Annotated in this window: 45 protein-coding genes and 1 pseudogene; 24 read left to right on the forward strand and 22 right to left on the reverse strand. The window is 66.7% G+C overall.

Going from position 1 to position 52,293, the window contains the following annotated elements:
* From VGV37_RS29655 to VGV37_RS29665, 3 genes are all read left to right on the forward strand, one after another.
* The coding region (locus tag VGV37_RS29655) for a transposase (RefSeq protein ID WP_326883486.1) at nucleotides 1-735 on the forward strand (735 nt) is incomplete at its 5' end.
* A gap of 151 nt (nucleotides 736-886) precedes the next feature.
* Nucleotides 887-1,447: a LysE family translocator gene (locus tag VGV37_RS29660; RefSeq protein ID WP_326883487.1), complete on the forward strand. Its 561-nt coding sequence runs from the start codon at nucleotides 887-889 to the stop codon at nucleotides 1,445-1,447.
* Nucleotides 1,447-1,821, forward strand: a complete 375-nt coding sequence (locus tag VGV37_RS29665; protein ID WP_326883488.1) for a cupin domain-containing protein — start codon at nucleotides 1,447-1,449, stop codon at nucleotides 1,819-1,821. Before VGV37_RS29660 ends, VGV37_RS29665 begins: the two co-directional genes overlap by 1 nt.
* Here the strand turns inward: VGV37_RS29665 and VGV37_RS29670 are convergent, their stop codons facing one another.
* The 5 genes from VGV37_RS29670 to VGV37_RS29690 all read right to left on the reverse strand — a co-directional run bounded on the left by VGV37_RS29670 (nucleotide 1,822) and on the right by VGV37_RS29690 (nucleotide 5,655).
* Nucleotides 1,822-2,430 (reverse strand): hypothetical protein, encoded by a 609-nt coding sequence (locus tag VGV37_RS29670; protein WP_326883489.1) that lies wholly within the window; start codon nucleotides 2,428-2,430, stop codon nucleotides 1,822-1,824. It abuts the gene before it with no gap.
* Nucleotides 2,431-2,534: 104 nt separating this feature from the next.
* Nucleotides 2,535-3,233, reverse strand: a complete 699-nt coding sequence (locus VGV37_RS29675; protein WP_326883490.1) for a DUF2161 domain-containing phosphodiesterase — start codon at nucleotides 3,231-3,233, stop codon at nucleotides 2,535-2,537.
* Nucleotides 3,234-3,238: 5 nt separating this feature from the next.
* Complete coding sequence (locus VGV37_RS29680; RefSeq protein WP_326883491.1) at nucleotides 3,239-4,165, reverse strand: hypothetical protein; 927 nt, start codon at nucleotides 4,163-4,165, stop codon at nucleotides 3,239-3,241.
* Between the two features lie 112 nt (nucleotides 4,166-4,277).
* Nucleotides 4,278-4,820 carry a YHS domain-containing (seleno)protein gene (locus tag VGV37_RS29685; protein WP_326883492.1) on the reverse strand — a complete coding sequence of 181 codons (543 nt, stop codon included), beginning with the start codon at nucleotides 4,818-4,820 and terminating at the stop codon, nucleotides 4,278-4,280.
* A 139-nt stretch (nucleotides 4,821-4,959) separates the two neighbouring features.
* The gene (locus tag VGV37_RS29690) at nucleotides 4,960-5,655 is read right to left on the reverse strand and encodes a GntR family transcriptional regulator (protein WP_326883493.1); all 696 of its coding nucleotides are present in this window, start codon (nucleotides 5,653-5,655) and stop codon (nucleotides 4,960-4,962) included.
* A 94-nt stretch (nucleotides 5,656-5,749) separates the two neighbouring features.
* Between VGV37_RS29690 and VGV37_RS29695 the strand changes: the two genes are divergently transcribed.
* On the forward strand, nucleotides 5,750-6,838 hold the full coding sequence (locus VGV37_RS29695) for a lactonase family protein (protein ID WP_326883494.1): 1,089 nt from the start codon (nucleotides 5,750-5,752) through the stop codon (nucleotides 6,836-6,838).
* Nucleotides 6,839-6,961: 123 nt separating this feature from the next.
* Here the strand turns inward: VGV37_RS29695 and VGV37_RS29700 are convergent, their stop codons facing one another.
* Both VGV37_RS29700 and VGV37_RS29705 read right to left on the reverse strand, forming a co-directional pair.
* Nucleotides 6,962-8,392, reverse strand: a complete 1,431-nt coding sequence (locus VGV37_RS29700; protein WP_326883495.1) for an MATE family efflux transporter — start codon at nucleotides 8,390-8,392, stop codon at nucleotides 6,962-6,964.
* A 102-nt stretch (nucleotides 8,393-8,494) separates the two neighbouring features.
* The gene (locus VGV37_RS29705) at nucleotides 8,495-9,268 is read right to left on the reverse strand and encodes an SDR family oxidoreductase (protein WP_326883496.1); all 774 of its coding nucleotides are present in this window, start codon (nucleotides 9,266-9,268) and stop codon (nucleotides 8,495-8,497) included.
* Nucleotides 9,269-9,380: 112 nt separating this feature from the next.
* On the opposite strand from VGV37_RS29705, the gene VGV37_RS29710 reads away from it, so the two are divergent.
* Nucleotides 9,381-9,833: a helix-turn-helix domain-containing protein gene (locus VGV37_RS29710; RefSeq protein WP_326883497.1), complete on the forward strand. Its 453-nt coding sequence runs from the start codon at nucleotides 9,381-9,383 to the stop codon at nucleotides 9,831-9,833.
* Here the strand turns inward: VGV37_RS29710 and VGV37_RS29715 are convergent.
* Complete coding sequence (locus tag VGV37_RS29715) at nucleotides 9,823-10,881, reverse strand: SDR family oxidoreductase (RefSeq protein WP_326883498.1); 1,059 nt, start codon at nucleotides 10,879-10,881, stop codon at nucleotides 9,823-9,825. The two genes, VGV37_RS29710 and VGV37_RS29715, sit on opposite strands and share 11 nt — an antisense overlap.
* 192 nt (nucleotides 10,882-11,073) lie before the next feature.
* Here VGV37_RS29715 and VGV37_RS29720 point away from each other — a divergent pair, with 192 nt between their 5' ends.
* Both VGV37_RS29720 and VGV37_RS29725 read left to right on the forward strand, forming a co-directional pair.
* The gene (locus VGV37_RS29720; RefSeq protein ID WP_326883499.1) at nucleotides 11,074-11,979 is read left to right on the forward strand and encodes an alpha/beta hydrolase; all 906 of its coding nucleotides are present in this window, start codon (nucleotides 11,074-11,076) and stop codon (nucleotides 11,977-11,979) included.
* Nucleotides 11,976-12,866, forward strand: a complete 891-nt coding sequence (locus VGV37_RS29725; RefSeq protein ID WP_326883500.1) for an aminoglycoside phosphotransferase family protein — start codon at nucleotides 11,976-11,978, stop codon at nucleotides 12,864-12,866. Before VGV37_RS29720 ends, VGV37_RS29725 begins: the two co-directional genes overlap by 4 nt.
* A gap of 1 nt (nucleotide 12,867) precedes the next feature.
* Here VGV37_RS29725 and VGV37_RS29730 read toward each other — a convergent pair whose 3' ends face one another.
* Entirely contained in the window at nucleotides 12,868-13,644 is a 777-nt protein-coding gene (locus VGV37_RS29730) for an IclR family transcriptional regulator (RefSeq protein WP_326883501.1), read from the reverse strand.
* An 85-nt stretch (nucleotides 13,645-13,729) separates the two neighbouring features.
* Between VGV37_RS29730 and VGV37_RS29735 the strand changes: the two genes are divergently transcribed.
* From VGV37_RS29735 to VGV37_RS29745, 3 genes are all read left to right on the forward strand, one after another.
* Nucleotides 13,730-14,341 carry a nuclear transport factor 2 family protein gene (locus tag VGV37_RS29735; protein WP_326883502.1) on the forward strand — a complete coding sequence of 204 codons (612 nt, stop codon included), beginning with the start codon at nucleotides 13,730-13,732 and terminating at the stop codon, nucleotides 14,339-14,341.
* A 196-nt stretch (nucleotides 14,342-14,537) separates the two neighbouring features.
* Nucleotides 14,538-14,918 (forward strand): DoxX family protein, encoded by a 381-nt coding sequence (locus tag VGV37_RS29740; protein ID WP_326883503.1) that lies wholly within the window; start codon nucleotides 14,538-14,540, stop codon nucleotides 14,916-14,918.
* A gap of 35 nt (nucleotides 14,919-14,953) precedes the next feature.
* Entirely contained in the window at nucleotides 14,954-15,802 is an 849-nt protein-coding gene (locus tag VGV37_RS29745; protein ID WP_326883504.1) for an intradiol ring-cleavage dioxygenase, read from the forward strand.
* Between the two features lie 10 nt (nucleotides 15,803-15,812).
* On the opposite strand, the gene VGV37_RS29750 is transcribed toward VGV37_RS29745, so the two are convergent.
* Nucleotides 15,813-16,169, reverse strand: a complete 357-nt coding sequence (locus VGV37_RS29750) for a hypothetical protein (RefSeq protein ID WP_326883505.1) — start codon at nucleotides 16,167-16,169, stop codon at nucleotides 15,813-15,815.
* 234 nt (nucleotides 16,170-16,403) lie between these two features.
* On the opposite strand from VGV37_RS29750, the gene VGV37_RS29755 reads away from it, so the two are divergent.
* Nucleotides 16,404-16,655 carry a hypothetical protein gene (locus VGV37_RS29755; protein WP_326883506.1) on the forward strand — a complete coding sequence of 84 codons (252 nt, stop codon included), beginning with the start codon at nucleotides 16,404-16,406 and terminating at the stop codon, nucleotides 16,653-16,655.
* 12 nt (nucleotides 16,656-16,667) lie between these two features.
* On the opposite strand, the gene VGV37_RS29760 is transcribed toward VGV37_RS29755, so the two are convergent.
* The 4 genes from VGV37_RS29760 to VGV37_RS29775 form a co-directional block, all read right to left on the reverse strand.
* Complete coding sequence (locus VGV37_RS29760) at nucleotides 16,668-17,909, reverse strand: cytochrome c (protein WP_326883507.1); 1,242 nt, start codon at nucleotides 17,907-17,909, stop codon at nucleotides 16,668-16,670.
* An 11-nt stretch (nucleotides 17,910-17,920) separates the two neighbouring features.
* Nucleotides 17,921-20,074 (reverse strand): xanthine dehydrogenase family protein molybdopterin-binding subunit, encoded by a 2,154-nt coding sequence (locus VGV37_RS29765; protein WP_326883508.1) that lies wholly within the window; start codon nucleotides 20,072-20,074, stop codon nucleotides 17,921-17,923.
* An 11-nt stretch (nucleotides 20,075-20,085) separates the two neighbouring features.
* On the reverse strand, nucleotides 20,086-20,538 hold the full coding sequence (locus VGV37_RS29770) for a (2Fe-2S)-binding protein (RefSeq protein ID WP_326883509.1): 453 nt from the start codon (nucleotides 20,536-20,538) through the stop codon (nucleotides 20,086-20,088).
* A 94-nt stretch (nucleotides 20,539-20,632) separates the two neighbouring features.
* Entirely contained in the window at nucleotides 20,633-21,805 is a 1,173-nt protein-coding gene (locus VGV37_RS29775) for an acyltransferase (protein ID WP_326883510.1), read from the reverse strand.
* A gap of 360 nt (nucleotides 21,806-22,165) precedes the next feature.
* Between VGV37_RS29775 and VGV37_RS29780 the strand changes: the two genes are divergently transcribed.
* The 5 genes from VGV37_RS29780 (at nucleotide 22,166) to VGV37_RS29800 (ending at nucleotide 33,524) form a co-directional block, all read left to right on the forward strand.
* Nucleotides 22,166-23,224 (forward strand): hypothetical protein, encoded by a 1,059-nt coding sequence (locus VGV37_RS29780; RefSeq protein WP_326883511.1) that lies wholly within the window; start codon nucleotides 22,166-22,168, stop codon nucleotides 23,222-23,224.
* A 3-nt stretch (nucleotides 23,225-23,227) separates the two neighbouring features.
* Nucleotides 23,228-24,634, forward strand: coding sequence for an MBOAT family O-acyltransferase (locus VGV37_RS29785; protein ID WP_326883512.1), 1,407 nt, complete (start codon nucleotides 23,228-23,230; stop codon nucleotides 24,632-24,634).
* Nucleotides 24,635-24,760: 126 nt separating this feature from the next.
* Nucleotides 24,761-26,248, forward strand: a complete 1,488-nt coding sequence (locus VGV37_RS29790; RefSeq protein WP_326883513.1) for an MDR family MFS transporter — start codon at nucleotides 24,761-24,763, stop codon at nucleotides 26,246-26,248.
* Nucleotides 26,249-26,856: 608 nt separating this feature from the next.
* The gene (locus VGV37_RS29795; protein ID WP_326883514.1) at nucleotides 26,857-32,862 is read left to right on the forward strand and encodes a non-ribosomal peptide synthetase; all 6,006 of its coding nucleotides are present in this window, start codon (nucleotides 26,857-26,859) and stop codon (nucleotides 32,860-32,862) included.
* Nucleotides 32,859-33,524 carry a 4'-phosphopantetheinyl transferase superfamily protein gene (locus VGV37_RS29800; protein ID WP_326883515.1) on the forward strand — a complete coding sequence of 222 codons (666 nt, stop codon included), beginning with the start codon at nucleotides 32,859-32,861 and terminating at the stop codon, nucleotides 33,522-33,524. The genes VGV37_RS29795 and VGV37_RS29800 overlap by 4 nt, the downstream gene beginning before the upstream one ends.
* On the opposite strand, the gene VGV37_RS29805 is transcribed toward VGV37_RS29800, so the two are convergent.
* From VGV37_RS29805 to VGV37_RS29840, 8 genes are all read right to left on the reverse strand, one after another.
* Entirely contained in the window at nucleotides 33,509-35,689 is a 2,181-nt protein-coding gene (locus VGV37_RS29805) for a cyclic nucleotide-binding and patatin-like phospholipase domain-containing protein (protein ID WP_326883516.1), read from the reverse strand. The genes VGV37_RS29800 and VGV37_RS29805 overlap by 16 nt on opposite strands.
* Before the next feature lie 138 nt (nucleotides 35,690-35,827).
* Complete coding sequence (locus VGV37_RS29810) at nucleotides 35,828-36,577, reverse strand: metallophosphoesterase family protein (protein WP_326883517.1); 750 nt, start codon at nucleotides 36,575-36,577, stop codon at nucleotides 35,828-35,830.
* Nucleotides 36,578-36,594: 17 nt separating this feature from the next.
* A complete protein-coding gene (locus tag VGV37_RS29815; protein ID WP_326883518.1) occupies nucleotides 36,595-38,166 on the reverse strand; it encodes an FAD-binding oxidoreductase in 1,572 nt (523 codons plus the stop codon).
* A 26-nt stretch (nucleotides 38,167-38,192) separates the two neighbouring features.
* Entirely contained in the window at nucleotides 38,193-39,266 is a 1,074-nt protein-coding gene (locus VGV37_RS29820) for a FemAB family XrtA/PEP-CTERM system-associated protein (RefSeq protein WP_326883519.1), read from the reverse strand.
* A gap of 41 nt (nucleotides 39,267-39,307) precedes the next feature.
* Nucleotides 39,308-40,255: an XrtA system polysaccharide deacetylase gene (locus tag VGV37_RS29825; RefSeq protein ID WP_326883520.1), complete on the reverse strand. Its 948-nt coding sequence runs from the start codon at nucleotides 40,253-40,255 to the stop codon at nucleotides 39,308-39,310.
* Nucleotides 40,252-41,286, reverse strand: coding sequence for an XrtA/PEP-CTERM system-associated ATPase (locus VGV37_RS29830; protein WP_326883521.1), 1,035 nt, complete (start codon nucleotides 41,284-41,286; stop codon nucleotides 40,252-40,254). The genes VGV37_RS29825 and VGV37_RS29830 overlap by 4 nt, the downstream gene beginning before the upstream one ends.
* Nucleotides 41,287-41,295: 9 nt before the next feature.
* A complete protein-coding gene (locus VGV37_RS29835) occupies nucleotides 41,296-42,942 on the reverse strand; it encodes a TIGR03016 family PEP-CTERM system-associated outer membrane protein (protein ID WP_326883522.1) in 1,647 nt (548 codons plus the stop codon).
* Nucleotides 42,943-42,957: 15 nt separating this feature from the next.
* A complete protein-coding gene (locus tag VGV37_RS29840) occupies nucleotides 42,958-43,593 on the reverse strand; it encodes an XrtA/PEP-CTERM system exopolysaccharide export protein (protein WP_326883523.1) in 636 nt (211 codons plus the stop codon).
* 502 nt (nucleotides 43,594-44,095) lie between these two features.
* On the opposite strand from VGV37_RS29840, the gene VGV37_RS29845 reads away from it, so the two are divergent.
* The 8 genes and pseudogenes from VGV37_RS29845 to VGV37_RS29880 all read left to right on the forward strand — a co-directional run.
* Entirely contained in the window at nucleotides 44,096-45,688 is a 1,593-nt protein-coding gene (locus VGV37_RS29845) for an XrtA system polysaccharide chain length determinant (RefSeq protein ID WP_326883530.1), read from the forward strand.
* A 26-nt stretch (nucleotides 45,689-45,714) separates the two neighbouring features.
* Complete coding sequence (locus VGV37_RS29850; protein WP_326883524.1) at nucleotides 45,715-46,665, forward strand: XrtA-associated tyrosine autokinase; 951 nt, start codon at nucleotides 45,715-45,717, stop codon at nucleotides 46,663-46,665.
* Between the two features lie 22 nt (nucleotides 46,666-46,687).
* Complete coding sequence (gene xrtA, locus VGV37_RS29855; protein ID WP_326883525.1) at nucleotides 46,688-48,217, forward strand: exosortase A; 1,530 nt, start codon at nucleotides 46,688-46,690, stop codon at nucleotides 48,215-48,217.
* Nucleotides 48,218-48,233: 16 nt separating this feature from the next.
* Nucleotides 48,234-50,156 carry an XrtA/PEP-CTERM system amidotransferase gene (locus tag VGV37_RS29860; RefSeq protein ID WP_326883526.1) on the forward strand — a complete coding sequence of 641 codons (1,923 nt, stop codon included), beginning with the start codon at nucleotides 48,234-48,236 and terminating at the stop codon, nucleotides 50,154-50,156.
* The gene (locus VGV37_RS29865; protein WP_326883527.1) at nucleotides 50,153-50,935 is read left to right on the forward strand and encodes a serine protease; all 783 of its coding nucleotides are present in this window, start codon (nucleotides 50,153-50,155) and stop codon (nucleotides 50,933-50,935) included. Before VGV37_RS29860 ends, VGV37_RS29865 begins: the two co-directional genes overlap by 4 nt.
* 27 nt (nucleotides 50,936-50,962) lie before the next feature.
* Nucleotides 50,963-51,214, forward strand: coding sequence for an acyl carrier protein (locus VGV37_RS29870; RefSeq protein ID WP_326883528.1), 252 nt, complete (start codon nucleotides 50,963-50,965; stop codon nucleotides 51,212-51,214).
* Between the two features lies 1 nt (nucleotide 51,215).
* Nucleotides 51,216-52,058 (forward strand): hypothetical protein, encoded by an 843-nt coding sequence (locus VGV37_RS29875; protein ID WP_326883529.1) that lies wholly within the window; start codon nucleotides 51,216-51,218, stop codon nucleotides 52,056-52,058.
* Nucleotides 52,055-52,293 (forward strand): annotated as a pseudogene (locus VGV37_RS29880) (hypothetical protein); the annotation flags it as partial. The gene VGV37_RS29875 and the pseudogene VGV37_RS29880, both read left to right, overlap by 4 nt.

The raw sequence follows: 52,293 nt of genomic DNA on the forward strand, positions 1-52,293 counted from the left end.
ATGAGCCAGGCCAACGGTGCGGACGACGATGACGACCGCACCCAGGGTCCGGATCGCCGGGGCGACGAGACGCCGGACTGGATAGCGAGCCGGCAGAGCCGGCTTGAGAAGATCCAGGCGGCCAAGGCGGCGCTCGAGGCAGAAGCCGAGGCGGCCGGCAAGGACGCTCCGGACGACAAGGCCCAGCGCAACTTCACCGACGCCGAGAGCCGCATCCAGAAGACCAAAGACGGCTTCATCCAGGGCTACAACGCCCAGGCGGCGGTCGATCATACCAACCAGATCATCGTCGCCTGCGATGTCGGTACGTCGAGCGCCGACAACCCGCAACTGATCCCGATGGTCGCGCAGATCATCGCCAACATGGGCGCCGTGCCCAACGAACTCTCGGCCGATGCCGGCTATAGCGCCGAGACCAATCTCGCCGCCCTCGAAGCCCACGGGATCGACGCCTATGTCGCCGCCGGCCGCCAGCGCCATGGCAAACCCGCCCCTGCTGCGGCCCAACCAACCGCACCCGACACCCGGGTCGGCCGCATGGTCGCCAAACTGCGTGATGGCGGCTGGGGCAGCCCCTATCATCTGCGCAAGGTCACGGTCGAGCCGGTCTTCGGCCAGATCAAGCAGGCGCGCGGCTTCCGCCAGTTCCTGACGCGCGGCCTCGCCAATGTCCAAGCCGAATGGGCGATGATCTGCACCGCCCACAACCTCTGCAAGCTCGCAGCAGCCCGATAGGGCCGACCGGCCCATTCGCAGCATCGCTCACGGGGGCTTCCGCCACCAAATGGGCGGGCTCAACAGGCAAATCCCGATCGAACACCGACCTGGAACGCTCCACCGCCCGCTTCAGCGCGAAACCGGTCGCGAATTCAGAGACGAACTCCTGGTGTCGACGATCACGCCCGGCGGCGCCACCGCGCTGGCGACGGCGTCGGGCGCGCAGTTCGGTTTTCGCCGCTCGGTACCGCTGATGGCCGGCATCGTGGGCGGCCTCGCTTCGCTCGCCGCCGCGTCGGCCGCGGGATTGGCCGGGCTGCTGCTCGCCGCCCCGTCGCTGCAGATCGCGATGAAGCTGGCGGGCTCCGCCTACCTGCTGTGGCTCGCCTGGAAGATCGGCCATAGCGGGCCGCCGGCGATGAAGACCAACCTGGCCGGGCCGACCAGCTTCGTCGGCGGCGCCTGCCTGCTGTGGCTCAATCCGAAAGGCTGGGCCATGGCATTGGGTGCGGCGGCGTCCTTCGCCATGCTGGCGGACGGACCGGTCCGGTTGGCGATCCTCCTGAGCGCGACCCTCGGCCTCGCGGCGGCCACCTCCCTGTCGCTCTGGTGCCTGGCGGGGCTGATGCTGGCGCGGCTGTTGCGCACCGAGCGGCAATGGCGCCTGGTCAACGCGGTGCTGGGGCTGTTGCTCGCCCTGTCGATCTTGCCGATGTGGTTGGAGCTGTGATGAATTTCCCCGAGACCGTCGACCTGATGGCCGCGCTCGACGGCATCACGGACCATTGGTCGCCCAAAGTCGTGGCGCGGGTGAACGACCAGTATGTCAAGGTCGCGAAGCTGCTGGGCCAGTTGGTCTGGCACCGGCACGATGGCGAGGACGAGCTGTTCTACGTGCTGCGCGGCCGGCTCACGCTCGAGTACGAGGGCGGTCGCAGCGTCGACCTGGCGCCCGGTGCGATCCATGTCGTGCCGCGCGGCGTGCTGCACAACCCGGTGGCCGCGGAGGAATGCTGGATCGTCCTGATCGAAACCGTGACGACCCAGCACACCGGCAACGTGGCGACGCCGCGATCGAAGACGATCGATCAGCAGCTGGCGTGACTACATCGGCGGCACGACGCCATTCTGGCCGGCCAGCACGGCGTTGGCCGACAGCGTGCCGTCGGCCGCCTTGGCCGCGATGACCACGACATGGACGCCGGGCTTCAGCAAGGTCCGATCGCCCGGCGCCAGCGTGACGACCGGCACGTCGTCGGGCACGACGATCTGCTTCTCGCCGCCCTTGTAATCGACAGTCAGGGTGCGGCCGTGGGCATTGTCCAGCTTGCCGACCACGCCGTTCGTCATGGTGTTGGCATTGGGCAGGTCCCAGGCATAGTGCCCGTCGCCGCTGCCGCGCATGCTTTCGGGAAACACGGTGACTTCGATCGCCTTCAGGCTGCCGTCGGGCTGGGGCGCCGCCGCCGTACCGATGTAGCTGTTCGGCTGTATCGCCGAGATCTCGCCATGGGACACCGCAACGAAGTGCGTCTCGGGCGTCAGCGCGATGGTGACCGCCTGGCCAGTCCGGGTCTTCACGGCGATGGAGGTTTCGCTGACCGATTCGATCGTCGCCCGCGTCCGGGTCGGTGCCGGCGGGGTTTGGGCCGAAGCCGTGCCGGCGAGCAGCAAGGCGCCGAGAGCGAATACGGGAAGCAGGGTTTTGCGCATGACGGAATCCATCTGTCGTTGATACTGACGCCAGGACGCACGGCTGCACTCGCACCTCAAATCACGATCCCGCGAGGAAGCGGGCAAACTTGTCGGAATGAGTGTCATTCCCCGCTGGTCTGTGGCCAGCGGACCAGTGCCGCCCGGCCGGCGTCGGTCAGGGCATAGACCCCGCGCGCGATCCGTTCGAACCAGCCGTAGGCATTGGTCTGGAGGATCGCCGCGGCATCCGGAACCTGGGGTCGCAGGTCCTTCGGCGCGGCCGGCGCCAGCGCCAGCACCCCGGCGCAAACCAGGGCACGCTGGCGATAGGCGGTCATGATCGGTGCCCGCATGGCGGTGCCGCCCTCGGTCGGGTCGCCGATGCGCCGGCGATGCTCGCGGACCAGCCGTGCCCGGCGCTTGGCGTTGGCGCGCGGCTTCCAGGCGCTGGGCTCGACCAGCGGATCGACCCGGCCGGCGGGCGAGACCAGCAGCAGGCCGAAGCCCAGCATGCGGCACAGCTTCAGCACCCGCCCGTCCCGCTCGCGCCCGCGACCGGTCGGCGAGGCGCGGACGGCGAGCCAGACCTCGTCGCACGATGCCGTCCGGTCGATGCCCTGCAGCACCAGTTCCAGCGTGAAGGCGAGCTTCAGCTCGGTCACGACCAGCAGCGGCGGCTCGCCTTCCTTGAGCGCCACGATATCGCAGCCGCCGATCTCGCCCTTGACCACGAAGCCCTGGGCCTCGAGGAAGCGCTTGATCGGCCGATAGAGCGCGGTTTCGGTCGCGGGCTCCAGGACAGGAACCGAAAGGATCGCCATGGCGCCTACCAGGAACTTTCCGCGAGGAAGTTCTGGGCCAGAAACTGGTAGAGCTTGCGGATGGCCCCCTCGGTGGCACTCGAGATGTCCGGCGTCAGGGTTTCCCAGGATGCCAGCAGGTCGTCCCATTTCATCAGCTGCAGATGCGCCGTGTCGCGCTGCTCGCGGATATAGCTCAAGTGCTGGTCGACGTTGGCCAGGATGCCCAGGATCTCGCCGGTATGGGCATCGATCTCGGCGAAGAACTTGTTGAACCGGTTGATCGGCTTCTGCAGCAGGTTGTTGACCCGGATCAGCTCTTCATCGACGGTCCGGTCGCGACGGTAGACGCGGCGCAGGGCAGCCACCTTTTCCATCAACTTGGTGATGCTGCCGGCCCGCTCGCGCAATGCCACGACATAGGCGAGATCGCGGGCGAAGCGGTCGAGCCTCTTGTCGATCTCGCCGCCCTGGTCGGGGCCGAGGCCCAACCGATCGACGATGGTGCCGAGCCCGTTCTGGATGCGCGCCTTGACGCCTGGATCATCGACCATCTGCATGATCTCGATCCCGTCGGTCAGCACCCGCTCCTGCCCGCCGAGGAAGCTATAGAGCTGGAGGGTAAGCCGGCCGCGCGCGGTTTCCCGGTGTTCCTCGGAGACCGACCAGGAGGCGGTGCCGTCGAGGATCTCGCGCGGGATCGAATCGCCCGGCCGGATGACCTTGACGAACTTCAGGCCGGACACGACCAGTTCCAGGAGCGCGCCGTCGGGCGTGCCGGCGAGCGCGAATTCCTTCACGAAGGAAGACAGCGGCAGCAGCGCATCGAGATCGCCGAGCTTGAGCGCCATACAGGGTTGGCCGTCGCTGCCCAGCAGGAAGCGGGCGTCGGGGGCGCGGAAGGCCTGATGGGCGAATTCGAATAACGTACTCGTGCCGGAATAGGAGCTCACGCGCTTACTCGGTATCTGATCGCGGCACGACCGCTGCCGGGGCCTTCATCCTGGATCAAGCCGGCAGCCCGGTCCACCGCCATCGCTTGGTTCGGCGTCTCTGGCGACCGGGTCAGCGCACGACGACCGGGCGATCCTTGACCGTGGGCCAATTGCGATCGGCCTCAGCAATCGCATCCAGCAGGTTCTGGCGCCACATCACGCGCGTATCCTGGTCGGCGTTGAGGTAGAGCCGGCCGCCGATGATCGAGAAGGCGGTGGGATCGATGTCGGTCTTCCGGCCCAGCGCCAGGCCATACGCGCAGAAACCGCCATATTCCGGCTCGTAGCGGCTGGGGTGGGCCAGGAAAGCACGCCGATGCGCCAAGCTCTCGAACCGCCAGACGGCGCCGTCGAAGCTGGTCGACAGCCCCGGGTCGCCGGGCACCGCCCGACCGTCGGTGAAATAGGCGACCGGATCATAGCCCTTGAGCGCCAGCCCTTCGCTCATGTTGATCACGCCGGTATGGGCGACGAACGAGACCGGTGGATCGGCCGGAGTGGCCGCTTCGAGCACCAGCACGCAGACGCCCGCCAGCAGGAGGCCGGCCAGGAAGGCCACGAGGCGAGTGGGAAACGGGCGTGCGGAGGGAAGGGGCGGCAAGACGGCAACCATGCATTCCTCCCGGTCTGGCGGCGGATATCAGGACCAGGACATTCCGCGGCACACGCTTATTCCCGGGAAATGCCGGGCCATGGTCCGACGGCGCCGGTCGCCGTCGTCCGGTAAGGTGCAACAGAAAGCGGTTAGGTGCCTAGCCCTCGAGGGCCGCAGGCCGGGTTGCCGCCGCTTGCGCGCTGGACCGCAGGATATGCGCACGCATCCGGCCCTCGGCCAACTCCGGATCGCGCGCCGCCAGCGCCTGGAAGATGGCGGCATGCTCGGCCAACCCCTGCTCCGCCTCCCCCTGCTCCTTCAGCACTTGGCGGCGGTTCAGCGCATCGTAGATCTCCAGCGTCTCGAGCAGCTGCCGCAGGTAGCCGTTGTCGGCGATCCGGTCGATCAGCTGATGGAATTGCGCGTTCGCCGCCACCACCGCCTCGTAGTCGCCGGTCCGGGTTGCCAGCCGCATGGCACCCAGGTGGCCGTCGAGCAGCGCGATCTCGGCATCGGTGATCTTCATTGCGGCGAGCCGAACCACGACGCTTTCGAGCGAAGCACGGATCAACGCCATCTCCGAGGCTTTCTCCGGCGAATAGCAGACGAACGTACCGCGCCGCGGCGCCGTCACGGTCAGCCCTTCCCGCTCCAGCCGCTTCAGCGCTTCCTTGATCGGCGTGGTGCTGATGCCAAGCTCGTCCGCCAGTTGCCGCTCGCGCAGACGACGGCCCGGGGCGAACGCGCCAGACAGGATTGCGGCACGCAGCTTGGCATAGGCATGATCGCTCAGGCTGCGCAGATAATCCGCACGGATCGGTTGCAACCCGCTCGTCGCCCTTGCCTCGGTCATGGCTTCCCGCGTACCTTTCTCTCGTCCTGATATATCAGATATCAAATAACAGGTGCTCATCTCAAGCGGCACCGAACGACGGGAGGAATCGCACATGAAGAACCGTTTCGGAACCGGGATTTCGGGCGCCGTCCTCGCCCTTAGTCTTACGGCAGGTACGGCCCAGGCCGCCACCATGGTCTATGTTTCGAACGCCGACAGCCGCGATCTGTACGTGGCGACGCTCGACAACGCATCGGGCGCGGTGAAATTGATCGACAAGGTGCCCGTGACGGGCGTCGCCATGCCGCTCGCGATCAGCCCGAACCACCGCTATCTCTATGCGGGGCTGCGCTCCCAACCCTACTCGGTCGCCTGCTTCGGCATCGATCAGGCGAGCGGCAAGCTGATCGCGCTGGCGACCGTTCCTTTGCCCGACAACATGGCCTACCTCTCGGTCGACAAGACGGGGCGCTTCCTGTTCGGCGCGTCCTATACCGGCGACCGGATTTCGGTCAATCCGATCGGACCGCAAGGCTTCGTCCAGCCGGAAGCGATCGACGTGATCCCGACGCGCAAGAATGCCCATTCGATCGTGACAGATCCGTCGAATACCTACGTATTCGCCTCGAACCTGGGCGGCGACATCATTCTGCAGTACCGGCTCGATCCCGTCTCGGGCCACTTGATCGCGAACCCCACGCCGTTCGTCGAGACGAAGCACGGTGCCGGCCCGCGCCATATCCTGTTCCATCCGAACGGCCGCTTCGTCTATGCGACCAACGAATTGGACGGCACGGTCAACACCTACAGGTTCGACCCGGCGATCGGTACCCTGACCCTGCTGACCTCGACCTCGGTCGTGCCGGCCGGCTTCTCGGGCGGCGCACCCGCCACGTCGGACCTGCACGCGACACCGGACGGCCGCTTTCTCTACGTGGCCGAGCGCACGTCGAACACGCTCGCGGCGTTCCGGGTCGACGGTGCTACCGGGGCGCTCACCCTGGTCGGCCATACGCCGACCGAGACGCAGCCGCGCGGCTTCAACATCGACCCACGAGGTCGCTTCCTGCTGGCGGTCGGCCAGAAATCGAACGGCATGACCGCCTATGCCATCAACCAGGACACCGGCGTGCTGACGCCGCTCAAGCATTACGAGATGGGTAAGAACCCGAACTGGGTCGAAATCGTCGACATCCCCTGAGACCGACGGCCGGGTCCGGCTAGCCGAGCTTTTCGTTCAGACGGACTCATCTGAACGATCTGAAATCGCTCCAGATCAATAAGGTCTGAGCGATCTTCGATCACAAGCGATCGAAGATCGCTCCTAGCGGTGCTGGGCCGGTGCGGCGAGCGTCGCTATCGCCGCGCGGCCCGATCCGGATGGCAATGCCATGCCATGGTCGAGGCCGCTCGGGCCCGCGCCGCGCATCCGTCCGGTGACGCGGAACGCGACCGCCATGGCGACCAGTCCGAACATCAGCGATCCCAGCGTCTGGCCGCACAGCACGCCGACCGGTCCATAGGCCCGCCCGATCGTCACGAACGGGATCGTGCCGAGCGTGGCCCGGCCCCAGTTGAACAGGGTCGATAGCAGCGGATGGCCGAGGTTGTTGAACGCGGCATTGGCGACGAACAGGCAACCGGTGAAGACGAAGCCACCCGCAAGCCAGGTGCAGAACAGGCCGATCAGGACCGCCGCATCGCCCTCGGCGGAAAAGATCCGCAGGATCGGTTCATGGGCCAGCGCCAGCACGGCCCAGGCGACGAGCACCGTAACGAGCACGACCAGCAGGCTGTCGCGCAGGGTCTCGCGCACCCGGTCGAGCCGGCCTGCTCCGAGGTTCTGGCCCAGAATCGGTCCGACCGCGCCGGTCAACGCATACACCAGGCCGAAGGCGACCGGCGAGATCCGGTCGATGGTCGCCTGGCCCGCCACCGCCTCGGAGCCGAAACCCGCCATCGCGCGCGTCACATAGGCGGCACCGACCGGCGTGGCGAGATTGGTCAGCACCGCCGGCCCGGCGATCGCCAGGACCTGGCGGACGTCGTCATACAGATGCGCGAATTCGATCCGCGTCAGCAGGCCGTGGCGCTGGCTGGCCGCCTGCCAGCCGAGCCCGCACAGCAGCAGGCGCGAGAACACGGTCGCGATCGCCGCTCCGTCGAGGTCGAGATGCAGGCCGAAGATGAACAGCGGATCGAGCGCCGCGGTCGCCACGGCCCCGGCCAGGGTGACGTTCATGGCGCGGCGCGCGTCGCCGACCCCGCGCAACAGGGCGGCGAAGCACATGCCGCCCGCAACCAGCGGCAATGACGGCGAGGTGATGGTGAGATAGCCCTCGGCGAGCCGCCGCGTCTCGCCAACCGCCCCCAAGAGATCGAGGATCGGTCCCAGCGCCAGCACCGTGCCGACGCCGATCGCCGCCGAGACCACGAGCATCAGCACCAGGCTGGCGCTGGCCATGCGCCGCGCCTCGGGCAGCCGCCCTGCCCCAATCGTCCGCGACACGACGGCACCGACGCCGATGGTCATGCCGATCGAGATCGAGGTCTGGAAGAACCCGACCGCGCCGGCGAAGCCGATCGCCGCCGCGATCGGCTTCTGGCCGAGGATCGAGATATAGAACAGGTTCGCCAGATCGACCGCGAACACCGCCATCAGGCCGATGGCACCGGTGCCGGCCATCACCGCGACATGGTGCAGGATCGAGCCGGTGACGAAGCGCGGGGCGAGCGCCGTCGCCGGTGCGGTCATGCGGCTTCCTCCAAGGTCCAGGAAATACGCCATTTTGTAGCGTGTCGACGGCCGCCACAGCCAGAAATTATCGCGGGACCGGCGAGGCGCCGGCCGGTCCCCCTAGCCCCGGTAGATCGGCGCGCCGGAGGGCGCGCTGGTCATGCCGCCGTCGACCACGATTTCCGTGCCCTGGACGTTGGACGAATCGTCCGACGCCAGATAGAGCACGGCCTTGGCCACTTCGTCGGCCTCGCCGAGCCGGGCGAGCGGGATCGCCTTGGCGAAGCGCGCCTCGAGCGCCGCGAAGGCGTCGGCATCGGCGGCGATCCGGTTCCAGATCGGCGTGCGCGTGGCGCCCGGCACGACCGTATTGACCCGGATGCGCCGAGGCGACAGTTCCGACGCCATCACCCGCGCCATGGCTCGGACGCCGGCCTTGCTGGCGGCATAGGCCGAATAGCCGGGCGCGCCCAGCACGGCATGGACCGAGCCGTTGAGAATGACCGAGGCGCCGTCGGCCAGATGGGCCGCGGCCGCCTGCACGGTGAAGAACACGGCGGTCAGGTTGGTGCGCAGCACCTGGTCGAACATTTCGAGCGTGGTGCCGCCGACCGGTGTCGATCCGCCGATGCCGGCATTCGCGAACACGATGTCGAGCGGACCCAGGGCGGCGACCGCCGTGGCGACGGCACGCTCGGTCGCCGCGATGTCGGTCACGTCGGCCTGGATCGTCACCAGGTTGACGCCCAGTTCCGCCTTGGCCGCATCGAGCGTTTGCTGGTTGCGGCCGGTGATGGCGACGCGGGCGCCTTCGGCAATGAACAGGCGGGCCGTGGCGAGGCCGATGCCGCTGTTGCCGCCGGTGATGAGGGCGGTCTTGTTCGCGAGTCTCATGGCAAGTCTCCTGGTCTCGATATGGTTCAATAATGGAACCATTTACCAAATAGGAAACTCGGTTCTATGATGCAACCAGAAAAGCAGGCGCCTCCGGAAAATGGAGTGGATCGTGAGACGGAAGAACCTGGACGCGGCACCCTGCCCCATCGCCCGATCGCTCGACGTCATCGGCGACTGGTGGTCGCTGCTGATCGTGCGTGACGCCTTCCTGGGCAGAAGCCGGTTCGGGGAGTTTCAGAAAAGCCTGGGACTGTCGAAGAACATCCTGACCCAGCGGTTGCGTGCGCTCGCCGGCGACGGGATCCTCGAGCAGGTCCCGGCATCGGACGGCGGCGCGCACCAGGAATATGTCCTGACGTCGAAAGGCCGCGGGCTGTTCCCGGTTCTGGTCGCGCTCAGGCAATGGGGCACCGCCCAATGCTTCGACGCCGGCGCGTGCCCGACGGTGCTGGTCGACCGAGACCAGGGTCTGCCGGTCCGCCCGCTCGAACTGCGATCGGCCGACGGGCGGCTGCTGAACGATGCCGACACCCGGCTGCAGAATTCCCTGGTCAGGGAATGATCCTGCGGCGGCGGAAATCCTCGAAGATCTGCAGGAACATGGCTTCGGTTTCGACATATTCGTGAAAGCCGAAGCGCCGGGCCTTGGAGCCGTCGGCGAACATGTCGTAGTCCCAGGAAAACACGAAGTCGCCGAAGCCCCAGGACGAGACCTCCTGATAGGCATGCGGCTCCAGCCCGTGGGTGCGGGTCATCCGTTCCCACAGCGGCGCCTTGTCGGCCATGACGGCACCGAGCGACATGGGCAGGGGCGGTCCGACATCGAGATCGAAGAAGCGGGCAATCTTCGGCCACATCTCGCGCCAGCGGAACAGGTCGCCGTTGTTGATGTTGAACGCCTGGTTGGCGCAGCGCTCGTCGGTCGCGGCCCACACCGTCGCCTTGGCGAGCAGGCCGGCATCGGTCATCTCGATCAGGCTGTCGTAGGCGCCGGGCTTGCCCGGAAAACGCAGCGGCACGCCCAGCTCCTTCGAAATCGCCGCATAGACCGCGATGACCATGGCGAGGTTCATCGGGTTGCCCAGCGCGAAACCGCACACGACCGACGGCCGGATCGCCGACCAGTTCCAGGCTTTGCCCTGCTGCCGGTCTTCCAGGAAACGCTGCTGGTCGACGTTGAATTCGGGCGGCATGTGGCCGGGATCGGACTCGCGCGCCGGCGTCTTGAACGGACCCAGATGGGCACCGTAGACCGTGTAGCCCTGCATCAGACTGACGTGCCGCAACCCGCGCGCCACCGGCTCGACCGCATCGACGACGTTGACCAGCATAGCCAGATTCGGCGGCACCAGCTCGGCCCAGGTCGGGCGGTCCTGATAGGCCGCATAAAAGATGTGGGTGATGTGGCCGAGTTCGCCCAGCTTGCGCCGGCAATCGTCGGCATCGAGCAGGTCGACCGCGATATGGGTCACGCGGGGTCGGGTCTCGCCCGGCCGGCGCGACAGGCCGATGACCTGCCAATCCCCCAGCGACGCCAGATGGTCGACGAGGTTGCGCCCGATGACGCCTTGCGCGCCGACGACCAGGGCGACCTTGTTCTGCGTACTCATGGGCGATACCTCGGTGCCGTCTCGGATGTATCGGCCAAGGAAAGCACGGGGCGATCGCTGCATATAGACCGCCCGTCGTCATAGAATTTGTGAAATCAAGTCATCGACAGAGCCGTCCGATTGCTCCATGGCGGTGGCGCGCCGGCTTCGCTAGACTTGGTTCGTCCATAGCGCACGGAGGCGAGCGGGGCGATGTCTGAGGCCGTCTTTCCCATCCAGCACGTCCAGACGGGAACGCTGGATCTCGCGTACGAGCAGCACGGGCCGGCCGACGGCGAACCGGTCGTGCTGCTGCACGGCTTTCCCTACGACCCGCGCGGCTATGACGACATGGCGGTCCGCCTGGCGGCGCTCGGCCATCGGGTCGTCGTGCCCTACCTGCGCGGCTATGGGCCGACACGGTTCCGGTCGGCGGCCATCCCGCGCTCCGGCCAGCAGGCGGCCCTGGCCAAGGATCTGCTCGACCTGTTGGACGCGCTCGCGATCCCGCGCGCGGCGCTGGTCGGGTATGATTGGGGCGGCCGCGCCGCCTGCATCGCTGCCGCGCTGTGGCCTGAGCGGGTGCGCTGCCTCGTGACGGGCGGCGGCTACAACCTGCAGGACATTCCCGCCGCGACAAAGCCGCTGGCGCCCGAGGCGGAATACCGCCTGTGGTACCAATATTATTTCCACACCGCACGCGGTCGCGACGGCCTGGCGGCGAACCGGGGAGAGCTCTGCAAGCTGTTGTGGCGGCTCTGGTCGCCGACCTGGCGGTTCGACGATGCGACCTACGCCCGGACGGCCGCGTCCTTCGACAATCCGGATTTCGTCGACGTGGTCATCCAATCCTATCGCCATCGCTTCGCCTATGCGCCGGGAGATCCGGCGCTGGAGGAGATCGAGCGGGCCCTGGAGCGGCAGCCCGCGATCGGCGTACCGACGATCGCGCTGTGGGGCGGAGACGACGGCGTCGGACCGGCAACGACGACGGACACCCACGCCCGGCACTTCACCGGCCGCTACGAACGCCGCATCCTACCCGGCATCGGCCACAACATCCCGCAGGAAGCCCCCGACGCGACCTTGGCGGCGTTGCTGGACCTGCTGAAAGCATGACGCCCACCGGCACGCCCGCCGCCGAAATCGAGATCGACGAGGCCCTGGTCCGCAGCCTGCTGCACGAACAGCATCCCGACCTGGCGGGCCTGCCGATCCAACCGGCCGCCTCGGGCTGGGACAACGTCATGTTCCGCCTGGGCGACGATCTGTGTGTCCGCCTGCCGCGCCGCGCCGCCTCGGCCGCGTTGCTGGTGACCGAGCAGCGCTGGTTGCCGACGATCGCCGACGGGTTGCCGTTGCCGGTTTCCGCCGCCCGGCGCATCGGACGGCCCGGCACGGACTTCCCGTGGCATTGGAACGTGGTCTCCTGGTTGCCCGGCAGGCCCGCCGACCTGGATGTGCCGCGGCCCGACCAGGCCGAGCGATGGGCCGGATTCCTGCGTGCTCTGCATCGCCCCGCTCCGGCGAATGCGCCCCGCAACGCCATTCGCGGCTGTCCCTTGTCCAACCGTATCGGCCCCGTGGCGGCGCGACTGGATCGGTTGCGCGGCAAGACCGATATCTCGTTCGATCGGATCGACGCGATCTGGCACCGGGCGCTGGCGGCATCGATCGATGTCGAGCCAACTTGGCTTCATGGCGATCTGCATGCCCAGAACGTGTTGACCGACGACGGACGCCTGAGCGCGGTCATCGACTGGGGCGACATGGCCCGGGGCGACCGGGCGACCGACCTGGCCTCGATCTGGATGCTGCTGCCCGGGGACGACGACCGGCAGCGGGCGATCGAGGCATACGACCTGCCGTCGTCCGCGACTTGGGACCGGGCGCGGGGATGGGCGGTGCTGTTCGGCTCGATGCTGCTGGACGTCGGGTTGACCGACAACCCGCGTTTCGCGATCACGGGGGAACACATCCTGCGCCGACTGGTCGAGGACGCCTGACCTACCCCGCCCGCGCGCCCGTTCCGAGCGCCAGCCCCAGGGCCATGGCGATCGAGCGCAGTTCGCGGCGGAAGGCGGCGTCCCGCTCGGGCGTCGCGCGTGCCGTCGGCACCGCGAGATTGAGCGCACCGAACAGGCGTCCCTCATACCTGACCGCAGTGGCAATCCCGGTGATGCCGGGCGTGAATTCCTCGCGCGAATAGGCAAAGCCGTCGTCGCGTGCGGCCGCGACCTGGTCGCGCAGCGGCTGGATTGCGCGCAAGGTCGCCGGGGTGATCGGTTCGAACGCGACCCGGGCCAGATAGGCCTGCAGCGCACTCGCCGACAGTTGCGCCAGCAGGATCTTGCCGGCCGACACCGCATAGAGCGGCGCGCGTTCGCCGACCCGCATCGTGTAGGCGAGCGCCTGGCTGCTGGCAGCCGAGGCGACGGTCTCGACCATGTCGCCCATCCGGACATAGAAGCCCGACGTCTCGTTCAACTCGGCGCTCAGCCTCAGCAGGAACGGCTGCACCAGGACGGCGAGCGACGGACCGGCGATCCGCTCCGCCAGTTTCCGCACACTCGGCCCCAGACGATAGCAGCCGCTGGCCCCCTCCTGTTCCAGATAGCCGCGGCTCAGCAGGTTGTTCAGCAGATGGAACAGGCTGCTGCGCGGAATGCCCAGCCCGGCCATCAGTTGCGAAAAACTGGGCGGTTCCGGCGCCGCGCCGACGCATTCGAGGATGTCGAATGCGCGATCGGCCGACTTGACAGGCACCGCGGAGTCCGGTTTCATGATATGAACCAGTTCATATATATGAACTTATCGCGCGAACGCCCTTGTGTCCAGGGCTGCGGGCGAAAATCGACAGGAACCCGCCATGCTCGATGCCGAACGCCAGGATCGCCTGGCCATCAGGGACCTTCTCGAGAATTGGGCGATCTGGCGCGATGCCGGCGAATGGGAGCGATTCCACACCGTCTGGCACGAGGACGGCTGGATGTCGGCGACCTGGTTCCAGGGGCCGGCGGCGGAGTTCATCCGCGTCAGCCACGAGGGCTGGAACAAGGGCGTCAGCATCCTGCATTTCCTGGGCGGCATCAGCATCGATCTAGCCGGCGCCCGCGCCATCGCGCAAACCAAGATGACCATCTCCCAGCGTGCCACCGTCCATGACGTGCCGTGCGACGTGGTCTGCACCGGGCGCTTCTACGATTTCCTGGAGAAGCGCGACGGCCGCTGGGGCATGGTGTGGCGCCAGCCGATCTATGAGAAGGATCGGATCGACCCGATCGACCCCGCAGCGTCGCTGCGTCTCGATGCCGACAAACTGCGCGCCCTTCCGGAGGGCTATCGCCACCTGGCCTATATCCAGGAGGAGATCGGCTATCGGGTGAAACGCGACATGCCGGGCCTCAAAGGGCGCGAGGTCGAGGCGCTCTACGCCCGCGGCCGGGCCTGGCTGCGCGGCGAGCCCCTGGTGCGGGGCTGATTTGCCCCGGCCACCCGATGGCGCCCTGCCATGGAATTTTCCTGGAATTTTCAGCGCGTTCCCGGAGTCTTCTCAAACCCGCCCATCGTCGCCGGCGGGGCGTCTGTCCTGAAACATCGCCGCTGTCTGTTACCCAACCCCTTGCCCGACGCCGCACCCTTCCGCGGCTGACGGCCGTTTTCCCGGAGAACATCCCATGCTCGCTGCCCGCTCCCACCTGATGCTCGGCGTCCTGCGCATCATGACCGCGCTCCAATTCATGGAACACGGCTCGCAGAAACTGTTCGGCTTCCCGACGCCGGCCCATGGCCGGGCGGAACTGCTGTCGCTCTCGGGTGCCGCCGGCTGCCTCGAATTCTTCGGCGGCCTGCTGGTGCTGGTCGGGTTCCAGACCCGTATCGCGGCCTTCCTGTTGTCGGGCGAAATGGCGATCGGCTATTGGATGGAACACGCGCCGAAGAGCTTCTTCCCGGCCTTGAACGGCGGCGACGCGGCGGTATTGTTCTGCTTCGTCTTCCTCTACCTGGCCTTTGCCGGCCCGGGCGCCTGGAGCCTGGACGGCCGCCGCCGGGCCTGAGGCGCACCGCGTCGATCTGGCGCAGGAGTGAACCCATGCGGAATTTCGATGAATTCACCATCACCGAGGCCGTGCTGGAGCGCGTGGCCGCGGCTGCCGATCCGCGGGTGCGCCAGGTCAGCGAGGCGCTGATCCGCCATCTCCACGCCTTCGTGCGCGAGACCGAACCGACCCAGGCGGAATGGATGGCCGGCATCGAGTTCCTGACCCGCACCGGCCACATGTGCGATGCCAAGCGCCAGGAGTTCATCCTGCTGTCCGATACGCTCGGCGTGTCGATGCTGGTCGACGCGATCAACCATCGCCAGCCCGCGGGCGCCACCGAGACCACGGTTCTGGGACCGTTCTACGTCGAAGGACCGCCCGCCTTCGCGTGCGGGGCCGACATCTCGGGCGGCATGACCGGCCTGAAGCTCCAGGTCGGCGGCACGGTCTCGGGCCTGGACGGCACGCCGATCGCCGGCGCCACCATCGACGTCTGGCATGCCGATGCCCAGGGTTTCTACGACGTGCAGCGGGCAGGCGACCTGACCGGACGGGCACGGTTCCGCAGCGACGCCGAGGGCCGCTTCCATTTCTGGACCGTGCGTCCGGCCGCCTATCCGATCCCGCACGACGGGCCGGTCGGCGACATGCTGGAGGCCCAGGGCCGGCATCCCTATCGGCCTGCCCACATCCATTTCATGATTTCGGCCCCCGGCCGCGAAACGCTGGTCACCCACGTCTTCGCCGCCGGAGACGATTATCTCGACTCGGACGTGGTGTTCGGGGTCAAGGATTCGATCATCCGCCCCTATGTCGAGCATGCGGCAGGCACCGCGCCGGATGGCCGCGCGATGACCGGGGCTTATGCCACGCTCGCCTATGATTTCCGGCTGAAGTAGCCCGGCCGCTTCAGTGCCAGCGCACGACCCGGTGCTCGGCGGTCGAGCGGATCGTGATCTTGATCGCTTTCGCCGGATGAGCGTCGATGATGACCGGAATGGTGTAGCCCGGCGCGGGCGTATACAGCCCGACACCGATCTGGCCCTCGAACCCCAGCTTGCGGGACGTCGACGGCGAACAATCGATCCGCTCGATCTTCATCCGCAGGCCTGCCAGATTCGCGTGCAGCAGATCGACGAATTCCTGCAATTCGTCGTCAGCCCAGAATTCCGTACCGAAGATCGATTCGAGCCCGCCGGCCTGCCGGGCTTGTTCCGCCGTATCCTTCGCGGCGATGCGCGGGTCGGCTGTCTCGACGTCGAACATGAGCAATCTCCGTGGGGTCGGCACCCGTACGCGAGCGGCGCAAAACGTACTTCAGCACCTTTGTGTGCACTGCACCATAAGAAACACGGCATTTGTTCGACCAGTTCCGTGAAAGAAAAATGACGATTGGCGTCCCGCGAACCTTTCCGGCGGCGGCGTGTTGGTCAACGTCAGGTCCGAACGCCGCTTCACACGGGAGTGGCTGGGTTCGGAAGTTTTTCAGCGGAGAGATCGATGGCAGCGAACACCATGTCCGACGCGCTCAAGACCGCCACCGATGCCCTGCAGGAACGCATCGAGGCCTTGCAGGACGCGACCCGATATCAGATGCGCAAGGGTGTGCCGCGCGCCGAGCGCGCGATCAAGGCGGGTTACGCCGATGCCGCCGAAGTCGTCCGCGGCGCCGCCGGCAAGCGCTCGGTCCAGGTCGGTGTCGCGGTCGGGCTGCTGGCGCTGGTCGCCGGGGTTCTGCTGTCCCGGCGCTAGCACGATCGGCGGTCACGACCGCGGCGGCGGTTCGGTTTCCTTATGGTCGTCGGCGCCGCGCGCCGCCTTGATCTGTTGCGGCGTCACCTGGCCCTGACGGCCGGCGAACCGGCCGATCGCGTAGTTGGCGATCGCCGCCATCTCCGCATCGGTGTAGCCGCCGGTGAAGCTGTGCATGAAGACCTGGCCCTCGGCCGTCTCCATCTGGGAGCCGTGGGCCAGGATCTGCACTATATTCGTACCAGCGACGTCGCCGGTCGAGTGATCGCCGGCCAGCGCCGCCCAGGCCGACTGGCGGCCGGTGCCATCAGGCAGATGGCAGCCGGCGCAAGCCTGAACGAACAGATGCGCGCCCAGCGGATTGGGCGGCAGGGCCGCGACCTTGGCCGGCACCGCGGGCGGCCCGTCCGACTGGGCCGGGATGCTTTTCAGATAGGCGACCATGGCGTGGATGTCTTCGGGCGTCAGGTAGCGCAGGCTATCCTGGATCGCCTCCGCCATCGGCCCCGAGGCGGGTCCGTGGCCCTCGGCATAGCCGGTCGAGAGATATTGCGCCAATTGCGCCTCCGACCAATCACCGAGGCCCGTTGCTTTGTCGCTGGTCAGGTTATAGGCGTGCCAACCCTCGATGTCGGCGCCGGCGAGCGCTTTCGAATCCTTCAGCCCCTGCATGAAATTGCGCGGCGTGTGGCATTCGCCGCAATGGCCGAGTGCTTCGACCAGGTAGGCGCCGCGGTTCCAATCCGCCGGCTTCGATGCATCTGGCTCCAGCCGCCTGCCCGGGTTGTTGATCAGGTTCCAGCCGCGCATCAGCCAGCGCTGGCTGTAGGGAAACTTCATCCGGTTCTCGGGTGGCGAGGCCGCGACCGGGGCCAGGCTCATCAGGTAGGCCTTGATGGCGAGCGCGTCGCCGCTCGACATCTTGGTATAGGAGGCATAGGGCATCGCCGGATAGAGATGCCGGCCACCGCGCCCGATGCCGTCGTGCAGGACGCTCAGCCATTCCTCGTCGCTATACCCGCCGACGCCGGTCTTGGCGTCGGGCGTGATGTTCGGCGAATAGAGTACGCCGAACGGCAACTGGAACGCGCGACCGCCGGCAAAGGACTGGCCGCCCGGTGCGGTGTGACAGGCGACGCAATCGGCCGCGCGGGCGAGATACTGCCCCTTGGCGACGAGATCGGCCCTGTCGTCGGCGTGCGCGACGGCCGGGGCCAGCACCAGCAATGCTGCAGCGTAGAGAGTTCGCTTCATGGTCCGCTCCCTCACGATGCCTGGAGCTGGCCGGTGCCGAACGGCAGGCGACGCAGGCGCCGGCCGGTCGCGGCGAAGATCGCGTTGCCCAGCGCCGGCGCCGCCGCCGCCGTGCCAGTCTCGCCGACGCCGCCGGGCTTTTCCTGGTTGCGGATCTGATGCACCTCGATCATCGGCGCCTCGTTGATCCGGAGCGAGCGGTAATCGTGGAAATTGCTCTGCTCGACCCGCCCGTCGGCGAGCGTGATCTCGTCATAGAGCGCGGTGCCGAGGCCCAGGATGAAGCCGCCCTGGATCTGCGCCTCGACCGTGTCGGGATTGACGACCGAGCCGCAATCGATCGCGACATGGGCATGGCGCGGCAGCACCTCGCCCTCCGGCGTCACCTCGACCTCGAGCACGGCCGCGACGTAGGAGCCGAAGGCGAACTGCAGGGTGACGCCGCGCCCCCGCCCGGTCGGCAGCTTCCCGCCCCAGCCGGATTTCTCCGCCGCCAGGTTGAGCACGGCCAGGGCGCGGGGATTCTTGTCCAGCATGCTCCGGCGATAGGCGACCGGGTCCTGCTTCGCCGCCGCCGCCAGTTCGTCGACGAAGCTTTCGACCACGAAGACATTGTGGGTGGGTCCGACGCCGCGCCACCAGCCGGTGTTGAGCCCCGGGGGCTCGGCCCGGACATAGTCGACGAAGCTGGCCGGCATCTCATAGGGCGTCTCGGTCGCGCATTCGACCGCATCCGGATCCATACCGTTCTTGAATCCGCCCGGCGCCCAGCGCGCCATGACCGACGATCCGGTCACCCGGTGGGTCCAACCGACGATCCGGCCCTGGCCGTCGAGACCGGCCGAGACCCGATCATAGTAATAGGGCCGGTAGAAATCATGCTGCATGTCCTCTTCGCGGGTCCAGATCACTTTGACCGGATACGCCACTTGCTTGGCCACCCCGGCCGCAATCTCGATCATGTCGATATCGAGCCGCCGGCCGAACGCGCCGCCGCTATAGAGGTTGTTGACGACGATCTTGTCCGGCGCCAGGCCCGTCACTCTGGCGACCGCGTTCTGCGCGCGTACCGGTACCTGGGTCCCGGCCCAAAGCTCCGCCCCGTCGGCCCGGACATGCAGCAGGCAGTTCACCGGCTCCATCGGCGCATGGGACAGGAACGGCAGTTCGTAAATTGCGTCGAGCTTGGTCGCAGCCTTCGCGATGGCGCCGGCCGCGTTGCCCTCGTCCTTCGCGATCACGCCCTGGCTCTGCGATGCCTTGTCGAGGGCGGCGACAATGTCCTTGTGAGCGAGCTTGCCGTTGCTGCCGCCGCTCCAGACCGGAGCCAGTGCCACCAGGCCCTGCTTCGCCGCCCACATGTGGTCGCCAATCACAGCGACAGCTAGGTCCTCGACCCGGACCACGTCGCGCACCCCGGCGACCCGACGGGCCGCCGCCATGTCCATGCTGGCGAGCTTGCCGCCCTTGACCGGGCAGATCGCGAGCGTGGCGATCTTCATGCCCGGCAGCGTGGCGTCGATGCCATAGACCGCGGTGCCGTTTACCTTGGATGGCGTGTCGATCCGCTTCGCGCTCGTTCCGATCAGCTTGAAATCGGCCGGCGCCTTCAGCGGCACGTCCTGCGGCACCGGGATCGCGGCGGCATCGGTCGCAAGGTCGCCATAGGCTGCCTGCCTGCCGCTCGCGGCGTGATGCACCACGCCACGGGTCGCCGTGCAGGTCGCCGGCTCGACGCTCCAGCGCTTGGCCGCTGCCGCGACCAGCATGGTGCGCGCTGCCGCGCCGGCCTGGCGCAGGCGCAACCAGTCGCCGCGGATCGAGGCGGATCCGCCGGTCGCCTGGTCGCCCAGCGACGGATCGGTATATTTCGACAGATCCGGCGGTGCCGCCTGGACCTGGATCTGGTCGAGCCCGACCTCGAGCTCTTCGGCGATCAACATCGCGGCCGAGGTGTAGATGCCCTGGCCGACCTCGGCGTTCGGCATGATGAGGGTGATGATGCCCGTGGGCTCGATGCGCACGAAGGCGTTCGGCATGAATTCGGCGGCGACGGTATCGGCGGCGCGCGCCAGGGTCGGCAGGCGCAAGCCGAGCATCAGCCCGCCGCTCGCTAAAAGTCCGCCGACGAGAATCGCGCGGCGCGATGGCATATCCTGCCCCATGGTCGCCTCCCTCAAGCCGACGCGGCGGCGTGGATGGCGTCACGGATCCGGACATAGGTCCCACAGCGACAGATGTTGCCGGCCATCGCCGCATCGATGTCGGCGTCGTCCGGTTTGGGTGTGTGGTTGAGCAGTGCCGTCGCGGCCATGATCTGACCGGACTGACAATAGCCGCATTGCACGACTTCCTTGTCGAGCCAGGCCTGCTGGACCTTATGGCCGGTCGGCGAGTCCCCGATGGCCTCGATCGTCACGATCGGCTGCCGGCCGACCGACCCGACCGGCAGCAGGCACGACCGCACCGCCTCACCGCCCAGATGCACGGTGCAGGCGCCGCATTGCGCGATGCCGCAGCCGAACTTCGTCCCGGTCATGCCGAGCACGTCGCGCAGCACCCAGAGCACCGGCATGTCGGCGGGCACGTCGACCTGGTGCGTCTGGCCATTGATGAGCAGGCTGAACATGGACCCCTCCGCAGGACGCGAATTACCCGGATTTCGCCGATCGAACATCGGTGATCGCGTAAATTGCTTCTCGGGAACGCCGAGGCGGACCGCCCTAGGCCGGGCGCTCGACCTGCGGCAGGGTGGCGGCGACGCTGGGTGCTGCGACCGGCCGGCCCTTGCGCATCAGGAACAGCGGCCGCCAATCCGCGGTCCGGCCGAATTCGATGTAGCGGTAGCTGAGCCCGGCGATCGCCGTGACCAGGAAGAGGTAGACCGGCAGCGTCACCGCCAAATGCGTCATCGGCGCATAGAGCGCGTGGAAGACCGGCGTGCGCAGCGGCACGTGCCACAGATAGAGGCTATAGCACATCATGCCCATGATCTGGATCGGACGGTTGGTGAAGGCCCAGGCACCCGGCATGGCCGGCGCCGCGAGCAGTCCGGCGACGAGCAGGAACAGCCCGATCTGATAGGTACTTTGGAATACCGGCACGACCTGGGCCAGCGGGACATAGCCCTGCCAGCAGACGGCGACCAGGATCAGCAGGATGCCGCCGGCCGCGGCCGGGCCGGCGCGGTCCGCGTACCGGGCCAGATGTCCGTGGTGATAGAGCGACGCCAGCACCATGCCGATGGCGAACTCGTCGAGATGGGCCGGCAGCCCCTTGGCAAGAGGCAGGAACGGGCCGTCGCTCTCCGTCGCCAGCACCATGCCGCCGATCAGCCGCGAGGCGAGGCTGATGACGATCGTGGCGATCAGCAGGCGCGCCACCCCATAGCGCGCGGCCACGACGACGAACAGCGGGAACAGCACGCTGAACCAGACCTCGACCGAGAGCGACCAGAGCGGGCCGTTGATGAACGGCTCGAACCCATGGTTCGAGAAGCAATAGCCGGCGGTCAGGGCCCCGATCAGCTGCTTGAAGAATTTCGGGTCGGTCAGGTCCGGATTCTGATTGAACAGCAGGCAGACGATGACGACCAGGTAGTAGAGCGGCAGCAGCCGGGCGGCGCGCCGCACATAGTAGGTCGTGAGCGCTTCGCGCGTGTCCATCCGGCGTTTGCCCATCACATAGGGCAGGAACAACACGAAGCCTGAGACGATGAAGAACAGCGGCACGCCCAGGCCGCCGAACGACAACAGCCGCAGCGGGCTCATCGACTGGGGCGCCAGCACGGAAATCGGCGAGGACGGGTCGAAATAGGCGCCGAACAGATGGCCGAACATCACGATGAGAATGGCCCAGCCGCGCAGGCCGTTGATCACCGAAAGCTTTTCGTTCATCGCCGTCTCTTGGAAGTCGCTGCGGTAAACGTGCGTCGCCGATCCGGACGCGGGCACCGAACCGGCCGCCCGCATAGTCAACCCGGCCAAGTCTGCGCCGATTATCGTTTTACCGCAATGCGAGAGACGCTCCGAAAAGTCTCATCCCCGCGGGAACCAAAGGCGGGGGTCAGGTCGTTCACGCATTTGCAGGAGTGGGTTTCGAGGAAATATTGCAGTGCACCATCAGTTTCCCGACGCTGAACGTCAGGTCGATCAGACCGATTTCATGGGTCGATGCCGGACCGGGCGATGATGCCTAGGGGTGCGTCGCCGACCCATGCCATCTCGTTGGATGGGCGCCGCCATCGGATGACGAGGGTGCGATCGGCCGCCCTGTTCGTCGGCTGTTTCCTGGTCTCGACCTACGGCATCGGCATCGTCGGACGCCTCGTCCTGCCATCGCCGGACGTAGGCGAACTGACCCTCAAGATCCATGCGATCGAGCAGGAGACCGACCCGATCGATACGATCGCCGTGGGGTCGAGCCGCATGCTGCACGCCTTCGATCCGGCTCGCTTCGACCGGGCGGCGGCGGCGGCAGGCTGCCCGGTCCATAGCTACAACCTGGGCATCGGCGGCATGAACCTGATCGAGATGCGCTACGTACTGCGCACGCTCGCCGCCCATCATGCCCAGCCGATTACGCGCGCGCTGTTCGATCCGCCGAACGACATCCATATTCAGTTTTCGAACCTGAAGTCGCAGCGCGTCTGGGTCACGACCGATCCCCGCGAAGCGTCGCTCGCGGTCGCCGACATCCTGTCGCACCCGGATCCGCGGAAATATTCCTCGCTGGCCCGCTACCTGATCGCGTTCCTCTATCACAATAGCGCGCTTGGCCTCGCCAGCCGCTATCTGGAGCCGGCACCGCCCACGACGGAGGCGACGGCGTTCCCGGCGCGCGGCTACCAGCCGCTCGATCCCGAAGCCAAACCGTCGGTCGAGCGGATCGGCCTGCTGAACGACCATGATCGGTTCGTCCGCATCGCCCGCAATCTGCAGAACGAGGCCGCGGAACAGGCCGAACCCGCGCCGATCGACCCGGCACAGGAAAGCCGGCGCATCACCGTCGTCCGCACCATGGCGGAGTCCATCCGCACGCTCGGCTATGCACCGATCCTGTTGAGCCTGCCGGACACTTATGGCGAAGCGATCACCGACGCGCGCCAACTGGCCGCCGCGTTCGGTCGTCCGGATATCGCCATTCCCGCGGTCAATTTCATGGACAAGGCCGATGCCGGCGTCGTCTACGATAAGGGCTCCTGGTACGACTGGGCGCATTTGAACGAGCCGGTCGCGGACTACCTGTCCGCGGCGGCAGGGCGGCGCCTGTGCCAGACCTACGGCCCGGCCTTCGCGTCGGCGGCGGGGAAATAATCCATGCTGTTCGTCGAGCCGCGCTTCTTCGTCTTCTTCGCGATCGTCTTCGCGCTCTATTGGTCGCTCCGGCGCAATACCGCGCGGAAATGGGTGCTGCTCGTCAGCAGCTACATCTTCTACGGCGCCTGGGATCCGCGCTTCACCCTGCTGCTGGCCTTCTCGACCCTGTTCGACTTCGGCGCCGGCCTGATGATGGAGGCGGCCCGCGATCAGCGGCGGCGCAAGCTGATCATCGCGTTCAGCGTGACCGTCAACCTGGCCCTGCTGTTCACGTTCAAGTACTTCAATTTCTTCACGGATTCCTTCGTCGGCTTGCTGCATGCCGCCGGCATCGCGGCCAATCCCGTCACCGTCCGGCTGATCCTGCCCGTCGGCATCAGCTTTTATACGTTCCAGAGCCTCAGCTACACGCTGGACATCTATCGGGGCCATCTGCGCGCGCGCCGCAGCCTGCTCGACTACGCGACCTTCGTGGGCTTCTTCCCGCAACTCGTCGCCGGGCCGATCGTACGGGCCTACGATTTCCTGCCGCAACTCGATGAGCTGAAGCGGTTCTCGACCGTTGCGGTGCGACCGGCGCTGATCCTGTTCTTCTTCGGCTACGTCAAGAAGGCCTGCATCTCCGACAATCTGGCGCCCTATGTCGATGCCGTGTTCGGCCATCCGGGCGATTATACCGGCGCCTCGATCGTGGCGGCGACCGTGCTCTACGCCATCCAGATCTACTGCGATTTCTCCGGCTATACCGACATGGCGATCGCGACCGCCAAGCTGTTGGGCTACGACCTGACCGTCAATTTCCGGCATCCCTATTTCTCGACCAGCATCAGCGACTTCTGGCGGCGCTGGCACATCAGCCTGTCGTCCTGGCTGCGCGACTATCTCTACGTCCCCCTGGGCGGCAACCGCGGCGGCCGGCTGTTCGCCTATCGTAACCTGATGGTGACCATGGTGCTGGGCGGCCTGTGGCACGGCGCCTCCTGGAACTTCGTGATCTGGGGCACGCTCCACGGCGGCGCGCTGATCCTGCACAAGGAATACGCCCGCCACCGGCCGGCCTTCCTCGGCCAGCACGCGGCCTATCAGGCGGGCGCCATGCTGCTGACCTTCTGGTGGGTCTGCCTCGCCTGGATCTTCTTCCGCTCGGCCAACCTGCCGGTGGCCCTCGAGCTGGCGCGGAATTTCATCACCATGCACGGCACCGGCGCCCAGGACATCGCGGCCTGGGCGGCCCCCGTCGTGCTGGGACTGGCGCTGATCCATGCGCTCGAGGCGCGGCGCCTGATCTCGGGCGCGTTGCTGACGCTCGGGCGGCCGTCGTTCTACGCGCTCGCCGGTACTGCGTCCGGTGCCGTGCTGGCGCTGACGCCGATCGCCTACCGTCCCTTCATCTATTTCCAATTCTGAGCGGAATCGCGCGTCACGGGAAACCCTGGGCGGCGCACGCAATTCAGAACTGCGTTGTTCGATCTGCCGGCCGTCGGCCGGTTGGCCTCAAATACCCGGCTCCCGTGGCCAGCGACGAGTGAGCCAATGAGTACCGCCGAGCAAGCACCGACATTCCCGGAGCGCAAGATCCGGCGCGAACTGGTGATCGGCGCCATGCTGATCTCGACCTTCATGGCGGCGGTCGAGGTAACGGTGATCAGCACGGCGATGCCGACGATCGTGGCGCAACTCGGGGGCTTCAGTCTGTTTTCCTGGGCGTTCGGCAGCTATCTCCTGACCCAGGCGGTGACGACGCCGCTCTATGGTCGCCTTGCCGACAGCTACGGGCGCAAGCGCGTCTATCTGGCGAGCGCCGCCCTGTTCCTCGTGGGCTCGCTCCTGTGCGGCTGTGCCTGGAGCATGGGCTCGCTGATCTTCTTCCGGGCACTGCAGGGCATCGGCGGCGGCGGCCTGGTTCCGATGGCGACGACGATCATCGGCGACGTGTCCGAACCGGTCGATCGGCCGCGCATGATGGGCTATGTCAGCGGCATCTGGGGCATCTCCGCCATCGTCGGGCCGCTGCTGGGCGCCCTGTTCGTCAACAGCCTCGGCTGGCCCTTCGTGTTCTGGGTCAACCTGCCGATCGGCCTGTTGGCCATGGCCATGGTCGCCCGCTTCCTGCACGAACCGCCGCGCACCGGCCGGCACCAGCCGATCGACCTGGCCGGCGCCAGCCTGCTGGTCGTCGGCGTCGGCGCGCTCATGGTGGCGCTCGTCCAGATCGAGACTCTGAGCGTCGCGGCGCTCGGCGGTCTCGCGGCCCTCGGCGCCGCGACGCTGGGCGGCTTCGCCTGGCGCGAACGCCGGGTCGCCGATCCGCTGCTGCCAGCCCATCTGCTGCGTCGCCCGATCATCCTCGCCGCCAACGCCTCTGCCCTGCTGTGCGGCGCCCTGCTGATCGGCGGATCGGCGTTCCTGCCGACCTGGGTCCAGGGCGTCGACGGCGGCGACGCGCTCGCCGCCGGGATCGTGCTCGGCGTTATGACGGTCAGCTGGACGGTCGCCAGCCTCAGCATGAGCCGTATTCTGGCGCGGGTCAGTTTCCGGCCGGTCGCGATCTGCGCTTCGATCGTCCTGGTCGCAGGCAGTATCGGCCTGGCGCTGGTGACTGCGCATCAGGACGGTCTTTGGCTCGATCTCAGCTGCGTCGCGATCGGCGTCGGGCTCGGGCTCAACAGCCTCGTCTTCACCGTGGCAGTCCAGTCCAGCGTCGCCCGCGCCGATCGGGGCCGGGCCACCGCCCTGTTCTATTTCAGCCGCCTGCTGGGCCAGGCATTGGGTGCGGCCGCCTTCGGCGGGGTGCTGAACCGGGGCCTTGAGCGGACGGCTCCTGGCATCCACGATATCGTGCGCGATCTGGTGAGCCCGGCCCGGCGCGCCGATCTCGGCATGGTCGAACTGGCCCGGCTGGTCGCCACGCTGGAGGGCGCGCTTCACGACGTCTTCCTGCTGGCGGCCGCGGTCGCCGTCGGTGCGCTGCTCGTCACCTTGTTCGTGCCTCGCATGGCCCGCCTGGGCCTCGAGGAATAGTGCGCCGGCGCCGACATCGTACGGCAACATTTCCGGAATAGACTGCCGCGCCGTTCGGCTTCCCTTCGAAGCAGCACCCCGACGGGGAAGGTTCCACGCGCCCGGTCGCGCGCGGCCGCTGCGACTTTCTCAATTATTGCTTCAATCTTCGCTGGCACGCTTTCTGCCCTGATCTGAGGTCAGACTGCGACTATGCGTTAAGCCGCCTTTAACCATCCTCAAGGGACAGTAAAGTCGAATTTATTTTTGATGGTATTGCCAATCCCCGCTTCGAGCATTAGTTAACGAGCAAGAGAATTATGGCAAAATGGCGGCGTGGCCACAGGCACGCACCGACCACTCGCCACCGACCGTTCGAAGCACATCCATCCCGCACGTACCTTCGGAAATTGCCGACCATGAAGCGCCGATCATGCGCTGCCGCTCTCTGGCAGCATGAGGTTTTTGCAGCGACGGAACCAGGGCGGCGTCTATTGGAACGCCGGATTATTGAGAATTTTGCCAATTGCGGCCAAAATTCAAGAGAATATTCAAAAGAACTTCTCAGAGATATTATCTGAGATAGGAGAAATTACGCCGTGACAGACGCGTCACCTGAGACAGTATTGATGGCTCGGGATGTGGGTCAGCCCCATGGCCCGCGCGATATCGCCGGGACTACCCTGAGCGTGTCCTACGGGGCAGCGCCCCATGCCGTCATTCGCCCGAGTTCGAGCGCCGATTCCGATCTCGTCTCGCTGCTCCGGATGCGCGCGGATAGCCAGGGGGACGACGACGCCTACATATTTCTGCCGGATGGGGAGCAGGAGGCGGGCCGCCTCACCTACGGTGCGCTGTGGGAGCGCGCGGCGCAGGTCGCCGCTTTCCTGGGTCAGCAGGACTGCCGCAATGCGCCGGTGCTGTTGCTCATGCCGTCGAGCATCGAATTCCTCATCGGCTTCTACGGGTGCCTGCTCGCGGGCGGCGTCGCGATCCCGGCGCCCCCGCCCCATCGCACCCGCGGCATGGAGCGGATCCGCTCGATCATCAGCGATGCCCGTCCACGGCTGATCCTGGCCGGGCAGCCCGCGCCGACCGGGGCCGACGGGCAATTGGATCCCGCCCTCGCCGATATTCCCTGGTACGAGATGGACCAGGTCCTGGCCGAAGCGCACCGCTGGCGCGGATCGTTGCCGGCGCTGTCCGGCGACCAGCCGGCGATCCTGCAATACACTTCGGGTTCGACCGGATCGCCCAAGGGCATCGTCGTCACCCACGCCAACGCCTTCGCGAACATCCTGGGCCAGCAGCAGACGACCGCCGATCCCGACGCGCCCCGCCTGGTATCGTGGCTACCGGTCCATCACGACATGGGCCTGTTCGGCAACATCCTCGCCGCCCCCGTCCTCGGCGGTCAGCTGGCATTCATGCCGCCCAGCGCCTTCATCCAGAAACCTGCGCGCTGGCTGGCCGCGATCAGCCGGTACGGCGCGGTCCGGTCGGGCGGCCCAAATTTCGCCTACGACCTGTGCGCCCGCGCCATCAGTGCGGAGCAGATGGAGGGCGTCGACCTGCGCGGCTGGCGTACGGCTTACAATGGGGCCGAGCCGGTGCGGGCCGCCACGCTGCAGCAATTCGCGCGGAAATTCGCACCCTACGGCTTCCAGGCCGAAGCTTGGTTCCCATGCTACGGACTGGCCGAAACCACTCTGATCGTCAGCGGCGCCCGGCGCCGGCGCCCGCCGACCGTGCGCGCCTATGCGCGCGATCGCCTGGGCGAGGGCCTTGCCGTCGCGACCACCGACGCCACAGTGCCGACCCAGACGCTGGTCAGCAGCGGCGTCAGCGTTCCCGACCACGCGGTCCGGATCGTCGAGCGCGAGACGGGCATGGCACTGGGTCCGCGCCAGATCGGCGAGATCTGGGTGGCCGGCCCCAGCGTCAGCCCCGGATTCTGGCAAGGACCGGAAGCCTCGGCCGAGCGGTTCGGGCAAAAGGTCCAAGGCGAGGACGGCAAGTTCCTGCGCACGGGCGACCTGGGCTTCTTCGACGATGACGAACTGTTCATCGTCTCGCGTCTGGACGACCTGATCGTGCTGCGCGGCCGCAACATTGCGCCGCAGGACATCGAGGATGCCGCGATCCGCTCCGGCACCGGTGCCGTGCAGACGGCGGCGGCCTTCGTCGAGGACGGCGGCGACGGCGATCGCGTCGTGCTGGTGCTGGAGATCTCTCGCGACATCCGCCAGCAGGAACAGCTGGACGCCGTCTCGCAGGCGGCGCGCGACGCGGTCTGGCAGGCGACCGAGGTCGCCCTCGCTCGGCTGGTCCTGGTCCGGCCCGGCACCATCCCGCGCACGACGAGCGGCAAGGTTCGCCGGCGCAGCACGCGCGCCGGGCTCGCCAGCGGCGAGTTCAAATCGGTCTACGACGCCGCGGCCCCGCTCCCGGCCGAACAGCCGGGTGCCGAGGGCATCGAGGCCGGGATCTCTTCCTGGCTGCAAAAGATCCTGGGGCTGGCCGCACCGCCGGCGACGACGGCGCCGCTGCATCGGCTGGGTCTCGATTCGCTACGCACCATCGAGTTCAGCGAATGGTTGCGCACGACCCATGGCGCGCAATTCTCCCTGGCCGACCTGCTGGGCGGCATCACGCTCGCCGATGTCGCCGCCGCCGTGCGGCGCGGCGGCACTGCAACCGGCGCGATGCCCCCGGCCGATCCTGCAGCGGGACGCCGCGCCCACTATCCGCTGACCCGGACCCAGGAAGCGATCTGGGCCGAGCAAAGCCGGCTGGGCGACAGTACGGCCTATAATGTCCCGCTGGCCTTGCGCCTGCCGGACGACACGCCGTCCGTGGTGGTCGAAAATGCCCTGCGCGATCTGGCAAGCCGGCATCCCCTGCTGCGCTCCCGCTTCTTCGCGACCGACGCCGGGCCGGAACGGCACCTGAGCGAGACACCGGACGTTCCGCTGGAGATCGTGGACCTTTCCGGCATGACGGCGGACGCCCGGACGGCCGAGATGGCGGGCCGATCACGCCGCCCCTTCGAGATGCAGGGCCAATTGCTGTGGCGGGCCGTGCTGTATCGCTGGGAATCCTCCGGGACCGCCTTGGTGCTGACTTTCCATCACGTCATTTGCGACGGCTGGTCGGTTTCGGCACTCGGCCAACGCCTTGCCGCATCGATCGAAGGCGCGGCGATCGAGGCGCTGCCCACACCCGACCATGATCCGATCGACCAGCTGGTCGGTGAGGAAGAAGCCTATCTGTGCGGGCGCGAGATGCTGGTCGATCTCGAGTTCTGGAAGCAACGGCTGTTGCCGCCGCCGCCGCCGCTCGTGCTGCCGCACCGTCGGGACGAGGACAAGGCCGGCGAACAGCCGATCCATCTGCATCGAATCATGATCGGCGGCGGCCGGCTCGCCCGGGTGCGCGCGGCGGCCGAGGCGAACGACGTCAGCCTGCCGGCACTGCTGCTGGCGCTCTACGGTCTGTTCCTTCATCGCAGCATCGGCAACGACGACATCGCGGTCGGCGTCATCACGTCGTTGCGCATCCCCTCCCGTCACGGCGAGACGCTGGCGCCGCTGGTCAATCCGGTCGTGGTGCGCTCCCGTTTCACCGGCCCCGCGTCGGGCCGTGCCCGCGAATTCGTCACTGCGACATCGAACGAGCTGCGCACCGCGCTGGCCCACAATCGCCTGCCCCTGCCCATGCTGGTCGAGGCGCTGCGGTTGCCTACGGTGCCCGGCCTGCCGCCGCTGTTCCAGGCGGCGTTCGGCCATATCCGTCTCAACGGTTCGTTCGACGCGGATGCCGCGACCGCGCTGGCGGCACCCGCGTCGGCCTCGCGCCCGTTCCTGCTCCATGCCCAGGAGGGCTCCAATCCCCTCTCGCTCGCCTGGGTCGAGAGTGACGACGCCTGCTTCGGCGAGTTCGCCGTCCATCGGGCCTGGATGTCCGAGAGCGCCTCGCATCGGATGGGGGCTCAGCTCGACCGGTTGATCGACACGGTCTGCGCCGATCTCGACATGCCCATCGCCACGATCCCGATGGTGTCGGTCGACGAGCGCGGCCGTCTGGAGACCTGGTCCCATGGCGCACGCGCACCGCTGGCGATCCAGGCGGAGGGGCAGTCGCTCCACGCGCTGATCCTGGCGCAGGCCAAGCTGCATCCCGACCTGACCGCCGTCATCGAAAGCGATGGCATCGCCTGGACTTATGGGCAGCTCGCCCATCATTCGGAAAGCCTGGCAGCCCAGTTGCTGGCGCTCGGCCTCCTGCCCGGCGGACGGGTCGCGGTCTGCATGGAGCGATCGACCCTATGGCTGGGCTCACTGCTGGGCATTCTGCGGGCCGGCGGCACCTTCGTGCCCATGGATCCGCAGCAGCCGGCCGACCGCCGCGCGTTCATCGTCACGGACAGCGGCGCCGCCATCGTGCTGACGGAAGCCGGGGCGGAAACCGAATTCGCCGGCGACAAGATCGTGTTCCATCCGACGGCAGGACCGTCGAGCGACAATCGGCCGGCCTTGCTACCGGTCCACGAAACTTCCGCGGCCTATATCCTCTATACCTCCGGATCGACTGGCCGGCCCAAGGGTGTCGCCGTATCCCATGCGGCACTGCGCGAGCGCCTGTTGTGGAAGGTCGAGACGTTCGAAATGACGGAGCAGGACCGGGTGCTGCAGAGCATCCCGACCACCTTCGACCCGTCGCTGTGGGAGATCTTCACGCCGCTGCTGTGCGGCGCCGCCGTCGTGCTGGCGCCGGCGCAGACCGACCGCGAGCCGGTCCGGATCGCCGCATTGGCGCGGCGTCACGGCATCACGATGATGAGCTGCGTCTCGGGCGTGCTCATCCATTTGTCCGACGCTTTCGAAAATCAGCCGCCCTATCGCCTGCGCCGCGTCATCACCGGCGGCGAGGCCCTGACGGTCGCCGGTCGCCACCGTTTCCAGGCATTGACCGGCGCCACGGTCGATCATTTCTATGGTCCGACCGAGGCCACGATCTTCTGCACCCATCTGGCGCTGCCGCCGACGGACGCCGCGATCGAGGAGATCGCAGCGATCGAGTCGATCGGCCGGCCGGTCGCCGGCGCCACGGTGCAGATCGTCGACGAGCGCGGCCAGTTGCTGCCGATCGGCGCGGTCGGCGAGATGGTGATCGGCGGGTTGGGATTGGCCAACGGCTATCTCAACCGGCCAGAGGAAGATGCGAAGCGCTTCGTGCATCTGGACGGGCTGTCCGGCGAACGTTTCTACCGTTCCGGCGATTCCGGTCGCTGGCGCGAGGACGGTTGCCTGGAGATCGTCGGCCGCACCGACGATCAGATCAAGCTGCGCGGCGTCCGCATCGAGCCGGGCGAGATCGAAGCCGTCCTGCTCCAGGCACCGGGCGTGAAGGAAGCAGCCGTCAGCGTCGAGAAGCGGGCGACCGGCAACGTGCTGGCCGCCTGGGTCGCCCTCGGGTCCGAGGGCGCCACCGGCGTCGACGAGGATGTCCTCGACGCCTTCGCGCGCGGCCGGCTGCCCCATGCGCTTGTTCCGTCGATCTTCCATATCGTCGCCAAGTTGCCGACCCTGCCCAGCGGCAAGATCGACCGGAACGCGCTGGCCGAACTGGCGGCGGTGAGCCCGGCTTCGGTCGCGACCGCGCCCGGCGCGCACGTGGTCCGCAGTGTGATGGAGGGCCATCTGCTGCGCCTGTGGCGCGACCTGTTGCAGGCGCCCGATCTGCAGCCGACCGACGACGTGTTCCAAGCCGGTGCCCATTCGCTGATGGTCATGCGGCTGGTCGGCCGCCTGCACGCGGAAACCGGCCGTACCGTGCCGGCCGCGGTCTTCTTCGATCGACGGACCCCCCGTCGCCAGGCCTTGCTGTTCGACAACGAGGAGCGGGGCGCCAGTTGGGATCAGCCGACACTCAAGCTGCTGTCGCTCATTCCCAACAGCCGCAATCTCGTCTGCGTCGCGGCCGGGAGCGGCGACCGGGTGCGATTGGAGCATCTGGCCAAGGCGCTCGGGAACGACGTCACGGTCTGGGGGCTGCTGCCGCCAGGCACGACGCCGGACGGCAAGGCATGGACGATCGACAGCCTGTCGGATGCCTATGCGGCGCTGGTCGCCGAGATGCTGGGCAACAACGGCTGCGTGATGGCCGGCTTCTCCGCCGGCGGACCCTTGGCCCATGAGGCGGCCTGCCGCCTGCGCCGCACCGGCCATACGGTCGACGGCGTGCTGCTGTTCGACAGTGCGCATCCGATGCTGCCGGGCGTCAACGTCCGGATCTTCGGGCTGATCCGCAACGGTCTGGGCCGGCTTGGCCATCATTCCTGGATCGCCAATACCTGGCTGGTCGGGCGGGCGCGCCAGATCTTCGACGACCGCGGGCTCTATATCCACCTGGCCGCCCTGCCCGATTGGCGCGGCAGCCGCTTCGACGGGCCGATCACGATCATCCGCGGCTCTGTCACGCGCTGGATCAGCGGGCTGCTGTTCAGCCCCTGGCGCCGGCACGCGCAGCGGTTGGACTATGAAAACGCCCGTGGACTGCACGGCGGCCTGTTCCACAATCGGAACGTCGACGGCGTCGCCGCGATCGTCAAGCGGCTCATGAATAAATCTTGAACGCACGCGCGCTCGTCCTCTGGAGCGAGCTTGCGCCTCTCGATGCCGATCCCCCGCGCTGGAGCGCGCTCGCCGCCGATCTGCCGGCCAGCATGACGGTCGGGGTCGGCGACTCATTGCGCGAGAGCGACCGTCGCCTGCGCCTGCTCGGCCGGGTGCTGTTGGCACGCGCGCTCGTCCGGATCGGCGCCGGCGAATGCCATGGCCTGACTTTCGACAGCCTGGGCCGCCCGCACCTGCCCGGCGATCTCGACCCTTCGATCAGCCATACCGGCGGCCTCGCCTGCGCCGCCGTCGGCGTCGGGTGCCGCATCGGGGTGGACGTGGAGCGGCGCCAATCGATCGAGCCAGCGCTCTATGACCGCGTCCTCGCGCCCGACGAACGCCGGCATGCCGTCGGATCGAGCGATCCGGACGGCGAGTTCCTGATGTTCTGGACGATGAAGGAAGCGGCGGCCAAGGCGGACGGGCGCGGCTTGCAGCATGATCCGCTGGATCTGCTCTGCCGCATCGGCTCGGATGCCCAGAGCGCCACGGTCCAGGTCGAAGCGGTAAACTATCGGATCCGGTCGCTACCCCTGCCGGCCGGATGGCTCGGCAGCTTCGCGACCGACACGCCGCGAGACCTCGGTTTCACGGCCGAGGCCTACAGCTTCAGCTGATTGTCCCACCACTTGGCGACCCTGCCGATCGAGTCGGTATAGCCGAACTCGGCGATCGCGCGGCCTTTGACGTGATCGGTCACGGAATAGTCTTTCAGTTCCGGCTCGAGCAGCAGATCCGTCGTACGCTTCAGGTTCTGCGCCCGATTGGCGATGCTGCCGATGGCCATCGAGCGCGTCAGGATCTCGACGATGTTCGGCATGCCGACCGAGTTGGCCCAGGGGTTGAGCCTGTTCCACAGGATCCGCCAGCCCGACAGGCCGTAGTCATAGGAGTAGGACGTCGACACGCCCGCTTTCGGCGTCACGTTGATGACGATCAGCAGGCCCTTGCCGTTCAGCTTGTTCATGGTCTCGGTCGGCAGGCCGTCGAGCAGGCCGCCGTCGACCAGCAGGTCGCCGCCGCGGATGACCGGCGGCAGCAGGCCGGGCGGGGAATTGCTGGCCAGAACGGCTTTCCACAGGGAACCGGACGAGTGCACCACACTCTGCGCGCTCGTGAGGTTGCACGAGATGCAGAAGAACTTGCGCCACGAATCCTCGATCGCGCCATCGCCCATCAGATCGTGCAGGCCGCGCGAGAAGCGGCGGCCGGACATGAGCGATACGAGCGGCAGCGTGAATTGCTCGCCGGTCTTGACCAGAGACATGACGCCTTCGAGGATCTCGTCCGGCCCGCGACCCAGGGCGTACTGACCCGCGACCAGCGCACCGACGCTGGTGCCGCCGACCACGTCGACCGGTATGCCGTGTTCCTCGAGTGCCCGGATGATGCCGATATGGGCGAAGCCGCGGGCACCGCCGCCGCCGAACACGACGCCGACCGAGTTGCCGGTCAGGCTGCGCGCGACGCGGGCCCAGTCGGCCGCGCTGCCGGCGCGGACATGCATGTGCTGATGGCCCGGGCGCAGGGCCAGGTGATTGATCGTTCCGGACGGGACCGTGATATTGGGCGATTGCAGCAGCAGCGTCGTCCAGCGCTGCTCGGCCGTGGTCGCAACCTGACGCACGACCCGCTCGACCGGTCCGATTTCCGGTCGGGCCGAACCGTCTATCATCATCAGCACATGGTCGGCCTGCCGGGCGCAGAGCTGGGTCCACGGCGAATCATGCTCGTCGGCGACATAGAGAATGCAGGAGAAATGACGCTCGAGATCGTTCAGCCAGCGTAGCAGAGCGAAATTGCGCTCGGGCGCGTCGCCGGACTGGTCGTTGACCGCGTAGCCGGCCTCGGTGCAGATGTTGGACGTCAGCAGGATGATGGACCCACGCCGACCCAAGGCATCCGACAGCGCATTGGCCGATTCCCGGAGCGGCATGCCGGGCGTGGCCGCGATCAGGGCGAGCGATGGCAGGTTGCCGCCGTGCTGGCGGCGGAACCGGGCCATGCCGGTGCTGACGCCCTGGGCGGCCCGGACGAGGCCACGGGTGATCCCTTCGGGATCCCGCCGCAGGATTTCCAGATATTCGCGCTTATCGAGGCGGGCAACGGTGGTGTCGCGCCGGGCGATGATGTCGGCCGAGCGCCGCTGGTCGGTCATCAGGCCGAGTTCGCCGACGCTCTCGCCCGGGCCCATTTCGTTGACCAACTCGGCCTTGCCGTCCGGTCCCTTCTTCACCACGTCGAGGCGGCCGTTGATCACGACATAGATCGCGTCGGACACGTCACCCTGCCGGAACAGCACTTCGCCGCCGCGCAGCATGATCTGCTCGGCCATCCTGGCCAACTGGTTGGCGGTCTCGAGCGTCAGGTCGGAAAACAGGATGCTCTGGCGCAGGCCCAGCACGAGGCTGAGGAACGTGGCGCGCGCCACGGCCCGGTCCCAGATCGCCGACATTTCGGCTGGCCAGGACTGACGCAGCGCATTCGCCTGGGCGAGCGAGAGCCGCCACAGCACGGTCTCGGTGATCGCGGTGACGGTCATCAGCGACGGACCGGCGGCCGGCAACAGGGAAACCGACACCAACTGGCCGGGGCCGAACGTGTCGAGGTCGATTTCCTGATCGGTCAGGCCGCCATGGGCCTGCAACTGACCGGATTCGACGATCCAGAGGCTATCGGTCGTGTCGGATTGGGTAACCAGCGTGCCGTCCGCAGCGATGACCTGGGTCTCGAGCGAAGACACGATCACGTCGAAAAATCCGTCTTCCATGCCCTCGGTCATGCCAAGCGCGCTGCAAATTGCTTGTCTCGTACCGTTAACGCTCATCCGCGCGCACTTTCGCCAGCCTGCAGGTCGCGAGGTTTTGGAGTGTGCAGCAAGTAGTACGCGGGAATGGGGGCTCATCAAGGACAATTTATTTCAGCTGTTCGTTGCGAGATAACGACGCTGACCGGCTTCAAGCACGAGACAGGTCAAAACGCCCGTAAAGAAGGCACCAGTGTCGATGGCGATCCGATTCGGGAATTCTTCGGGCTGTGAGACGGGAGTGTGACCGTGCACGACGACCGCACCATGGGAAATCTTGGATCCGAGGAATGGACTTCTTATCCATAATAGATCCATTTCGCGCTGGCGAGCAAGTGGGACACCGGGCCTGACGCCGGCATGCACAAAGAAGAAGTCGCCGAGGCGGTGCTGAGTCACAAGCGAATCCAGAAAATCATGATGAGATTTCGGCAAGCGGTCGGACAGGTCTTGTGCCAGACGCGGCAATTCTTGGCCACCACGCCACGGTAGTCCATAGCTCGCAACGGTCGCAGCGCCGCCGATTGCAAACCATTTGGGACCTACCTCCTCGGGTTGTTCGAAAAACGCCATCATCATCGCCTCGTGATTTCCTTTGAGGTGGATGGCCGTGACGTTGTCCAGGGGGTTATCGATAAGCCGATCGAGAACATCGGCTGAGGAGGGCCCGCGGTCTATATAGTCCCCAAGGTAGACGATCAGGTGTTCCTTTGCCTGTGTCAGAATTAGGTCATGGCGGATTAATTCGTGAAGCGCATCAAGCGGTTCCACGCATCCGTGAATGTCGCCTATGACATAAAGCCGCAGGCCTTCGGGAACTTCTGGCTTTGTCAGTTGTTTATGCCCGCGTCGCCAGCCGAACATGCGATGGAAATCCGATACTAGAGGCTGTAGCGTCCCGGCGAGATGATCCCGTCCGGATCGAGCGCCTGTTTCAGCGACCGGACCGTTGTCCAAAAAATATCTTCCGGACGCAATACCAGATCCATGTTGTCGATATCGATGCGATAGGGCGTACAGCCGAGGGCGAAATACGCCTGGTTGAGCGCCCGCAGGCATTCCTTCGCCTGCTGCCGCCGGACTTGGTCGGCGCGGCTGAAGTCGATGCTGACGACGCCTTCCAGGGTCCGGTCCGTCATCAGGTTCAGGGTCACGGCCGGCTGGAACCCGAAACGGGCGCCAACCTGCACGGTAGCATCCATGGCCGCCTGGATCGTCGGGCCGTCCAGCGGAATCACCGGTGCCGAAAACGCGATGCCGCCGACGCCCAGGTCGGGATTGCCTTCGTGCGCCGATCGATCGGCCGACGGCCAGTAGACGCTGTGCAACGCCTCGCTCGTCGGCACACCGGTCGGCAGCCGCAGCAACGGCTCGACGCCCAGCAGGAACATTCTAAGTGCGCTGAGGCCCGGCAGACGGGAAACCTGTTTCGCGATGTTCAGCAGCTTCGGCGTCATGAAGCGCACGCGACCGAACCGGCTGAGCTTGGCGCGCACGCGGCGGCGCGATTCGGCGACATGGCCGGGCGTGCCCGCCACGACGCCGATGGCGCTCCATTCGCCGCGCATCTGCTTGTCAGCGATCGCCTGGGCCGCTTCCCGCGATGCCGGCAGGCCGGCCGCGACCAATTGCCGATAGATGAGCGGCGTGAGCGTGATCTCGCTGCGCCGCCGGTTGCCGACATGGACGATGGTGTCGAGCGAGCCTTCCTGGACCAGGTCGCGCATCGCCTCGAAGAACGCCGGCAGGTCGGCGGCGCTGAGGCTGACCAGGAACATGGCCTGGGCCGCCGGACGCGGCAGCAGCTTGATGGTCAATCCCACCACGATGCCGAGGTTCGACTGCAGGAACAGCCCGCCCAGATCGGGGCCGATCCCGAAGCGGCAGAGCGCGCCGATCTTCGATTCCGGAAAATGCGCGAAACCGGTCTTCAGCACCTCGCCCGTGCCGAGCACGACCTCGACCGACAGCACCTGTTCCGCCCGGAGCGAATTATAGGCAACCCCGCGCTCGAGCGTATTGCCGACCACGCTGGTGTCGGTCCCCGAGCCGGTGACGTCCAGGAAGAACCGGGAATTGGTCTCGGCCAGATGCTGGGCCAATTGCGCCTGGGTCACGCCCGGCTGCACGGTCACGACGCCATAGCGCTCGTCGACCGGCCCGATCCGGTTCATGGCGGAAAGATCGACGACGACATTGCCGCTCTGCACCGGCAGGCGGGAGCCGAGACCCCAGTTCTTGCCGCCGCTGATGGCATAGAGCGGGGTGCCGTGGCGCCGGGCCGCCAGCACGACGGCCTGCACCTCGGTCACGTCTTTCGGCCGGACCACGAGGGGGATGGTTCGCTCGTGCCCGCTGGTCGCCGCATGATAGTGCGAGATGTCCTCATCCTCGATGAAGACGTGCGAGGGGGAGGTGCTTTTCAATTCGGCGGCAAAGTTCTCCAAGCTCACGCTTCTCTCCTTTGCCGGAAAGCCGGCTAGCCCACCTGGCGTCCGAACCACGGTCCGATCAGATTGGCGACCGGCAGCGGCAGGCGTTTCCACGCCTCGATCTTACGCTGGTATTTTGGATTGTTGGGATTTACGTCAGGCATGGTTACTCCTTCCTTAAGAAAGAACTCGTGGTTCACCGGCCGCGGCTCGAACCCCCAGTTCTTCTTGAAGGCGTAAGGCCCGGTCTCGAGCTTGCTGCGGCCGAAATCGAAGGTCTTGTAGCCGCGCGCGGACGCCCGGCGCATGACCCGGAAATACATCAGGTCGGCGGCGCCCAGCTTACGCGCGTCCGGATCCGCGCCGGTGTAGTAGGGCATCACCTTGTCGCGGAAATAGAAGTTCAGCACCGACGACAGCGGCCGGCCATCCTGATAGACGGTCAGGATGTCCGCGTCGGCGCCGAACACCTCGAGCAGGGTCGCGATGTAGCGGCGCGAAAAGACCGGGGTGCCCAGGTTGCGCATGCTGAGCGAGTAGAGCTGGTAGAAACTCTTGAGATCCTCGTCGATCCGGTCGACGAGCGTCGATTCGACGGCCTTGCGGACGACGGCACGCTGCTTGCGCGGTATCTGCTTCAGGCAGGCATCCTCCTCCGCCTCGATCGGCCGCTCGAAACTGGCATAGATCCCGTCCTTGATCTGCCACGAGCCGTCGGTATGCGGGTTGGCGGGGTCGCGGTATTCGATGTACTCGGCTGCCGAATTCGCGAGCAGTGCCTGGGCGGCGCGGTCGAGCGCCAGGGCGGCCTCGGGCTCGTCGACCGCGGTCGAGCCGCCGACGCACCAGCCGGTGGCGACGAGGCGGGTACCGAACATCTTGCTGCGGACGAGCACGAGCGGCAGCACGCCGTGGATCTGGCCGTCGCGCGTCGCTTTCAGGAAATGGCACTTCTGCCCGAAGCTCTTCTCGATGACGGTGCGCCAGCCCGCCCGATGGAAGAATGTCGCCTGGGGACAATGCTGCACGAAGGCGTCCCACGCCGCCATGCCGGCGTCGTCGAGGGTGCCGACCTCATAGGCCGTGGTTTCGCCGGCGCCAGCCGGGCGATTGGACGTCATCAAAGACAAGCCCGAGGCTCCCGTAATTGTAGGCGACCGACCTAGTTCGACAAGAAGGAACCGAAGACCCGGTCCATGCGGTCCCAGCGGAAATCGGCGAGCAGCCGCTTCAAGCGCGGCTCCATCCGATCGAGGTTCAGGTAGTGGCGGAACTTGCCCTTCATCGACAGGCCCGGCACACGCGGCTGGTCCGGATCGATCTCCCACGGATGGAAATAGAAGATGCAGGGTCGCTTCGAATCCGAGTGCAGCCGCCGCACTGCCCAATTGAAGGCCGCGTAGGGCATCAGCCGGAAATACCCGCCGCCGCTGCAGGGGATCGTCCGCCCCAGCGCCTCGACCGTGCACATGGGGAACTCGACGAAAGCTTCCCCGGCGCGTGGCCGGAACGGGCCATGGGGCGCCTCGGGCATGCCGTAGAGGTCGTGATGGACCGGGAAGATGCTCGAGCTGTAGCGATAGCCCTCGGCCGCCAGCGCGTCGAACGCCCAGAGATTGGTCCGGCCGATCGAGAAGGTGGCCGCCCGATAGCCGGTCACCTGCTGGCCCGACAAATCCTCGAGGAAGCCGCGGGTCCGGCGGATGTCCTCGCGGAATTCCTCCGGCGTCTGGGACGTGACGAGATGATGCGCCCAGCCGTGGCTCGCGACCTCGTGCCCCTGGTCCGCGATCCGGCGGATCAGTTGGGGATAGCGCTCGGCAACCCAGCCCAGGCAGAAGAACGTAGCGGAGACGTTCGCATCGGCGAAGATCTGCAGCACCCGGTCGGTGTTCAGCTCGACCCGGCGCTCGAACTCGTCCCAGCGGTCCCGCGCGACGGTGCGGGCGAAGGCCTGGACCTGGAAGTAATCCTCGACGTCGACCGACATGGCGTTGACGATCTGCCCGGAATCCTGCCGGGCCGCGCGGTCGATCGGCGCGAATCCTGCAGCACTGATCGGCGATGCGGCTTGAGCCTGGAAGCTGGCGGTCTGCGGGCTGGTGGTCAAGGTTTCCTCCCGGCGCCGAGATTGACCTCGGAAATGTAGTCCGACAGGCTCAACAGCGCACGCCGAAACGCCATATCGTGGCGGCGCACCCGCTCTTCGAGTGCCGCGAGCCGGATCTCGTGATCGGAAGACAGGTCCGACACGCGATGCGACATCGCCGCAGAGATGCCGGTGCTGGTGGGATAGTGCGGCATCGATCCTTCCGGCTGGGTCGACGCGGTCTCCGCCTTCAATTCCTCCGCCACGTCGGCCACGTCTTCCACCGACAGGATATGGCGCTCGTCCAGGCAGAGATGCAGCAGCAGGCGCGCGCACAGCACGTTGATCCGGCGCGGCACGCCACGGGTATGATGATAGATCTCTTCGAACACGCCGTCGGCGAAGCCCGGATCGCCCGACCATCCCGCCTGCTCCAGCCGGAAGATCACGTAGTCCTTTACCTCGGACTCCTCCATCGGCAGCAGGTGGCAGGACGCGACGACGCGCTGCTGCAGCTGCTGCAGCTGCGGACTGGCGATCGCGTCGCGGAATTCCGGCTGACCCACGAGGATGGTCTGCAGCGGTGCGCCGTCCGGCACCTCGATGTTCGACAGCATGCGCAGCTCTTCGAGCGCCGGAAAGGGCATGTTCTGCACTTCGTCGACGATCAGCAGGCAGCGCTCGCCCGATGCGGCCGCCTCGGTCAGCAGCGCCTCCATCTGACGCAGCAGCGAGGCTTTGCTGCCGTCGGTCTCCGGCACGCCGAAGGCACTCACGATCATGCGCAGCGTGTCTTCGGCGTTGAGATGGGAGGTGACGATCCGGGCCACCCGGTATTGCTGCTCCTGCTGCAACCCGGCCAGGAGATGGCTGAGCAGGGTCGTCTTGCCGGCGCCCACGTCACCGGTGACCACGACGAAACCTTCGCCCTGGCTCAGGCCGAAGGTCAGGTAGGAATGCGCCCGGATATGGCCGCGGCTGCCGAAGAACAGGTTCGGGTCGGGCGTCAGCCGGAACGGGTGGCTATGGAATCCGAAGAATTTTTCGTACATGACCGGTGCTCAGAATTTGTGACTGAGCTGAATGACGAGCGCATCTTCGTCGGTCTTGAACGTGCCCGTCTCGTGGCGCCGCGTCAGATCGACCGTCATGTTGGTCTTTTCGTTGACCTTATAGGCGAGATTGACGCCGGTGAGCAGGCTGTTGGTCTTGCCCACATCCAGTACTGTGGCCGTATCCACCGTATGCTGCGCCTGGGCGACCAGACTGATCGCGGTCAACGGTCCGATATTGCGGCCGACCGTGGCGCTGATGTTCTCGGCCCGATCGCCGCCCCGATTGCCGCCGAAGTCGCGGGCGGTGAGCTGGCCGTTGAGGTTGAAGAAATTCAGCCCGTGGGTGCCGCCGACGCCGAACTGCAGGTTCCGGGACCGGTAGACCCCGTTCACCAGATTGTTGTTGGTCTGATTGGGAGTGGCCGGAAGACCGCCGACGGGGGTCACGAGCGCGCCGGTGGTATCGACCGTGACGCCCTGCAGCGCATTCGCCAGTGTCTGCTGCTGGGTCTGGACGGCGATGTCGTAGGTCGCCGTGAATTGCACGGTCGGGAAGACCTTGTAGGTCAGCGACCCATTCTCGTACGGCTTGTCGTAGCGCCGGCCATAGCGCAGCGTCAGATCGGTGCGCGGCCCCGGCACGAAGTGGATGCCTGTGTTCCAAAACACGCCGGACAAGCTGCTGGATGAGAAGCCGGACTGGTTTTCCGAGAAATTATCGTAGCCGACCGTGACCGGGATGCGGAACATCGTGTTGATCTTGTACTCGGCATCGGCCTCCGCCGTCTGCTGGTCGAGATGGGTCTCGGTTCCGCGCGAGACGCTCTGCGACAGCGACATGTCCCAGGTCAACTGGTTGAACAGCGCGCCGCTGGTCAGCTTGGCCGAAAGCGTCTGCTGCGTGCTGTCGTTGAGGTTGTTGGCGGTGGCATTGTTGCCGCCATCGAAATAGGCGACCTCGTTCAGCGAGTAGGACAGGGTCGAGACGGCCCAACTGCCCCATTTCTCCACGTAGGAGGGGGTGATGGTCGCGTTGGCGACCTGCGTCTGATTGGCGAGGCCGGATCGAAGCGTCGCCGCTTCGGGACCGGTCTGGGCGATCTGCTCCTGGTCGACCGAGGCGCGCAGGTCGATCAGGAAGATGTTCTTCACCGGCTCGAAACGGTCGACCGTCAGAAGGTCCTGGCGATAGCCGTCGAGCGCGCTGTGCGTGGCATAGATATCGCCGCTGACCGAATAGTTGGCGGTGATCTGCGTCCGTTCCGTCTTGCCGGAAACGTCGAGGCCGCCGGTGATGGTGCTGAGCCAATCGGATTGGGTATTCGTCGGCACCACGAAGACGTTGTCGGTGTAGGTGCCCTGGATGCTGCCGCTCGGCGTGATGGTGAAGGCCGGCTTGCGCTCCTCCACGGCATCGACGACGGTCGCGCCGATCTCGCCCGAGGCCGCCAACCGCGTCGCGGCGAGACTCTGCTGGCTTGCGTTCCCGTTTTGCTGGATCGCAACGTTCTGGCCCTGCTGGTCTTGCCCGCCGCCATAGGTCTGCGCCTCGGCCGGCAGGCTGAGCACGAGGACGAACAGCGAAGATGCAAGCGTCAGATGCGTGCCGAAGCCTCGGCGCGCATCCGCCGAAGCCTCCGTTCGACGGTCCAAATCAGACACCGCTTCTTAGAACCAGCTTTGCGGGATGACCAGAATATCGCCTGGCAATACCGCCACGTTCGCCGACAGGTCGCCATCGTTCAACAGATCCGTCAGGTGGACCTGATACTTGGCTTCCTTGCCGTTTTCCTGGCGCACCAGGATGGCCCGGTTGCCGGCGGCGAACTGGGTGATGCCGCCGACCTGGATCATCACGTCCAGCACTGTCATGCCGTCGTTATATTGCAGCGCCTGCGGCTTCGCCGCTTCGCCGACCACCCTCACCTGTTGCGAGTACGGCCCCTTGAAGCCGGTGATCATGACCGACACGATCGGGTTTTTGACGTACTTCTTGAGTTCGTCCTCGATCTCGCGGGCGACCACGACCGAGGTCTTGCCTGCCACCGGCAGGCTCGGCACCAGCGGCAGCGTGATCTGGCCGTCCGGGCGGACCGGAACGTTCGTCGACAGGTCGGGATTGCCCCAGACGAAGACCTGGAGGGAATCGCCGGGCCCGATCAGGTAGACGGGATGCGGCCGGGCCGCGTCCTGCGCCACGGGGGGGGCGTCGCCATACGAGGAACAGGCTGCGACGGAGACCAGTGCCAGCCCCTGCACCAGGATCGCGGCCAACCTGCCGAAACGTGAAAATTCTGACTTCATCTCGTCCCTCACGCCGTCATCACAACGTCGCCGCGAATTATTCCATGACTTGGTCCGCACGCAAGCTTTTCACGCATTGGCGAATGTTCCGTGCCCTGACTGCATGGCATCGTTTCCGAAGAAAGAAAAGAAATTTGACGAAGACGATGAAAATTTGGCATACCGACCCGCACTTTAGAACTTCGTCCGGTCAAACCGGCGCGGCCGCTGCGGCAGAAGTCGCCAGTCGACAGCAATGAAGCTGCGCGATTGAGACCAATACGTGAACCTTCAATTGCGCATCGATTATATTTATTTACCGTTAAGAGGTCGTTTCGGCCGATTTGGCGGCGCGCCATCTTGTAGCATGCCGCAAACCCACGTTCCGCTACCCGGCGGACCGTTAGGGGTATATTAATTATGGGCGGGTATTTGTCTTGGCAGCTAGGGGCTTAGCTATCGGATGCTTTGCCCGCGAACAGTGCCAGAAGGTTGTGGTTGATCTATGCAACATCTGTTGACGATGGTCCTGAGCCGCACGCCAGCTCTCTGGCAGCGGCGATGGCTGGCGGTTTTCGTTGCCTGGATCGTCTGCCTGATCGGTTGGCCGGTCGTCGCCCTCATTCCCAGCCATTACGTCTCCGAGACGCAAGTCTACGTCGACACGCAGAGCCTGCTGCAGCCGCTGCTGAGCGGGATCGCGGTCGACATCGATCCGAACCAGCAGGTCGAGATCCTGAAGCGGACGTTGACCAGCCGCGCCACGCTCGAGCGCGTGGTCAAGATGACCACCCAGCGCGATACGGCGATGACGGATTCGGCGCTCGACCAGGCGGTCAATACGCTGCGCCAGAATCTGAGCGTGCGCAGCGCGCAGGACAAGACCTTCACCATCAGCTACGATTCCCTGAGCGCCAACCAGGCCTATCAGGTCGTGCAATCCACGCTGAACCTGTTCATCGAGAGCAATTTCGGCACGATCCGCCAGAACCTGGACAATGCCCAGACCTTCCTGCGCGATCAGGTCGCGCAGTATGACGACCGCGTCCGCAAGGCCCAGGAAGCGCTGTCCACCTTCAAGCAGAACAATCTGGACGTCCTGAACGGCGGGAACTCCTATGGCGAGTTGCTGGGCAAGACCCGCGACGACGTCCGCGAGCAATCGGCCCAGCTGGACGACCTGAAGGCCCGCGCCGGCGAATTGCGGCGCCAGCTCGACGCGGAACCGAAATACGCCGCCGCCTCGACATCGACGACGACCTCGGATACCTCACCGGGCCTGGAGACGCGCATCCACGAGGTCGAGCAGCGGCTCGACTCGCTGCGCACCCACTATACCGATGATCATCCCGAGGTCGTGAACACGATCCACCTGCTGACGAACCTCAAGGCGGAATACGCCAAGCAGCAGAAGTCCGCTCCGGCGCAGCAATCGATGGGTTCCAACGAGGTCTATCGCCAGGTCAAGATCCAGCTGGTCGACACCGAAGCCCAGATCGCGTCCGGCAAGAACAAGCTGGAGCGGCGCCGCACCGAACTGGCGGCCCTCGAGCAGCAGGCGTCGAAGATGCCCGCGATCGACGCCGAGCTGCAGCGGCTGACCCGCGAATTCGAGACGGCCCGTGCCAACTACGAAACGCTGGCCCAGCGCCTGCAGGCGGCAAACCTGTCCGAGAGCCGGGAAAACCAGGCGGACAAGATCCAGTTCCGGATCATCGATCCGCCGCAGGTGCCGACCCGCCCCTCCGGCATCAAACGCTCGCTGCTGCTCACGCTCGTCCTGGCCGGTGGCCTGGCGCTCGGCGGCACGATCATCCTCATTCTCGTGATCATGCAGAAGACGTTCGTCGACAGTCAGCACCTGGCGCGGGTAACCGGATATCCGGTCGTCGGCACGGTCTCGCTCGCCCGCGACGAGCGCGAAGAAAATTCACACATGGTCAAGACCATCCTGTTCGGCGGTCTCTCCCTGGGACTCTTCATCATCTGGGGTGGCCTGATGATGGTGGAACGCGATGTCGGGCTGCCGGCGCTGTTGCCGAGCAAGCTCCGCCAAGGCCAGACGACCGCGCTCATGCCGCTCGACGGCATGCCGCGGCCCCACCACACCGCTTGACCCAAAATACGCGAGGCCATCAGCTCATGAGCGATATCGACAACGAGGGTGAGGTCGCAGGCCGCCGCCTTTCGCTTGTGGAACGCGCCGCGCAGCGGTTGTCGGACCAGGCCGGCACCGCGCCCCCGCCGCCGGCCCGGAAAATTCCGCCCAAGGCGGTCGCCGCCCCCCGCCCGCCCGTCCCGCCCCGGCTGGACGATGCGGCGGCCGACGCCGAGGCGCTGAAGTCCGGCAAGTTCGTCCACCTGAATCTCGACGCGCTGACGGCGCGCCACGTGCTGACGCCCCGCGGCGAGCGGAGCCGGATGGCCGAGGAATACCGGTCGATCAAGCGCCCCCTGCTGCAATACGCCCGCGCCTCGTTCAAGAAGCCCGAACTCAAGGGCAACCTCATCATGGTGACGAGCGCCATTCCGGGCGAGGGCAAGACCTTCACGACCGTGAACCTGGCCATGAGCATCGCCAAGGAGCGCGACCTCAACGTCCTGCTGATCGATGCCGATCTCAGCCGCCCGTCGCTCGCCTCGCGCCTCGGCATCGAGGAAAGCCTGGGCCTGACCGATCTGCTCGAGGATCCGAGCCTCGACGTGGCCCAGGTCCTGCAGCGCACCAACATCCGCAACCTGTCGCTGATCACGGCCGGGCGCCCGCATACGATGGGCACCGAGTTGCTCGCCAGCCGGCGCGCGGAAACGGTCATCAACGAGCTCGCCCGCCGCTATCCCGACCGGATCATCCTGTTCGATACGTCGCCGATCCAGGCCACGAACGAAGGCGGCGCTCTCGCCACGGAAGTGGGCCAGGTCATCCTGATCGTCGAGGCGGAACGCACGACCGAGATGGAGATCAAAGGCGCGCTCGAGATGCTGAGCGCCTGCCCGAACGTCATGCTGCTGCTCAACAAGACGAAAACCCGATTCGGTCGCTATTACGGTACGTACTACGGCACCTATTACGGGCAAGATGCTGAGCCCTGAGAGCCGGGACGCGGAGACCCGGTTGACGCTTTCCCCGCCGGTTCGGCCGGGTTCGAAATCCGTGTTCGGCCGCGAGCGCCTGCCCCTGGTGCTCGCGGCCGCCAGCCTGGTCCTGCTACTGGTCCTGTTCCGCGGAACGGCGTGGTCGATCGTCCATCTCTGGTACGAAGATTCTGCCTATAGCCACGGCTTCCTCATCGTGCCGCTGGCGGCATGGCTCGTCTGGCAGCGCCGCGACGCGCTGCTGGCCGCGGCACCCCGTCCGACGGCCTGGGCGCTGGTTCCGCTGGCAGCACTCTGCATGCTGTGGCTCGCCACGCAGGTCGTCAGCATCCAGGTCGCCAGCCAGCTCACGCTGGTGGCGCTGGCCGACTGCCTGCTACTGGCCATGCTGGGCTTCGCCGGCTTTCGCGTCCTGCTTTTTCCGGCGCTGTTCCTGTTCGCGGCGATCCCGTTCGGCGAAGGGCTGACGCCCCAGCTCCAGTCCTGGACCGCCAACATCGCCGTCGTGGCGCTGCGCGCGACCGGCATGCCCGTTTTCCAGGACGGCCTGCAACTGACCACACCGATCGGCGATTTCGCGGTGGCCGACGAATGCTCGGGCCTGCGCTTCCTGACCGCCACCCTGACCCTGGCCGTCCTGTTCGCCAGCGAATTCTATACGAGCTGGCGGCGTCGCTTCGCCTTCATGGCGCTCGCCCTGATCATTCCGATCATCGCCAACGGCCTGCGCGTCTATACGGTCATCCTGCTGGCCCGCGCGTTCGGCATCGAATTCGCGGCCAGTGTCGACCATGTCGTCTATGGCTGGGTGTTCCTGTCCCTGGTCACCGGCGTCCTGCTGCTGATCGGCTGGAGCTTCCGTCAGCCCCCCGCCAGGGTTTCGGCGCCCGACGTCGAGCGTCAGGGCGGGTCCCGGCCCCGGTCCGTGGCGATCGCCGCCGGTGCGTTCGTCCTGCTGATCGGCACGACGGTCGCCGCCGCCTCGCTGGCCCGGATCCCGGGACCGATCGCGGCGCTCGACCTGCCGTCGGCCACCGCTCCGCTCGATGCCGCCGCGGTCCAGTCCCTGCCCTGGCAACCCGAACTGCCCGGTGCCGACGCCCGCCGGTTCGACCAGGACACGGTCCAAGGTCGCCCCGTGACGCGCGCCGTCGCCTACTATGCCTGGCAACGCCAAGGCGCCAAAGCGGCAAGCGATGGCGCCACGCTGGCGCCGGAGAGCTGGACGCGGATCAATTTCGGCACGGCGAACGTGACGGTCGACGGCCAGTCCTTCGTCGCGCAGCGCCTGGTCGTGGCTCACGGCTCACGGCATTGGTTGATTTATTCATGGTATTGGGTGGACGATCGCTTCACCGGCAGTGCGGTCATGGCCAAGGTGCTGCAGATCCGCGGCCTGCTGCAGGGAAGCAACGCCGGCGCCGCCATTGCGATCGCGGCGCCGTTCGATACCAACGAAGATGTGGCGGTCGCCGAGCACGCCTTGGCCCTGTCGCTCGAACGGCAACAAGGCTTGAGCCGCGCGCTCGCGCACGCCGGCGGTATCTAGAAAGGGTAGCCTGATCATGTGCGGGATTGCAGGAATCTATCACGAGCGTGCCGACCGGTCAGTCGATCCGGACCTGCTGACGCGCATGAACGATGCGATCGCCCATCGCGGCCCCGATGGTGACGGCATCTATCGGACCGAAGGCGTGGGCCTCGCCCATCGCCGGCTCGCCATCATCGATCGCGCGGGCGGCCACCAGCCCTTGTTCAACGAAGACGGCTCCGTCGCCGTCACCTACAACGGCGAGATCTACAACTTCCAGGAGCTGTTCGAAGAGCTGCGCACGCGCGGCCATGTGTTCCGTACCCACTGCGACACCGAAGCCATCGTCCACGCCTGGGAGGAATGGGGCGAGGAGTGCGTGACGCGGTTTCGCGGCATGTTCGCCTTCGCCATCTGGGACAGCCGTCAGCAGACTTTGTTCCTCGGTCGCGACCGGCTCGGCATCAAGCCGCTGCACTATGCCTTCCTGGCCGACGGCTCCGTCGTGTTCGGGTCGGAGCTGAAATCCGTCCTCGCCCATCCCGAGGTCGATCGCGGCCTCGATCTGCATGCGACCGAGGATTATTTCGCGCTGGGCTACGTACCCGATCCCAAGACGATCTACCGCGCGGTCCGCAAGCTGGCCCCCGCCCATACCCTGTGCATCCGGCGTGGCCAGCCCAAGGCCGAACCGCGCCCTTATTGGGACGTCCATTTCGCCGAGACCAGCACGCTCAGCGAGGCCGATGCCGCTGTCGAGCTGGTCGAGCGGCTGCGCGAGGCCGTGCGCATCCGCCTGGTGTCCGAGGTGCCGCTGGGCGCATTCCTGTCGGGCGGCGTGGATTCGAGCGCGGTCGTAGCGCTGATGTCCCAGGAAAGCGGCCGGGTCATGGACACCTGCTCGATCGGCTTCGACGATCCGGCCTACGATGAATCCAACTACGCTCAGCAGGTGGCGAAGCTCTACAACACGCGCCACGCGGCCGAGACGGTGTCGGGCGACGAGACCGACCTGGTCGAACGGCTCGCCGGCATGTTCGACGAGCCGTTCGCCGACAGCTCGGCCATGCCGACTTACCGGGTGTCCGAACTCGCCAGGCGGCGCGTGACCGTAGCGCTTTCGGGCGACGGCGGCGACGAGCTGTTCGCGGGCTATCGCCGCTATCGCTTCCATGGCTATGAGGAGCAGGCGCGGCGGCTGATGCCGGCGCCGCTGCGCCAGCCGCTGTTCGGTCTGCTGGGCCGCACCTATCCGAAGCTCGACTGGGCGCCGCGCATGCTGCGCGCCAAGACGACGTTCCAATCGGTGGCGCGCGACAGCGTGGAGGGGTATTTCCACGGCGTCTCGGTCATCCCCGACGAGATGCGCCAGTCGCTCTATAGCGAGAAGATGCGACGCGACCTCGGCGGCTACAGTGCGATCGAAGTGTTCCGGGCCCACGCCGACAAGGCGCCGGTCGACGATACGGTCGCCCTCGCCCAATATATCGATCTCAAGACCTGGTTGCCGGGCGACATCCTGACCAAGGTCGACCGCACCAGCATGGCCGTGGCGCTCGAAGTGCGCGTGCCGATGCTCGACCATCATTTCGTCGAATGGGCGGCTACCCTGCCCCGCTCGTTCCGACTGCGCGGCAAGTCCGGCAAGGCGGTGCTGAAGAAAGCGTTCGAGCCCTTGCTGCCGAACGACATCCTCTATCGCCAGAAGAAGGGCTTCTCCGTCCCGCTCGCCAGCTGGTTCCGCGGGCCGCTCGCCGAGCGCCTGCGCAGCGCAGTGCTGGGCCCGATGATGGCGGACAGCGGCCTGTTCGACCGGGCGGCCTTGAAGCAACTGGTCGACGATCATCAGTCCGGGCGCAGCGACCATGCCGCGGTCCTGTGGTCGCTGATGAGCTTCGAATCCTTCCTGCGTCAGGATGGGCGCGCGCCCGGTGCCGATCTCGGCTATGCGGCGTGAGGCTGTCCTGGGCTAGGGCGGGCGCAGCCGCGCTCTGCCTCGGCGCCGCGGGAGCCGCGTCCGCCGACGACCTGCCGCAGACGATCCGCCTGGTGAAGCCGGCGATCGTCGCGGTCGGCTCCTACAAGAAGGACCGGGCACCGTCCGCGATCGTCGACGGCACCGGCTTCGTCGTCGGCGACGGCCTGACCGTGCTCACGGCCGCCCATGTCTTCGGCCGCAAGACCGTCGATTTCGAGCGCTGGGTGATCTATGTCGGCCATGGCGACGACGCTCAGCTGCGCGACGCGCAGATCCTGTGCACCGACAAGGAACACGACGTTGCGACGGTGCGCTTCAACGGTGCCGCCGTGCCGGCTGCCAAGTTCGCACCAGCGGAGGCGGAGGTCGAAGGGCGGGACATCGCCTTCACCGGTTACCCGATCGGCGCCGTCCTGGGGCTGTATCCGGCGACGGCGCGGGGCATCATCTCCGCCCTGGTGCCCGCGGCCATCCCGCAGAATACCGGCGCGGCCCTGACCCCCGACATGATCCGCCGCCTGCAACAGAATTTCAAAGTCTACCAGCTCGATGCCACGGCCTATCCCGGCAACAGCGGCAGCCCGCTCTACCGCATCGACAACGGGCAGGTAGTCGGCATCGTCGACAGCGTCTATGTAAAGCCGACCAAGGAGTCGGCGATCGCCTCGGCCGTCGGCACGCCCAGCGGCATCACCTATGCCATCCCGATCCGCTATGGTCGCGAGTTGCTGGCCAAACCCGGCTGCGGCGGCGGCTGAAGAAATCACAAGGGCGGGCAAGACGACGTGGATACGGAACAGGATCTGAAGCAGGTGCTGGTGGACGTGCTGAACCTCGATGCTCGGGCGAGCGCGCTCACCACCGACAGCCCGTTGCTGGGTGCCCTGCCCGAACTCGACAGCATGGCCGTGGCCGCCCTGATCGCCGCGATCGAAGATCATTTCGCCGTGACGTTCGAAGACGAGGATCTGACCGAACAGACGTTCGCCACGCTAGGCTCCCTGGCATCGGTCGTCGCGGCCCGGCGCGCCGGCTGACATGGCGTCCGACGGCACGGTGCAGCCGCTCTACCTGGACGGCCCGAACGGCGCGCTGTTCGCCGTCTGGCATCGGCCGGCGGGTTCGGCATCCGACACCGTGCTGTACCTGCCCCCCTTCGCCGAGGAAATGAACCGCTCGCGCCGAACCATCGCCCTGCTGGGACGCGCCATGACAGCCCGGGGCCTGGGCCTGTTCGTGCTCGATCCGTTCGGCACCGGGGACAGTGCCGGCGGTTTCGAGGAGGCGAGCTGGACCGGCTGGCTTGCCGACGCCCAGGCGGCCGTTCGCTTCATCACGGCCGAAGGGCATCGGGTCGCCGGTACCATGGGCCTGCGGACGGGCGCGCTGCTGGCGCTGGCCACCGCGCGGACCGAACGCCTGGAGCGGGCCGTCCTGTGCCAGCCGGTCGAGAGCGGCCTGGCCTTCGTGACCGGACTGATGCGCAGCCGCATCGCGGGTGCCCAGGCCGGCGACGGCCCTCGCGTCACCACCGCCGGCCTGCGCGAAACATTGGCCACCGGGTCTTGCATCGAGATCATGGGCTACCAACTGTCGCCGGCCTTGTGTGCGGGGCTCGAGGCCGCCACCCTGGTCGAGGCGGGCAGCGGGTTCGCCGGCCGGATCGACTGGCTGCAGCTCACCTCCCGGCCGACCGGCCCTTTGCCGCAGAAGACCGCCGACGAGGTCGCCCGGCTCGCCGCGGTCGCTGCGGGCACCGTCGCGAGCCAAGCCGTGGAAGCTCCGTCCTTCTGGTTGCTCGAAGAACCGCCGCCAGCAGATCGTTTCGTTCTCGAAACGACTGACGTTTGGTTCAGCGCCGGCCCGGCGACGGCGGCATGATGGCACGACCTGCGGGTGACGCCTGGAGCGAGGAGATCCTCGACATTCCCTGCGCCGGCCATCGGCTGCTGGGCATTCTGGCCCGGCCACGGGTCGGCAACGGCATCGGCCTCGTCATTCTGCCGGGCGGTGCCCAAACGCGGGTCGGCGCCCATCGGCAGCACGTCCTCCTGGCCCGCTCCCTCGCCGAGCGCGGCATCGCCACGCTGCGGTTCGAGGGCCGGGGCATGGGCGA

The sequence above is a fragment of the Aliidongia sp. genome (assembly GCF_035943795.1).
GTDB lineage: Bacteria > Pseudomonadota > Alphaproteobacteria > ATCC43930 > CGMCC-115725 > Aliidongia.

Bases quoted from the DNA above. Each gene is read 5' to 3' on its own strand.
- VGV37_RS29665 (WP_326883488.1), top strand. From the start codon at position 1,447: ATGAATTTCCCCGAGACCGTCGACCTGATGGCCGCGCTCGACGGCATC.
- VGV37_RS29670 (WP_326883489.1), bottom strand. From the start codon at position 2,430: ATGCGCAAAACCCTGCTTCCCGTATTCGCTCTCGGCGCCTTGCTGCTC.
- VGV37_RS29675 (WP_326883490.1), bottom strand. From the start codon at position 3,233: ATGGCGATCCTTTCGGTTCCTGTCCTGGAGCCCGCGACCGAAACCGCG.
- VGV37_RS29685 (WP_326883492.1), bottom strand. From the start codon at position 4,820: ATGGTTGCCGTCTTGCCGCCCCTTCCCTCCGCACGCCCGTTTCCCACT.
- VGV37_RS29690 (WP_326883493.1), bottom strand. From the start codon at position 5,655: ATGACCGAGGCAAGGGCGACGAGCGGGTTGCAACCGATCCGTGCGGAT.
- VGV37_RS29695 (WP_326883494.1), top strand. From the start codon at position 5,750: ATGAAGAACCGTTTCGGAACCGGGATTTCGGGCGCCGTCCTCGCCCTT.
- VGV37_RS29700 (WP_326883495.1), bottom strand. From the start codon at position 8,392: ATGACCGCACCGGCGACGGCGCTCGCCCCGCGCTTCGTCACCGGCTCG.
- VGV37_RS29705 (WP_326883496.1), bottom strand. From the start codon at position 9,268: ATGAGACTCGCGAACAAGACCGCCCTCATCACCGGCGGCAACAGCGGC.
- VGV37_RS29715 (WP_326883498.1), bottom strand. From the start codon at position 10,881: ATGAGTACGCAGAACAAGGTCGCCCTGGTCGTCGGCGCGCAAGGCGTC.
- VGV37_RS29720 (WP_326883499.1), top strand. From the start codon at position 11,074: ATGTCTGAGGCCGTCTTTCCCATCCAGCACGTCCAGACGGGAACGCTG.
- VGV37_RS29725 (WP_326883500.1), top strand. From the start codon at position 11,976: ATGACGCCCACCGGCACGCCCGCCGCCGAAATCGAGATCGACGAGGCC.
- VGV37_RS29730 (WP_326883501.1), bottom strand. From the start codon at position 13,644: ATGAAACCGGACTCCGCGGTGCCTGTCAAGTCGGCCGATCGCGCATTC.
- VGV37_RS29735 (WP_326883502.1), top strand. From the start codon at position 13,730: ATGCTCGATGCCGAACGCCAGGATCGCCTGGCCATCAGGGACCTTCTC.
- VGV37_RS29740 (WP_326883503.1), top strand. From the start codon at position 14,538: ATGCTCGCTGCCCGCTCCCACCTGATGCTCGGCGTCCTGCGCATCATG.
- VGV37_RS29745 (WP_326883504.1), top strand. From the start codon at position 14,954: ATGCGGAATTTCGATGAATTCACCATCACCGAGGCCGTGCTGGAGCGC.
- VGV37_RS29750 (WP_326883505.1), bottom strand. From the start codon at position 16,169: ATGTTCGACGTCGAGACAGCCGACCCGCGCATCGCCGCGAAGGATACG.
- VGV37_RS29755 (WP_326883506.1), top strand. From the start codon at position 16,404: ATGGCAGCGAACACCATGTCCGACGCGCTCAAGACCGCCACCGATGCC.
- VGV37_RS29760 (WP_326883507.1), bottom strand. From the start codon at position 17,909: ATGAAGCGAACTCTCTACGCTGCAGCATTGCTGGTGCTGGCCCCGGCC.
- VGV37_RS29765 (WP_326883508.1), bottom strand. From the start codon at position 20,074: ATGGGGCAGGATATGCCATCGCGCCGCGCGATTCTCGTCGGCGGACTT.
- VGV37_RS29770 (WP_326883509.1), bottom strand. From the start codon at position 20,538: ATGTTCAGCCTGCTCATCAATGGCCAGACGCACCAGGTCGACGTGCCC.
- VGV37_RS29775 (WP_326883510.1), bottom strand. From the start codon at position 21,805: ATGAACGAAAAGCTTTCGGTGATCAACGGCCTGCGCGGCTGGGCCATT.
- VGV37_RS29785 (WP_326883512.1), top strand. From the start codon at position 23,228: ATGCTGTTCGTCGAGCCGCGCTTCTTCGTCTTCTTCGCGATCGTCTTC.
- VGV37_RS29790 (WP_326883513.1), top strand. From the start codon at position 24,761: ATGAGTACCGCCGAGCAAGCACCGACATTCCCGGAGCGCAAGATCCGG.
- VGV37_RS29795 (WP_326883514.1), top strand. From the start codon at position 26,857: ATGGCTCGGGATGTGGGTCAGCCCCATGGCCCGCGCGATATCGCCGGG.
- VGV37_RS29805 (WP_326883516.1), bottom strand. From the start codon at position 35,689: ATGACCGAGGGCATGGAAGACGGATTTTTCGACGTGATCGTGTCTTCG.
- VGV37_RS29810 (WP_326883517.1), bottom strand. From the start codon at position 36,577: ATGTTCGGCTGGCGACGCGGGCATAAACAACTGACAAAGCCAGAAGTT.
- VGV37_RS29820 (WP_326883519.1), bottom strand. From the start codon at position 39,266: ATGACGTCCAATCGCCCGGCTGGCGCCGGCGAAACCACGGCCTATGAG.
- VGV37_RS29830 (WP_326883521.1), bottom strand. From the start codon at position 41,286: ATGTACGAAAAATTCTTCGGATTCCATAGCCACCCGTTCCGGCTGACG.
- VGV37_RS29840 (WP_326883523.1), bottom strand. From the start codon at position 43,593: ATGAAGTCAGAATTTTCACGTTTCGGCAGGTTGGCCGCGATCCTGGTG.
- VGV37_RS29845 (WP_326883530.1), top strand. From the start codon at position 44,096: ATGGTCCTGAGCCGCACGCCAGCTCTCTGGCAGCGGCGATGGCTGGCG.
- VGV37_RS29850 (WP_326883524.1), top strand. From the start codon at position 45,715: ATGAGCGATATCGACAACGAGGGTGAGGTCGCAGGCCGCCGCCTTTCG.
- VGV37_RS29860 (WP_326883526.1), top strand. From the start codon at position 48,234: ATGTGCGGGATTGCAGGAATCTATCACGAGCGTGCCGACCGGTCAGTC.
- VGV37_RS29875 (WP_326883529.1), top strand. From the start codon at position 51,216: ATGGCGTCCGACGGCACGGTGCAGCCGCTCTACCTGGACGGCCCGAAC.